The sequence below is a fragment of the Streptomyces sp. NPDC058279 genome, assembly GCF_042881255.1.
GTDB lineage: Bacteria > Actinomycetota > Actinomycetes > Streptomycetales > Streptomycetaceae > Streptomyces.
This window is the reverse complement of sequence record NZ_JBHVYA010000007.1, coordinates 1-41,966: the sequence shown is the minus strand read 5'-3', so window position 1 is coordinate 41,966 and position 41,966 is coordinate 1. Positions and strand designations below refer to the sequence as shown.

The 41,966-nt window shown below is 73.7% G+C and carries 43 protein-coding genes; 22 read left to right on the top strand and 21 right to left on the bottom strand.

Annotated features, from left to right (window positions below):
* The first annotated feature begins 181 nt into the window (after nt 1-181).
* Together ACFVXJ_RS15545 and ACFVXJ_RS15540 are read left to right on the top strand one after the other, a co-directional pair.
* On the top strand, nt 182-1,132 hold the full coding sequence (locus ACFVXJ_RS15545; RefSeq protein WP_389662226.1) for a DUF4232 domain-containing protein: 951 nt from the start codon (nt 182-184) through the stop codon (nt 1,130-1,132).
* 31 nt (nt 1,133-1,163) lie between these two features.
* Nucleotides 1,164-1,889: a methyltransferase domain-containing protein gene (locus tag ACFVXJ_RS15540; RefSeq protein ID WP_389662225.1), complete on the top strand. Its 726-nt coding sequence runs from the start codon at nt 1,164-1,166 to the stop codon at nt 1,887-1,889.
* A 63-nt stretch (nt 1,890-1,952) separates the two neighbouring features.
* Here ACFVXJ_RS15540 and ACFVXJ_RS15535 read toward each other — a convergent pair whose 3' ends face one another.
* Nucleotides 1,953-3,728, bottom strand: coding sequence for a FadD3 family acyl-CoA ligase (locus ACFVXJ_RS15535; protein ID WP_389662224.1), 1,776 nt, complete (start codon nt 3,726-3,728; stop codon nt 1,953-1,955).
* A gap of 94 nt (nt 3,729-3,822) precedes the next feature.
* On the opposite strand from ACFVXJ_RS15535, the gene ACFVXJ_RS15530 reads away from it, so the two are divergent.
* Genes ACFVXJ_RS15530 through ACFVXJ_RS15520 form a run of 3 tightly spaced genes read left to right on the top strand, consistent with a single transcriptional unit; the run spans nt 3,823 to nt 6,201 of the window.
* Nucleotides 3,823-4,974: a lipid-transfer protein gene (locus tag ACFVXJ_RS15530; RefSeq protein ID WP_361318968.1), complete on the top strand. Its 1,152-nt coding sequence runs from the start codon at nt 3,823-3,825 to the stop codon at nt 4,972-4,974.
* Nucleotides 4,975-4,981: 7 nt separating this feature from the next.
* Nucleotides 4,982-5,428 (top strand): Zn-ribbon domain-containing OB-fold protein, encoded by a 447-nt coding sequence (locus tag ACFVXJ_RS15525; RefSeq protein ID WP_389662223.1) that lies wholly within the window; start codon nt 4,982-4,984, stop codon nt 5,426-5,428.
* Nucleotides 5,425-6,201 (top strand): enoyl-CoA hydratase/isomerase family protein, encoded by a 777-nt coding sequence (locus tag ACFVXJ_RS15520; RefSeq protein ID WP_389662222.1) that lies wholly within the window; start codon nt 5,425-5,427, stop codon nt 6,199-6,201. The genes ACFVXJ_RS15525 and ACFVXJ_RS15520 overlap by 4 nt, the downstream gene beginning before the upstream one ends.
* Before the next feature lie 66 nt (nt 6,202-6,267).
* Here the strand turns inward: ACFVXJ_RS15520 and ACFVXJ_RS15515 are convergent, their stop codons facing one another.
* Nucleotides 6,268-6,759, bottom strand: a complete 492-nt coding sequence (locus ACFVXJ_RS15515) for a hypothetical protein (RefSeq protein ID WP_389662221.1) — start codon at nt 6,757-6,759, stop codon at nt 6,268-6,270.
* Nucleotides 6,760-6,886: 127 nt separating this feature from the next.
* Here ACFVXJ_RS15515 and ACFVXJ_RS15510 point away from each other — a divergent pair, with 127 nt between their 5' ends.
* Nucleotides 6,887-7,405, top strand: coding sequence for a hypothetical protein (locus ACFVXJ_RS15510; protein ID WP_389662220.1), 519 nt, complete (start codon nt 6,887-6,889; stop codon nt 7,403-7,405).
* Nucleotides 7,406-7,519: 114 nt separating this feature from the next.
* On the top strand, nt 7,520-7,978 hold the full coding sequence (locus tag ACFVXJ_RS15505) for a GNAT family N-acetyltransferase (protein ID WP_389662455.1): 459 nt from the start codon (nt 7,520-7,522) through the stop codon (nt 7,976-7,978).
* Nucleotides 7,979-8,023: 45 nt separating this feature from the next.
* On the opposite strand, the gene ACFVXJ_RS15500 is transcribed toward ACFVXJ_RS15505, so the two are convergent.
* Entirely contained in the window at nt 8,024-8,515 is a 492-nt protein-coding gene (locus ACFVXJ_RS15500) for a MarR family winged helix-turn-helix transcriptional regulator (RefSeq protein ID WP_389662219.1), read from the bottom strand.
* Nucleotides 8,516-8,591: 76 nt separating this feature from the next.
* On the opposite strand from ACFVXJ_RS15500, the gene ACFVXJ_RS15495 reads away from it, so the two are divergent.
* The gene (locus ACFVXJ_RS15495) at nt 8,592-9,434 is read left to right on the top strand and encodes an SDR family oxidoreductase (RefSeq protein ID WP_389662218.1); all 843 of its coding nucleotides are present in this window, start codon (nt 8,592-8,594) and stop codon (nt 9,432-9,434) included.
* A gap of 23 nt (nt 9,435-9,457) precedes the next feature.
* A complete protein-coding gene (locus ACFVXJ_RS15490; protein ID WP_389662217.1) occupies nt 9,458-9,874 on the top strand; it encodes a MarR family transcriptional regulator in 417 nt (138 codons plus the stop codon).
* A 77-nt stretch (nt 9,875-9,951) separates the two neighbouring features.
* Here ACFVXJ_RS15490 and ACFVXJ_RS15485 read toward each other — a convergent pair whose 3' ends face one another.
* The 3 genes from ACFVXJ_RS15485 to ACFVXJ_RS15475 form a co-directional block, all read right to left on the bottom strand.
* Complete coding sequence (locus tag ACFVXJ_RS15485; RefSeq protein ID WP_361318948.1) at nt 9,952-10,449, bottom strand: peptidylprolyl isomerase; 498 nt, start codon at nt 10,447-10,449, stop codon at nt 9,952-9,954.
* 54 nt (nt 10,450-10,503) lie between these two features.
* Nucleotides 10,504-12,912: a PQQ-binding-like beta-propeller repeat protein gene (locus tag ACFVXJ_RS15480; protein WP_389662216.1), complete on the bottom strand. Its 2,409-nt coding sequence runs from the start codon at nt 12,910-12,912 to the stop codon at nt 10,504-10,506.
* Nucleotides 12,913-13,028: 116 nt separating this feature from the next.
* Entirely contained in the window at nt 13,029-13,841 is an 813-nt protein-coding gene (locus ACFVXJ_RS15475) for a VOC family protein (RefSeq protein WP_389662215.1), read from the bottom strand.
* Between the two features lie 319 nt (nt 13,842-14,160).
* On the opposite strand from ACFVXJ_RS15475, the gene ACFVXJ_RS15470 reads away from it, so the two are divergent.
* Entirely contained in the window at nt 14,161-14,808 is a 648-nt protein-coding gene (locus ACFVXJ_RS15470; RefSeq protein WP_389662214.1) for a TetR family transcriptional regulator, read from the top strand.
* Between the two features lie 78 nt (nt 14,809-14,886).
* On the opposite strand, the gene ACFVXJ_RS15465 is transcribed toward ACFVXJ_RS15470, so the two are convergent.
* Together ACFVXJ_RS15465 and ACFVXJ_RS15460 are read right to left on the bottom strand one after the other, a co-directional pair.
* Nucleotides 14,887-15,363 carry a nitroreductase family deazaflavin-dependent oxidoreductase gene (locus ACFVXJ_RS15465; RefSeq protein ID WP_389662213.1) on the bottom strand — a complete coding sequence of 159 codons (477 nt, stop codon included), beginning with the start codon at nt 15,361-15,363 and terminating at the stop codon, nt 14,887-14,889.
* Complete coding sequence (locus ACFVXJ_RS15460; protein WP_389662212.1) at nt 15,360-16,559, bottom strand: acyl-CoA dehydrogenase family protein; 1,200 nt, start codon at nt 16,557-16,559, stop codon at nt 15,360-15,362. The genes ACFVXJ_RS15465 and ACFVXJ_RS15460 overlap by 4 nt, the downstream gene beginning before the upstream one ends.
* A gap of 180 nt (nt 16,560-16,739) precedes the next feature.
* On the opposite strand from ACFVXJ_RS15460, the gene ACFVXJ_RS15455 reads away from it, so the two are divergent.
* Complete coding sequence (locus ACFVXJ_RS15455; RefSeq protein ID WP_389662211.1) at nt 16,740-17,930, top strand: acetyl-CoA acetyltransferase; 1,191 nt, start codon at nt 16,740-16,742, stop codon at nt 17,928-17,930.
* A 15-nt stretch (nt 17,931-17,945) separates the two neighbouring features.
* Here ACFVXJ_RS15455 and ACFVXJ_RS15450 read toward each other — a convergent pair whose 3' ends face one another.
* Nucleotides 17,946-18,416, bottom strand: coding sequence for a hypothetical protein (locus tag ACFVXJ_RS15450; RefSeq protein ID WP_389662210.1), 471 nt, complete (start codon nt 18,414-18,416; stop codon nt 17,946-17,948).
* A gap of 605 nt (nt 18,417-19,021) precedes the next feature.
* Here ACFVXJ_RS15450 and ACFVXJ_RS15445 point away from each other — a divergent pair.
* Nucleotides 19,022-19,696 carry a pyridoxal 5'-phosphate synthase gene (locus ACFVXJ_RS15445; RefSeq protein ID WP_389662209.1) on the top strand — a complete coding sequence of 225 codons (675 nt, stop codon included), beginning with the start codon at nt 19,022-19,024 and terminating at the stop codon, nt 19,694-19,696.
* 27 nt (nt 19,697-19,723) lie between these two features.
* On the opposite strand, the gene ACFVXJ_RS15440 is transcribed toward ACFVXJ_RS15445, so the two are convergent.
* From ACFVXJ_RS15440 to ACFVXJ_RS15430, 3 genes are all read right to left on the bottom strand, one after another.
* A complete protein-coding gene (locus ACFVXJ_RS15440) occupies nt 19,724-20,530 on the bottom strand; it encodes a hypothetical protein (RefSeq protein WP_389662208.1) in 807 nt (268 codons plus the stop codon).
* Between the two features lie 161 nt (nt 20,531-20,691).
* Nucleotides 20,692-21,153 (bottom strand): Zn-ribbon domain-containing OB-fold protein, encoded by a 462-nt coding sequence (locus tag ACFVXJ_RS15435; protein ID WP_389662207.1) that lies wholly within the window; start codon nt 21,151-21,153, stop codon nt 20,692-20,694.
* Nucleotides 21,150-21,602, bottom strand: a complete 453-nt coding sequence (locus ACFVXJ_RS15430) for a DoxX family membrane protein (RefSeq protein WP_389662206.1) — start codon at nt 21,600-21,602, stop codon at nt 21,150-21,152. Before ACFVXJ_RS15430 ends, ACFVXJ_RS15435 begins: the two co-directional genes overlap by 4 nt.
* Before the next feature lie 155 nt (nt 21,603-21,757).
* On the opposite strand from ACFVXJ_RS15430, the gene ACFVXJ_RS15425 reads away from it, so the two are divergent.
* From ACFVXJ_RS15425 to ACFVXJ_RS15415, 3 genes are all read left to right on the top strand, one after another.
* Nucleotides 21,758-22,984, top strand: coding sequence for a flavin-containing monooxygenase (locus ACFVXJ_RS15425; RefSeq protein WP_389662205.1), 1,227 nt, complete (start codon nt 21,758-21,760; stop codon nt 22,982-22,984).
* A gap of 163 nt (nt 22,985-23,147) precedes the next feature.
* Nucleotides 23,148-25,382, top strand: a complete 2,235-nt coding sequence (locus tag ACFVXJ_RS15420; protein ID WP_389662204.1) for an acetate--CoA ligase family protein — start codon at nt 23,148-23,150, stop codon at nt 25,380-25,382.
* A 92-nt stretch (nt 25,383-25,474) separates the two neighbouring features.
* On the top strand, nt 25,475-26,320 hold the full coding sequence (locus ACFVXJ_RS15415) for an enoyl-CoA hydratase/isomerase family protein (RefSeq protein WP_389662203.1): 846 nt from the start codon (nt 25,475-25,477) through the stop codon (nt 26,318-26,320).
* Nucleotides 26,321-26,375: 55 nt separating this feature from the next.
* On the opposite strand, the gene ACFVXJ_RS15410 is transcribed toward ACFVXJ_RS15415, so the two are convergent.
* Nucleotides 26,376-27,167: a VOC family protein gene (locus ACFVXJ_RS15410; RefSeq protein ID WP_389662202.1), complete on the bottom strand. Its 792-nt coding sequence runs from the start codon at nt 27,165-27,167 to the stop codon at nt 26,376-26,378.
* A gap of 216 nt (nt 27,168-27,383) precedes the next feature.
* On the opposite strand from ACFVXJ_RS15410, the gene ACFVXJ_RS15405 reads away from it, so the two are divergent.
* Nucleotides 27,384-28,001 (top strand): flavin reductase family protein, encoded by a 618-nt coding sequence (locus tag ACFVXJ_RS15405; protein ID WP_389662454.1) that lies wholly within the window; start codon nt 27,384-27,386, stop codon nt 27,999-28,001.
* Between the two features lie 43 nt (nt 28,002-28,044).
* On the opposite strand, the gene ACFVXJ_RS15400 is transcribed toward ACFVXJ_RS15405, so the two are convergent.
* Genes ACFVXJ_RS15400 through ACFVXJ_RS15390 form a run of 3 tightly spaced genes read right to left on the bottom strand, consistent with a single transcriptional unit; the run spans nt 28,045 to nt 31,246 of the window.
* On the bottom strand, nt 28,045-29,112 hold the full coding sequence (locus tag ACFVXJ_RS15400) for a Zn-dependent alcohol dehydrogenase (RefSeq protein ID WP_389662201.1): 1,068 nt from the start codon (nt 29,110-29,112) through the stop codon (nt 28,045-28,047).
* A 4-nt stretch (nt 29,113-29,116) separates the two neighbouring features.
* Nucleotides 29,117-30,325, bottom strand: coding sequence for an acyl-CoA dehydrogenase family protein (locus ACFVXJ_RS15395; RefSeq protein ID WP_389662200.1), 1,209 nt, complete (start codon nt 30,323-30,325; stop codon nt 29,117-29,119).
* Between the two features lie 9 nt (nt 30,326-30,334).
* Nucleotides 30,335-31,246, bottom strand: coding sequence for an SDR family oxidoreductase (locus ACFVXJ_RS15390; protein WP_389662199.1), 912 nt, complete (start codon nt 31,244-31,246; stop codon nt 30,335-30,337).
* An 89-nt stretch (nt 31,247-31,335) separates the two neighbouring features.
* Between ACFVXJ_RS15390 and ACFVXJ_RS15385 the strand changes: the two genes are divergently transcribed.
* Entirely contained in the window at nt 31,336-32,262 is a 927-nt protein-coding gene (locus ACFVXJ_RS15385; RefSeq protein ID WP_389662198.1) for a cyclase family protein, read from the top strand.
* A gap of 14 nt (nt 32,263-32,276) precedes the next feature.
* Here the strand turns inward: ACFVXJ_RS15385 and ACFVXJ_RS15380 are convergent, their stop codons facing one another.
* Entirely contained in the window at nt 32,277-32,723 is a 447-nt protein-coding gene (locus ACFVXJ_RS15380) for an ATP-binding protein (RefSeq protein ID WP_389662197.1), read from the bottom strand.
* A gap of 249 nt (nt 32,724-32,972) precedes the next feature.
* On the opposite strand from ACFVXJ_RS15380, the gene ACFVXJ_RS15375 reads away from it, so the two are divergent.
* The 3 genes from ACFVXJ_RS15375 (at nt 32,973) to ACFVXJ_RS15365 (ending at nt 34,672) form a co-directional block, all read left to right on the top strand.
* Nucleotides 32,973-33,827 carry a helix-turn-helix domain-containing protein gene (locus tag ACFVXJ_RS15375; protein ID WP_389662453.1) on the top strand — a complete coding sequence of 285 codons (855 nt, stop codon included), beginning with the start codon at nt 32,973-32,975 and terminating at the stop codon, nt 33,825-33,827.
* 11 nt (nt 33,828-33,838) lie between these two features.
* On the top strand, nt 33,839-34,039 hold the full coding sequence (locus ACFVXJ_RS15370) for a DUF397 domain-containing protein (RefSeq protein WP_389662196.1): 201 nt from the start codon (nt 33,839-33,841) through the stop codon (nt 34,037-34,039).
* A 234-nt stretch (nt 34,040-34,273) separates the two neighbouring features.
* Nucleotides 34,274-34,672: a hypothetical protein gene (locus tag ACFVXJ_RS15365; RefSeq protein ID WP_389662195.1), complete on the top strand. Its 399-nt coding sequence runs from the start codon at nt 34,274-34,276 to the stop codon at nt 34,670-34,672.
* Nucleotides 34,673-34,897: 225 nt separating this feature from the next.
* Here the strand turns inward: ACFVXJ_RS15365 and ACFVXJ_RS15360 are convergent, their stop codons facing one another.
* The 4 genes from ACFVXJ_RS15360 to ACFVXJ_RS15345 form a co-directional block, all read right to left on the bottom strand.
* Complete coding sequence (locus ACFVXJ_RS15360) at nt 34,898-35,371, bottom strand: ATP-binding protein (protein WP_389662194.1); 474 nt, start codon at nt 35,369-35,371, stop codon at nt 34,898-34,900.
* A gap of 323 nt (nt 35,372-35,694) precedes the next feature.
* Nucleotides 35,695-36,612 carry an acyl-CoA dehydrogenase family protein gene (locus tag ACFVXJ_RS15355; RefSeq protein ID WP_389662193.1) on the bottom strand — a complete coding sequence of 306 codons (918 nt, stop codon included), beginning with the start codon at nt 36,610-36,612 and terminating at the stop codon, nt 35,695-35,697.
* Between the two features lie 5 nt (nt 36,613-36,617).
* Entirely contained in the window at nt 36,618-37,772 is a 1,155-nt protein-coding gene (locus tag ACFVXJ_RS15350) for an acyl-CoA dehydrogenase (RefSeq protein ID WP_389662192.1), read from the bottom strand.
* Nucleotides 37,763-39,013 (bottom strand): amidohydrolase family protein, encoded by a 1,251-nt coding sequence (locus ACFVXJ_RS15345; RefSeq protein WP_389662191.1) that lies wholly within the window; start codon nt 39,011-39,013, stop codon nt 37,763-37,765. The genes ACFVXJ_RS15350 and ACFVXJ_RS15345 overlap by 10 nt, the downstream gene beginning before the upstream one ends.
* A 241-nt stretch (nt 39,014-39,254) precedes the next feature.
* Here ACFVXJ_RS15345 and ACFVXJ_RS15340 point away from each other — a divergent pair, with 241 nt between their 5' ends.
* Together ACFVXJ_RS15340 and ACFVXJ_RS15335 are read left to right on the top strand one after the other, a co-directional pair.
* On the top strand, nt 39,255-40,802 hold the full coding sequence (locus tag ACFVXJ_RS15340) for a class I adenylate-forming enzyme family protein (protein ID WP_389662452.1): 1,548 nt from the start codon (nt 39,255-39,257) through the stop codon (nt 40,800-40,802).
* 176 nt (nt 40,803-40,978) lie between these two features.
* Nucleotides 40,979-41,848, top strand: a complete 870-nt coding sequence (locus ACFVXJ_RS15335; RefSeq protein WP_389662190.1) for a hypothetical protein — start codon at nt 40,979-40,981, stop codon at nt 41,846-41,848.
* Nucleotides 41,849-41,966: the final 118 nt, after the last annotated feature.

Sequence of the window (41,966 nt, the reverse complement as noted above, 5' to 3'; positions counted from 1 at the left end):
GCGTGGGTGGGGGGGGGGGGGGTTCGGGGGGGGGGGGGGCGGGGGGGGGGGGGGGGGGGGGGGGGGGGGGGGGGGGGGGGGGGCCCCCCCGGCGGCCGCCGCATGTCCTTGTGACGGCCCTGTGACCGGAAGCATGGCCTCCGTCACAGCCACCCGCCTCGGCGCCTGCTCTCCTGGGCGGATGCGCCCCACTCCCTCCGCCACTCCGGCCGCCCTCTGCGCCGCCCTGGCCGCCACCGTGCTCCTCGCCGGATGCGGAACGCGCGAGGCGGCCTCCGGGCCGGCCGGCGGCCGCGTCGCACCGAGCTGCGCCTCCAGCCCGCCCGAGGGCCGCCCCACGGGCGCGGAGCACGACGGCGTGAGTCTCGTCAGCCGAGGGTGCGGCCCCTCCCCGGATGCGGACCGCGCCGCGTTCCGGGTCACGAACTCCGGGGCGGAAGCCCTCACCTACACCATCACCTTCACGCTCCTGAACGACTCCGGCCAGGCCATGGACACCGTGCGGCAGACCGTGGCGTCCGTGGGGCCGGGGCAGAGCGTCACGCGCACCGTCGAGCGCGCGGACGCCGGAGCCGCGGCCGGTTCGGGAGCCGCGGCCGGGGGCGGAGGCCGCTCGCGGACCGGGGCCGGGTATCAGGTGCGGATAGCCACGGTCCGGGCCGTGCCGGCTGCCGAAGCGCCCGCCCCGGCGGGCACCTGCCCGCCCTCCGGTATCCGGGTCACGGCCGACGACGGGGACGCCGCGATGGGACTGCGCGTCGTGGGGCTGCACCTGACCTACTGCGGCACCGGCACGTACGAGCTCGACGGCTATCCCGCTCTCCGACTGTTCGACGAGCACCACAAGCCGGTGACCGGGATCGAGGTCCTGCACGGCACCGCCGAGATCTCCACGGGCATCGGCCGGGACGCACCGCCCGCGCCGCTGACACTGCACCCGGGCGAGTCCGCCTCGGCCTCCCTGGCCTGGCGCAACACCACCGGCTCCGGCGAGGCGGTGAACGCGCCGTACGTCACGGTGACGGCGAAACCGGGGGCCCCGGCCGTGACCGTGACACCGGAACTCGACCTCGGCACCACGGGCCGGCTCGGCGTCGGCGCCTGGCAGCGGGACGGCCCCCGCACACCGTGAGACCGGCGGGGAACGCGTCTAAGGTGGAGGGGTGTTCACCTCCCAGGGGCCGACGCTCCGCGAACTGGCCGTGCAGGCGTTGACCTCCGTCGAGCGCGGTTACGACCTGCTCGCGCCGAAGTTCGACGAGACCCCGTTCCGCACCCCGGACCGGATGCTCGACGCGGTCGAGGAGGCCCTGGCGGAGTACGAGGGTTCCTTCGGCTCGGGGCTGGACCTGTGCTGCGGAACCGGCGCGGGCCTGCCGCTGCTGCGGCGGCTGTGCCGGGACCGGGTCACCGGGGTGGACCTCAGCGCCGGCATGCTGCGGCAGGCCGCGCGGGACCTTCCCGAGCGGACCGATCTGGTACGGGCCGACGCGCTGGCGCTGCCGGACGCGCTCGCGGACTCGTACGACCTGGCGGTGAGCTTCGGGGCGTTCGGCCACTTCCTGCCCGCCCAGCGGCCCGCGCTGTTCTCGGGCCTCCACCGGGCGCTGCGGCCCGGCGGGGTGTTCGCCTTCCCGATCGGGGCGCCGATCCCGCCGACGGCACCGCTGTGGTGGGCGGTGGCCGGCTTCGACGCGGCGATGCGGGTACGGAACGCGGTGTGGCGGCCGCCGTTCGTCATGTACTACCGCTCGTTCCCGTGGGGGCCGGTCCGGGCCGATCTGCGCGCGGCGGGGTTCACGGTGGAGACGGTCCCGCTGGCGCACTTCGGGCGCCGGTCCGACGGGACTCCGCGGTGGCGCCTGGTACTGGCCCGCAAGCCCGCGTGAGCCGCGCCCACCCCGTCCGCTGCCCCGTCCGCGCGGTCCGCGCGGTCCGCGCGGTCAGGCCCGTCAGGCCCGGGTGCGCAGGTCTCGCTTGAGGACCTTGCCGCTCGCGTTGCGCGGCAGCTCGGTCACGAACTCCACCGTCCTCGGCACCTTGTAGTTGGCCATCTCCCGTCGGGACCAGGCGATCAGGTCGTCGGCGGTGAGGGTGGAGCCGGGGCGGCGGACCGCGTACGCCTTGCCGACCTCGCCGAGCCGCGGGTCGGGGACGCCGACCACCGCGACGTCCGCGACGTCCGGGTGCAGGCCGAGGAGCTGCTCGATCTCGGCGGGGTAGGCGTTGAACCCGCCGACGATGAACATGTCCTTGATCCGGTCGGTGATGCGCAGGTTCCCGGCGGGGTCGAGGACGCCGACGTCGCCCGTGCGCAGCCAGCCGTCGGGGGTGATCGCACGCCGCGTCTCGTCCGGGTCCTCGAAGTAACCCCGCATGACGTGGTGGCCGCGTACCCACACCTCGCCGGGGGTGCCGACCGCCGCCGGGGCGCCGCTCTCGTCGGCTATCCGTACCTCGGTGTCGGGGATGGCGCGCCCGGAGGTGGCGGCGATGACCTCGGGCGGGTCGCCGCGCCGGCACATGGTGACGATGCCGCCGGCCTCGGAGAGCCCGTAGGCGGTCAGGACGGTGGCGATGCGCAGTTCGCCGCGCAGCCGCTCCACGAGCCGGAGCGGGACGACGGCCGCGCCGGTGACGACCAGGCGCAGCGCGGACAGGTCGTGGTGGCCGCGCTGGGGGTGGTCGAGGAGGGACTGGTGGAGGGTGGGCGGGCCGGGGAGGACGGAGATCCGCTCGGCGGCGACGTTCGCGAGGACGGTGTCGACGTTGAAGACGGGCTGGGGGATCATCGTCGCCCCGCGCATCAGGCAGGCGATGATCCCGGCCTTGTAGCCGAAGGTGTGGAAGAACGGGTTCACGATCAGGTAGCGGTCGCCCTCGCGCAGTCCGGCGAGCTCGCTCCACACGTCGTAGCAGCGCAGGGTCTGGGCGTGGGTGATGACGGCGCCCTTGGGGCTGCCGGTGGTGCCGGAGGTGAAGATGATGTCGGAGGGTGCGTCGGGGCGGAGGGAATCGGCGCGCTCGCGGACGGCCCCGGCCGGTACGGGGTCGCCGCCGGCGAGGAAGTCCTTCCAGGTGCGGAACGCCTCGGGGGCGTCTTCGGCGAGGACGACGACCTGTCCGAGGTGGGGGAGGCCGGGCAGCGGTCCGGTGCCGTCGCCTTCGGCGGCGGCGCGGCGCAGCGAGGCGACGTAGGAGGTGCCGAGGAAGGTGCCGGTGATGAAGAGGAGTCGGGCCCGGCTGCGGCGCAGGACGTACGCCGCCTCGGCGCCCTTGAAACGGGTGTTGAGGGGGACGAGGACCGCGCCCGCGGAGACGGCGCCGAGGGCGGAGACGATCCAGTCGAGGCTGTTGGGTGCCCAGACGGCGACGCGGTCGCCGGGTTCGATGCCGACGGCGATGCAGGCGGCCGCGGCGCGTTCCACGCGTGCGCCGAGCCCGGCGTAGCTGACGCGGACCCGGCCGTCGGCGACCGCCTCCCGCTCGCCGTAGCGGGTGGCGGCGTCGCGCACGAGGCCGGCGACGGTGCCCCACCGCAGGTCGCCGCGGCGGGCGCCGGCCTCGGCGGCTCGGACGGCGTCGGGCCCGGCGCCGTCCGGGGGACCCGCCGGGGTGCCGTCCGCCGCCCCACGGGCCCCGCCTACCCCGCTGGCCCCAGCCGGCGCCTCGTCGCCGCCGGGCCGGGCGCCGTCCTGTCGGTGCCTCGCGTGCTGCTCCTCGCCCATCGCGCGTCGCCCTCCCCGTGCCAGTAGCTGACTATCCGTCAGATTAGCTGTAGCCTTCGCGGCTGTCAGCACTGGCGCGCACCCGGAGGTGGCGATGGCGGCAACGCTCAAGGACGCTACGGCAATCGTCGGCATCGGCCAGACCGCCTTTGCCAAACGACTGCCGGGCAGCGAAAAGGAATTGGCCTGCCGCGCGATCCTCGCGGCGCTCGCCGACGCCGGCATCGCACCGTCCGAGGTGGACGCCTTCGCCTCGTACACGATGGAGGAGACGGACGAGGTCGAGGTCGCCAAGTCCATCGGCGCCGGCGACGTCACCTTCTTCTCCAAGGTCGGCTACGGCGGCGGCGGCTCCTGCGCCACGGTCGGCCACCTCGCCGCCGCCGTCGCCACCGGCCAGGCGTCCGTCGGCGTCGCCTGGCGCTCGCGCAAGCGCGGCTCCGGTCCGCGCCCCTGGAAGAACACGACCGTGCAACTGCCCACCCCCGGCCAGTGGACCCGCCCCTTCGGGCTGCTGCGCCCGGCCGACGAGATAGGCATGCTGGCCCGGCGCTACATGCACGAGTACGGGGCCACCCGCGACCACCTCTTCAACGTGGCGATGGCCTGCCGCAACCGGGCCAACGAGAACCCCGCCGCGGTGATGTACGAGCGGCCGCTGACCCGCGAGATGTACATGACCTCCCGCATGATCAGCGAGCCGCTCTGCCTCTTCGACAACTGTCTGGAGACGGACGGGGCGCTGGCCTGCGTCATCGTCTCCGCCGAGCGGGCGCGGGACTGTCGCCAGAAGCCGGTCTACGTCCACTCCGTCGCCCAGGGCCTGCCCGCGCAGCACCACGGCATGGTCAACTACTGGAACGACGACCCGCTGTCCGGTCCGGCGTGGACGGCCGCCCGGCACCTGTGGAAGCAGGCCGACTTCGGGCCCCAGGACGTGGACGTCGCGCAGATCTACGACGCGTTCACCCCGCTGATCCCGCTGTCCCTGGAGGGCTACGGCTTCTGCGGGCGCGGCGAGGGGGCCGCGTTCACCGAGGGCGGGGCGCTGGAGATGGGCGGCCGGCTGCCGATCAACACCGGCGGCGGCGGCCTGTCGGAGGCGTACGTGCACGGCTTCAACCTGATCAACGAGGGCGTCAAGCAACTGCGCGGCATCTCCACCGCCCAGGTGCCGGACGCCGCGACCTGCCTGGTGACGGCGGGCGAGGGTGTCCCGACGTCCGCGATCCTGCTGAGGAGCTGACCCGACCATGAGCGCGCCCGCCGAAAGCCTCCTCCTCCCGGTCCCGGACGAGGACGGGGCCCCGTTCTGGGAGTACGCCGCCCGGGGCGAACTCCGCGTCCAGTCCTGCGCCGACTGCGGCAGGCTCCGCTTCCCGCCGCGGCCGTGTTGCCCGCACTGCGGGTCGTTCGACTCCGCGTGGCGGCTGATGAGCGGCCGGGGCCGGATCTGGTCGTACGTACGGCCGCACCCGCCGCTGCTGCCGGCCTACGCGGCGCAGGCCCCGTACAACGTCATCCTCGTGGAACTGGCGGAGGCTCCGCTGATCCGGCTGGCGGGGAACCTCGTCACCTCGGCCGACGCCCCGCTGGACTCGGTCGATCCGGCCCGGCTGCGGATCGGGGCGCGGGTGCAGGTGGTGTTCACCGAGACGGGCGGGATGAGCGTGCCGCGCTGGGTCCTGGAGCGGCCGTGACGGTCCGGGTGGAGCGGGACGGGGCGGGCGGGGTCGCGGTCGTCACCCTGGACCGGGAGGGCCGGCACAACGCGATCGATCTCGCGACGGCCGACGAACTCGCCGCCCTGTGGCAGGAGTTCCGGCATGACGAGGACGTACGGGCGGTGGTGCTGACGGGGGCGGGCACGGCCGCGTTCTGCACGGGCATCGACCGGGATGTGTCGGTGCCCCAGCCCGCGTCCCCGTACTCCGTCGACGACCCGCTGCTGGCCGTCGGCCCGAAGGCCAACGACCTGTGGAAACCGGTGGTCGCGGCCGTCAACGGCATGGCGTGCGGCGGGGCGTTCTACCTGCTGGGCGAGTCGGAGTTCATCGTCGCCTCGTCGTCCGCGACGTTCTTCGACCCGCACACCACGTACGGGATGGTCAGCGCGTACGAGGCGGTCTACATGGCCCAGCGGATGCCGTTCGGGGAGGTGGCCCGGATGTCCCTGATGGGGACGGCCGAGCGGCTCTCGGCGCTGCGGGCGTACGAGATCGGGCTGGTCTCGGAGCTGGTCGAGCCCGGCGAACTCGCGGCGGCGGCCCTGAGGTCGGCGCGGACGCTGGCCGGCTTCCCGACGGCGGCCGTCCAGGGCACGGTGCGGGCGCTGTGGTCGGCCAAGCAGGCGTCGCTGCGCCGAGCCCTGGACCAGGCGCCGGCCCTGATCGCCCTGGGCAACCTGCCCCCGGCCGAGCAGGCCGCCCTCTTCACCGGCCGCCGCGCGGCGCCGGAGCCCCGGGTCCGGTAGGCACGGTCGGCTCCGGTCGGCGCGGTCGGCTCCGGTCGGCGCGGTGGGCTCCGGTCGGCGCGTCGGTCAGGTGACGGAGCCCAGCCGGCAGCTCGTGACCTGGTCGGCCTTCGCGGGGCTGCCGAGCGGGATCTCGATGGTGCGGGTCTCGCCCTTCTTGAGCGTGACCCGACCGGAGGCGCGCTCGACGGTCCCCGACGCGCCTTCGAAGGTGATCGGGACCTCGACCGTGCGCTCCGTGCTCGCGAGGGAGGTGACGCGGACGGTGGCCTTCGGCGTGCCGGGGCCGGCGCAGGTGACGACCTCGGCGCGGGCGGGGGCGCCGGTGCGGCTGGGGGTGGGGGTGGGACTGGCCGTCGAGCCGCTGCCGCCCCGGGTGGTGTTGCGGTTGTTGTAGCTGTTGCTCCTGTTGTTCTTGGAACTGGAGCCGGCGCTGGAGCAGCCGCCCCCGCCGCCGCTGCTCTTGTGCCCGCTCTTGTGGCCGGACGAGAACCCCGTGAGCGCCAACACCACCCCTACGAGCACCGCGCCGAACCTGATGCGACGTCCGACCGCCATGGCCGACTCCTCCCCCTGGGCAACGGCGCGCCACGCTATCAGGCCCCCCGGACGCCCCACCCGACGTGCGGGCACCCCGGGCCGCACGTAGCGTCGGCACCAAGATCCCCACCTCGGAGGGCCGGGCATGATCCGCAACGTACTCGGCTCGATCCTCGGCCTGATCGGGGCCGCGGTCGCCGTCTGGAGTCCCTTCCGTGCCTGGTACGACGGCCGGCACGGGCGCGACTACCGCCTGGTGGAACTCTTCTCCCCGAGCGGGATCACCGGGGCGAAAGCCGCCCTGTTCACCGGGCTGTTGCTGCCGTTCTGCGTCGCGGCGCTGCTGGCCGTCGTCGCGATCGTGCTGTGCTCGCGCGCCCTGATGGCGCTCGCGGGGGTCGTGGTCCTCGGCTTCGCCGTGCTGTGGATGGTCCGGCAGGGCCAAGCCTTGGGCAGCATCTCCGTCGGCGGCGCCCGGGGCGTCGGCGCGGGCGTCGCGAGCGCGTTCGGCGCCGGCGCGCTGCTCCTCCTGGCGGCGGCCGTCATGCGCGGCCGCCCCCGCCGCCGCCTCCGTGACCGCGACCTCCCGCCCACCACCCAGGCTCCGACCTCCCCCACCCGCCACGACGAGCCGTGGCCCCCGGCGCCGTCCGACCGTCCCTAGGCCCAGTCGGCCTAAGCTCGTGCCGTGAGCGACAGCACAGACGGCACGAACGCCGACGGCGTACGCATACGGATCAGGCCGGGCGGCCCCGACGACGCGGCGGCGGTCCTGGACATGCTCGACTCGGCGGTGGCGTGGATGAACGCGCGCGGCAACACCGAGCAGTGGGGCACGATCCCCTATTCCCGGCGGCCCGGCGCGGCCGAGCGGGTCGGGCGGTACACGACCGAGAACATGCCGTTCATCGCGGAGCGGGACGGCGCGCCGGCCGGGGCCCTGGTCCTGGACACCGGGCCCAGTCCCCAGCTGCCGATCGCCCCGGCCGCGGAACCCGAGCGGTACGTCCGGCTGCTGGTCGGCGACCGCCGCTACGCCGGCCTCGGGATCGGGGCCGCGCTGCTGCACCGGGCCGTCGAGGAGACCCGGCGGGCGGGCGTCGCCCTGTTGCGGGTCGACTGCTGGGCGGGCGGGGGCGGCGAACTGGTCGCGTACTACGAGCGCAACGGCTTCACGGCCACCGACCACTTCCGGTCCGGCACCTGGCCGGGCCGGGTATTGGAGCGGCGCGTCTGACTCTTCGGCCGTACTCGGCCGTCCGGGATCCGGGCCGTCCGGGCCTCAGCCGGCCGAGGCCGCCGGGCCGCGGTGGCGGAGGTCCGCCAGGGCGCCGGTGTACTTGAGCATCAGGCGGGCGAAGTCGAGGCGCTCGTCCTCGGACCAGTCGGCGGTGATGTACTCGTACGCCGACCGCTGGTGGCGACGGAAGCGGGCCATCAGTTCGTGGCCGGCCTCGCTGAGGTGCAGCACCGTACGGCGGCCGTCGTGCTGGGAGGCCCCGCGGACGAGGTAGCCGGCTTTGATGTTGTCGCTGACCATCCGGCTGGCGACGGAGGGGTCCACGGCGAGCAGTTCCGCCACTGCCCCGACGGTGATCTCCTCGTCCGGCCGCCGCGTGCCCTCCAGCACGAGGTTCAGGACCAGGGTGCGGCTCAGGTCCTTCGCCGAGATCGGGTTCTCGACCTCCAGCAGCGAGGTGCGGCGCAGCTTGGAGAACGCGGGTCCGACGGCGTCCAGCAGTTCGTCGGCCGTCATCGTTTCGGGTTTCGCCATGGCCCCGATCATACCTTCGTGATGCCGTGCAGACATGTGTTGACGTGAAAACGTGTGCATGCAAACATGCATATCCATGACGACCCTTATCACCGGTGCCCGAGGCACGATCGCCCGCACGATCACCGGCCTCCTCCACTCCGCCGGCCACCACGTCCGCGCCGCGAGCGCCCGGCCCGCCGAGCTCACCGTGCCGCCCGGCGTGGAGGGCGTCGAACTGGCCCTCGGCCGGCCGGAGACCTTCGCCGCCGCGCTGAGCGGCGTGCGCCGGGTGTTCCTCTACCCCGAGCCGGCCGGCATCTCCGCGTTCGTCGAGGCCGCCGAGGCCGCGGGCGTCGAGCACGTCGTCCTCCTGTCGTCCGCCTCCGTCCTGGAATCGGGCGCGGCGGTCGATCCGCTGGCCTCGCACAGCCTCCGCCTCGAACGGGCCCTCGCCGACGCCGACTTCACCGTGACCCTGCTGCGTCCCGACGCCTTCGCGGGCAACGCGCTGGGCTGGGCCCACTTCATCGCCCGGGGCCTGCCGGTCCCGCTCGCCTACCCGGAGGCGCGCATCGCGCCCATCCACCCGACCGACATCGCCGACATCGCGGTCCACGCGCTGACCGGCGACTCCCTGGCGGGCCGGGCTCTCACCCTCACCGGAGACCGGTCGCTGACCTTCCGGGAGCAGCTCGCGATCATCGCCGAAACCATCGGGCGGCCCGTTCCGGTGGCGGAGATCACCCGCGAGCAGGCCGAGGAGCAGTTGGGCCGGCACCTGCCCCCCGCGATGGTCGGCTCCCTCCTCGACCTGTGGGCCCGCGCCACGGCCACCCCCGTGCCGATCGCCGACACCACGGCCTCCCTCCTCGCCACCCCGCCGCGCACCTTCGCGCAGTGGACCCGGGAGAACGCCGCCGCCTTCACCGCCCGCTGACCACCGGATACGGAGAACCCCTGATGCAGGACACGGCCCGACCCATCGGCTACTGGCTGGCCCGCACCGACCAGGCCCTCACCGCCCACATGGACGCCCTGCTGGCGGAGACCGACCTCACCCGCCTGACCTGGCAGGTGCTGAACGCGGTCGGGGAGGCCCCCGCGACCGATCACGCGGTACGGGACGCCGTCGCCGCGAACGCGGGGGCGCCGGCCCTGACGGCGGCGGTCGAGACCCTCCTCACCACGGGCCGGCTCAGCCGCCCGACCCCCGACGCCCTGGCCCTCACCGAGGCCGGGCGCACGTGTCGCGCCGAGGCCGCCGCCCGCGTCGACGCCTTCCGGGCGCTCGCGACGCGGGGGATCTCCAACGACGAGTACACCACCGCCGTCGGCGTCCTGGCCCGTATGACCCACAACCTCACGCCGGCCGCGTAGCGAGGGGCCGGGTCCGGACATGGCGGCGGCCCCGGTCCCCCGGAGGGGACGGGGCCGGCCGGCCGGAGCGGGAGGGGTCAGGCGGCGTCGACGACGCCCGAGGCCGCGATCTCGATCTTGGCCGAGGTGCGGCCGGACTGGGAGCCCAGGGACTCGATCTTCTTGACCAGGTCCGAGCCCTCGACGACCTCGCCGAAGACGACGTGCTTGCCGTCGAGCCACGGGGTGGGGATCGTGGTGATGAAGAACTGCGAGCCGTTGGTGTTCTTGCCGGCGTTCGCCATCGACAGCAGGAACGGCCGGTCGTGCTTCAGCTGGAAGTTCTCGTCGGCGAACTTCTCGCCGTAGATGCTCTTGCCGCCGGTGCCGTTCTGGTTGGTGAAGTCACCGCCCTGGAGCATGAACTCGGGGATGACGCGGTGGAAGGGCGAACCGGCGTAGCCGAAGCCGTGCTGGCCGGTGGCCAGCTCGCGGAAGTTCTGGGCCGTCTTCGGGACGACCTCGTCGAAGAGGTTGAAGACGATGCGGCCCGCGGACTCGCCGTTGATGTTGATGTCGAAGTAGACGTTGCTCATGGGGTCCATCCTGTCACTCCCGGTGCCGCGCGCGACCCGGGGGCCCGGCCGCGCTCACGCGCCGGTCCGGGTGCCCGTCCCCTTCGCCGCGTCCAGCGCGTACACGCAGCGGTCCTTGCTGCACGCGTAGACCACGCCCGCCTCGGCCACCGGGGCGCCGGTGATCTCGCCGCCCGTGGCCAGCTTCCAGCGCAGCTGACCGCCCGCCGCGTCCAGGGTGTAGAGGCAGTGGTCCGCCGAGCCGAAGTGCACGCGGCCGTCCGCGACCGCCGGCGAACCGGTGATCTCCCCGCCCGCCGCGAACCGCCACTTCGGGGTGCCGGTGACCGCGTCGAGCGTGTAGAGGGCGCTGCCCGCGCCCAGGTGGACGTTGCCGGCCGCCACCAGGACCGGGTCCGGCGAGGGCCGCGACTCCGTCGCGATGCGCCAGCGGTCCTTGCCGGTCGCCGCGTCCAGGGCGTAGACGGTGCCCAGGTAGTCGACGAGGTACACGCCGCCGCCGGTCACCGCCGCGCCCGGGGCGTAGGCCGGGGGCGCCAGGAAGACGGCCGGGGCCTCGAAGTGCCAGCGCACCCGCCCCGAGGCCCGGTCCACGGACAGGACGCGGGTGCCGGCGGCGACGTACACGTTGCCGTCCGGCGCCGGGGTGACCCGTACCGGCACGTTCCCGCAGGCCGCCGCGTCGCCGACCGGGTACGACCAGGCCTCCAGGCCGGAGCGGGCGTCCAGGGCGCGCAACCGGGCGTCCTGCCACACGTAGACGGTGCCGTCGTGCAGGACGGGGGCCGCCTCCGGGGTCTCGAAGTCGGACTGCGCCCCGCTCAGCTCCCACAGCTTCTGCCCGTTGGACGCCTCCCAGCCCTGGACGCCGCCGCCGCGCGTGGCGGTGATGACGGTGCCGCGCTCGGCGCGCAGCGCGTACACCCACGCCTCGGTGGCCAGCCGCCACCGCTCGGAGCCGTCGGAGGCGTCGAGCGCGTACAGGGAGGGCCCGTCGGAGGCGTGGATGCGGCCGTCCGCGACGGTCATGGACCAGGCGACGTCCCTGGTCTTGAACTGGCGCCGGCCGCTGCCGACGTCCAGGGCGTGCACCTCGAAGGAGGTGACGTAGAGCAGGTCGCCCGCGACGGTCGGGGTGCCCCAGACCTCGTTGGACATGCGGAAGCGCCAGGGGCGCCAGCGCCCGCTGTCGGGCGCGGGGCCGGCCGGGCCCGGGGTGGCCGCGGACGACGCCGCCTGGTGCGGCACCGCCGCGACGGCCTCGGCCGACGCGCCGCCCGGCGGGCGGACCCAGCCGGTCGCGATGTCGGCGCCGGCGCCGACGGGCGCGGCGGCCGTAACGCGCGGCCCCGGTCCGATCGGCACGGGGGAGGCACCGAGCCGGACGGGCTCGCCCGAAAGCACCGGGGAGCCGCCCGGCGGGTGGGGCGGCAGCGGCGGGGCGGCCTGGCCGGTGCGCGGGTCCACCCAGGACTCGGCGGGCTCGCGCCGCCGGTGCGTGGCGGGGCCCGACGCGGGCCCCTGGGCGCCGCGCGGCGGGCGGGCGGGCCCGGGGACCACCGCCGTACGCAGGCCCGCGCGCCGGGCCTCGATCATGGCGACGGCCTGGCCGGGCAGCCAGGCCGAGGCGGTGCCGCTGTCGTCGCCGCCTTCGAAGAGGTGCGGGGCCAGCTGCGCCTGGAGGTCCGCCGGGGTGGGGCGGCGGGTGGCGTCCATCTGCATGCAGGAGTCGATGAGGGGCCGCAGTTCGTCGGGGAGCCCCTCCAGGTTCGGGCCCTCGCGCAGCAGCATGAACACCGTCTCGACCGGGTTCGCCCCGTGGTAGGGCGGGTGTCCGGTGGCGGCGAAGACCAGCGTCGAACCGAGCGAGAAGACATCGCTGGCGCCCTTGACGGTGCGCGAGTCCTTCGCCTGCTCGGGCGACATGTAGGCCGGGGTGCCGACGGCGACGTTCGTCATGGTCAGCCGGGTGTTGGAGACCCCGCTCGCGATGCCGAAGTCGATGACGCGCGGGCCGTCCTCGACGACGAGCACGTTGGACGGCTTCAGGTCGCGGTGGACGAGGCCGGCGCCGTGGATGGACTGGAGGGCTTCGGCGATGCCGGCCGCGAGCCACCGTACGGCCTGCGCGGGCATCGGCCCGCACTCGTTGACGATCTCCTCCAGGGAGGGGGCCGGCACGTACGCGGTCGCCAGCCACGGCACGGCGGCGCGCGGGTCGGCGTCGACCACGGCCGCGGTGTAGAAGCCGGAGACGGCGCGCGCCGCCTCCACCTCGCGGGTGAAGCGCACGCGGAACAGTTGGTCCTCGGCGAGTTCGGTCCGCACCGTCTTGATCGCGACGCGTCGTCCGGACGCCGACCGCGCGAGGTAGACCAGCCCCATGCCGCCGGCGCCGAGCCGTCCCAGCACCTCGAAGGGGCCGATCCGTCTCGGGTCGTGCTGCGTCAGCTGCTCCACCACTCGCCTCCACACCTCCCCGTACGGGCCGTCCGGGCCCACGCCGGGCCCGCCCGCAGCGCGCGTCCACCGGCGCGCACGCCCGATTCTGTCAGGCCCGCGCCTGGTCCGGCCCCGGGTCAGGGCCGGGATTCGCCGCCGGCTTTGGTCCGGGGCTCCGAGAGCAGCCCGAAGACCGCCCCCTGATTGTCGGCGACGACGGCGATGCGCCCGTACGGGGTGTCCACGGGATCGGCGGTGACCCGGCCGCCGAGGCGCCGCGCGGTGGCCACGGTCTGGTCGCAGTCGGGGACGGCGAAGTAGGCGAGGAAGTGCGCCGGCATGATCTCCGGGAACGCGTCGGTGATGACGCTGCGGCCCAGGACGGCGGTGGCGGAGCCGGGGACGCTGCCGGGCGGGGACCAGACGCGGTACTCGATGCCGGAGTCGGGGTCGTCCTGGTCCTCGGGTACGTAGCCGAAGACCTTGGCGTAGAACACGTCGACGGCGTCCCGGGCCCGGGTGTAGACCTCCGACCAGCGGTACGTGTACGGCTCGCCCTGGGCTTCGAAGCCGTGGTGGGTGCCGGGCTGCCAGAGGCCGAAGACGGCGCCGCCGGGGTCGGCGGCCATCGCGGCCGTGCCGTACGGGCCCACGGGCTGCGGGTCCATCACCAGCTGGCCGCCGGCGGCGCGGATGCGGGCGGCGCACGCGTAGGCGTCGACGGTGTAGAGGTAGATCCCCCAGACGGTGGGCATGCGGCCGTCGGGCTTGGGGGCGAGGGCGGCGACGTTGCGGCCGCGGCTGTACGCCTGCGTGTAGTGCCCGTACTCGGCGCCCGCGCTGTCGCCGAAGGTCCACCCGAAGAGCTCACCGTAGAAGCGCTTTCCCGCCTCGACGTCCGGGAGCGAGGCGTCGACCCAGCAGGGGGAGCCTTCCGCGAATGCCGTCATGGGCCCGGTTCCTTCCGTCGTGCGGGGGTATGCCCCCATCCGTCCGCCCTGCGCCTCCCGGCCATGATGGGTCCGAAAACTTGTCCACAGCCTGTTGACAAGACTATTCGGGGGATTACGCCACGATACGGGTGGGGTCGGTGACGGTCCGCGACCGGTCGGCGGCGGCGGGGGCGCTCCGCGGGGAAACGACCTGGAAAACGGCCGAAATGCATCGGACGGTCGGGCGCGCAGGCGCTGTGGCCCAGGTCGGCGGCCGGTTGACCCCATTTGCAGGCGGCCGAATAGCGCGCCCATCACCCCTCGGTAAGCTGACGGCATGACAGGACAAGTACGCACCGTCGACGGGCGTGTCGCCGGCCGGCGCGGCCAGGCGACGCGGCAGAAGCTGCTCGACTGCCTCGGCGAGATGCTCAGCTCCTCGCCGTACCGCGACGTCAAGGTGATCGACGTCGCGCGCAAGGCCGGTACCTCCCCCGCGACCTTCTACCAGTACTTCCCGGACGTCGAAGGTGCCGTCCTGGAGATCGCCGAGGAAATGGCCACGGAGGGCGCCCAGTTGACGGCGCTCGTCGAGGGCCGCAACTGGGTCGGCAAGGCCGGCTGGAGCGCGGCCGAGGAACTGGTCGAGGGCTTCCTGGACTTCTGGCGCCGCAACGACGCGATCCTGCGGGTCGTCGACCTCGGCGCGGCCGAGGGCGACAAGCGGTTCTACAAGATCCGCATGAAGATCCTGAACTCCGTCACCAACTCCCTCACGGAGTCGATGAAGGAACTCCAGGCCAAGGGCAAGGTCGACAAGGACCTCAGCCCGGCCGCCATGGCCGGTTCGCTGGTCGCGATGCTGGCCGCGGTCGCCTCGCACCAGAAGGGGTTCCAGACCTGGGGCGTGAAGCAGGCCGAACTCAAGCCGAACCTGGCGCTCCTGGTCCACCTGGGCATCACCGGCAAGAAGCCGACCAGGTAACGGCGGACCCGACCCCCGCCGGGGGCCGGGTCCGCCGCCGGGGGTCCGGGTCGGCCGCCGCGGCCTGCCGTGCCGTGATCAGCGGCGATCCAGCCGGAACAGGCGGATCTCCCGCTCGACGCGCGCCTGGTACGTCGCGTACGGCGGCCAGAATGCCAAGGCCTGACGCCAGGCCGCCGCGCGTTCGTCGCCCTGGAGCAGCCGGGCCCGTACGGCGATCTCCCGGCCGTGCCAACTCACCCGCGCGTCGGGGTGTTTCAGCAGGTTCGCGGTCCAGGCCGGGTGCCCGGGGCGGCCGAAGTTGGAGCCGATCAGCAGCCAACCCGCGCCGTCTTCCAGCGGCATGCAGGCGAGCGGGGTGACGCGCGGCTCCCCCGTTTTGGCGCCCTTGGCGGTGAGGATCAGCCCCGGGAGCATCTGCGCGCTCAGGATGACCTTGCCGCGGGTGAGCTTGTGCACCGCCTTGTCCATGGCGGGGATCACGTGCGGCGCGATCTTGGCGAACAGCAGGGTCGAGGAGACCTTCTGCATCAGGCGGACACCGACGGCTGTCATCGCGCGGCCGTCCTCTCTCGGATCGCCGGGAAGAGCCCGGCGCGCTGTGCGGCGTGCGCCCGGAGCCGGTGGGCGGGACCGAAGAGCAGTTCGTCGGCCGCGGCCCGCTTGAAGTAGAGGTGCGCGTCGTGTTCCCAGGTGAAGCCGATGCCGCCGTGCAGTTGGATGGCCTCCGCGGCGGTCAGCCGGAGCGCCTCCAGCGCCTGGGCGAGGGCGAGTCCGCCCTGGTCGGGGTCCCAGACGGCGTAGTACGCGGCGGATCGGGCCGCCTGGACCTGTACGTAGAGGTCGGCGAGGCGGTGTTTGACCGCCTGGAAGGAGCCGACCGCGCGACCGAACTGCTCCCTCTGGCGTACGTACTCCACCGTGCGGGCCAGCGCCTGCCCGGCCGCGCCGACCGCCTCGGCGGCGAGGGCGGTGGCGACGGTGCGGCCGGTCGCGGCGAGCGCCCCGGCCACGTCGGCGGCGTCGTTGCCGTCCTCGCCGCCCAGCGGTTCGGCCTCCACGTCGCGCAGTTGCACGCGGCCCTGCGGTCGGGTCTCGTCGAGGGTGGCCTGCCGGGCGCGTACGAGACCGGGCGCGTCCCCCCGTACGAGGAACAGCAGGGTACGGCTGCGGGCGAAGCCGCCGGTGTGCGCGGCGACGACCAGCAGCCCGGCGCTGTGCCCGTCCAGGACCTGGGCGGCCTCCCCGTACAGCCGCCGGCCGCCGGCGCCGTCGCCGTGCGCCTGTACCCCGCCGGCGCGGCCGCCCCCCGACCAGTCGCCCGGGGTGTTGTCCCCGGTCAGCGCGAGGGCGGTGGCCAGGGCCGGGCCGGGTACGGCGAGCGCGGCGGTCAGTGTTCCGGCGGCGAGCGGGGGCAGCAGCGCCGCGCGCTGGGCGGGCGTCCCCAGGGCGCCGATCAGCGGGGCGACGAGCCCGGCGGTGGCCAGCAGCGGGGAGGGCAGCAGCACGCGCCCGGTCTCCTCGCAGGCCAGGGCCAGGTCGGCGGGTGCGCAGCCGACCCCGCCGTACTCCTCGGCGATGGCGATGCCCGGCAGGCCGAGCTGCCGGGAGAGCTGCTGCCACAGCTCGGGGTCGTGTCCGGCGGCGGTGCGGACGGCGGCCTTGACCTCGTCCGGGCCGCAGCGTTTGCCCAGGATCTCGCGCAGGGTGCGGCGCATCTCGTCCTGCTCCGCGGTGAAGGCGGCGTCCATCGTCGGGCTCCTCCCGGGGAAACCTCCCGGCGGTGGCCGAGGGGATATCTGACGGGCCGTCATGTTAGGCCGGGGAGTCGCGGATGCCCAGGGGCCGACACCGTCGAACTCGCGGCGGTCCGGACACGCCCCCCTTACCCGACCTAGCGGCTGACGGTCCGTCAGATATACCGTCTCCTCATGCCTGGACCCCTCTCCGCCGCCTCCGCAGCCCGCCGCAGGGTCGCCGTCGTCGGCGTCGCGCTCTCGGACTGCGGCCGGGTGGACGGCCCCACCCCCTACGCCCTGCACGCCCAAGCCGCCCGCCGGGCGCTCGCCGACTCGGGACTGGACCGCTCCGTCATCGACGGCCTGGCCTCGGCCGGGCTCGGCACCCTGGCCCCCGTCGAGGTGGCCGAGTACCTGGGGCTGCGGCCCACCTGGGTCGACTCCACCTCCGTCGGCGGCTCCACCTGGGAGGTCATGGCGGCCCATGCCGCCGACGCCATCGCCGCCGGCCACGCCAACGCCGTCCTGCTGGTCTACGGCTCCACCGCGCGCGCCGACATCAAGGCCCGGCGGCGCACCTCCAACCTGTCCTTCGGGGGGCGGGGCCCGCTCCAGTTCGAGGTCCCGTACGGCCACACCCTCGTCGCGAAGTACGCGATGGCCGCGCGCCGCCACATGCACGAGTACGGCACCACGGCGGAGCAGCTCGCGGCCGTCGCCGTGCAGGCCAGGGCGAACGCCGCGACCAACCCGGACGCGATGTACCGGGACCCGATCACGGTGGAGGACGTGCTGTCCGCCGAGATGATCGCGGACCCCTTCACGAAGCTGCACTGCTGCATCCGCTCGGACGGGGGCTGCGCCGTGCTCCTCGCGGCGGAGGACTACGTACCGGACACCGCGAAGGCGCCCGTGTGGGTCCTGGGCTCGGGCACCTCCGTCTCCCACACCACCATGTCGGAGTGGGCGGACTTCACCGTCTCCCCGGCGGCGGTCTCGGGGCGGCTGGCCTTCGAACGGGCCGGGCTGACCCCGGCGGACGTGGACCTGGCGCAGATCTACGACGCCTTCACGTACATGACCCTGGTGACGCTGGAGGACCTCGGCTTCTGTGCGAAGGGCGAGGGCGGGGCGTTCGTGGAGAAGGGGCGGCTGCTGCGGGGCGGCGAGCTGCCCGTGAACACCGACGGCGGTGGTCTCTCGGCCTGCCATCCGGGGATGCGGGGGCTGTTCCTGCTGGTGGAGGCGGTCCGTCAACTCCGCGGCGAGGCCGGTCCGGGCCGGCAGGTCACCAGACGGGACGGCCGGTTGCCCGAGGTCGCGCTGGCCTCGGGCACGGGCGGCTGGTTCTGCTCGTCGGGGACGGTGCTGCTGGGCCGGTAGGCCGGCGCCGGCGGCTCAGTAGTTCCAGCGGGACCGGCTGCCGTCCGGTCGGCAGTAGATGAGGCGGCCGTTGGCGCCGTGCGTCTCGCGGCCGACGTCGGCCTTGCGGCAGAACTGGCCCGCCTTGTAGCAGTTGCCCGCGTCGGAGACGATCTCGCAGGAGGTCTCCGCGGCGGGCGTCGCCTCGCGGGTCGCCGCGCGGGTCGGCTCCGGGGCCGGGTCCCGGGTCGTGGGCTTCGCCGCGGGCCGCGTCGGCGGTTCGGCGGAGGGCGTCGATACGGGGACGGTCGCCGAGGCGGACACCGAGGCCGAGGCCGATTGCGAGGCCGAGGGGCCGGGGAGCGGGGTGGCCGAGGGCGGGGCGGACGTGACCGCCGGGGGTGTGGTCGCCGGCGCCAGGGACCGGGCCGGGGCGGTCCCCGTGTCGGGCCCGCAGGCGACGGCCACGCCGGCCAGCAGCAGCGTGGCCAGTGTCCGGCGGAGCACCGTCGCCGTGCGTCTGCCGCGTCTCGCGCCGGTGGCGTCCGTGCGGTCTGTGCGGTCTGTGCGGTCTGTGCGGTCTGTGCGGTCTGTGCGGTCCATCGGTGCCCCCACCCCTAGCGGTTTGATGAGGGCACATCATATGAACGCCTCGTGCTGTGCCGGAGGCACTTTCCCCCAACCGGGAGCGACGGCCCGCCCTGCGCCTCAAACGCCGGCGAGGCTGAAATCGCCCGGCGCAGCCGCCAACCCATGCCCGGCGGAACCCGCCTCGGCCCGTGGGGTACCTCCCAGCCCCGCCGGCGAGGCAGAAGATGCCCGAGCCCGAGCCCGGGCCCGAACATTGGGGCAGAGCCCGGGCCTATGCGCGCCGCCGCTGCCGGGGGCCAGCCCCCGGGCCCCCGCGCCTCAAACGCCGGCGAGGCTGGGATTGCCCGGCGCAGCCGCCAACGCATGCGCGGCGTCACCCGCCTCAGACCCGTAGGGCACCTCCCAGCCCGCCGGCGATTGAGGCGCGGCTGGGCGGAGCCCGGGAACTGTGGAAGGGCGGCTTCGCGCCGCGCACGGACGCGGCCCGGCCCGGCCCGGCCCCGGGATGGTTCCATGGCCGCATGACCCCTGAGACCGGTGGCGACGACTTCCGCAAGACCCTGCACTCCCTGCGCGTGTGGGACACCCCGCTGCCCTCCTTCGACCCCGAGGCCGCGCCCGCCGAGCCGTTGGAACTGTTCCGGGAGTGGTTCACGCACGCCGCCCGCGCCGGGCAGCCCGAGCCGCACACGATGAGCCTGGCGACGGTGGACGCCGACGGGCGGCCCGACGTCCGGACCCTGATGCTGCACGACGCCGACGCCCGCGGCTGGCACTTCGCCTCGCACGCCACCAGCGCCAAGGGCCGCCAGTTGGCCGGACAGTCGGCCGCCGCCCTCGGCTTCTACTGGCCTGCGGTGGGCCGCCAGATCCGCATCCGGGGCCGCGTCACGGCCTGCGGGCCGCAGGAGAGCCGCGCGGACCTGGCGGTGCGCTCGCGCGGCGCACTGGCGGCGGCGCTGACCGGTCGCCAGAGCGAGGTGCTGGGCTCCCTGGCCGAGCTGGCCGAGGCTTCGGCGGCGGCCTGGGTCCGCGCCGGAGCCGACCCCGAGGCGCCCGCGCCGACGTGGACGCGGTACGTGCTGGAGCCGGCGGAGGTCGAGTTCTTCCAGGGCGACGCCGCCCGTCGCCACACCCGGCTCCACTACCGGCGCGACCCCGCCGGCACCTGGACGCGCAGCCTCCTGTGGCCGTGAGCCCGCCGCCGGAGGGGTCCGCGCGCCTCAGCTGCGCGAGTAGGAGCCGAGGCCGATCAGGCAGTACACGTACTCGTTGATCGGGGCACCGTTGAGGGTGTAGCGGTACGAGAACGCGTACTCCGTGCGCGCGGTGTCGTCGCAGCGGTGCAGGTCCGAGGTGAACCCGAACCGCTGGATCACCTTGTAGTGCGCGTCCGACGCCGAGCAGGAGACCTCCTCCACGTTGTCGACGCGCTGCGCGGTCGTCGAGTCCGGCAACTGCCCGTTGAGGCAGGTACCCGTGTCGAACGGGCTCGGATCCGCCGTCGTCGGCGCGGTGGTGGGGTACGGATAGCTGCCGGCGCCGCTGCTGCCCGTGCCGGAGGTGTACGACGTGTCGGTCGGCAGCGGCGCCGGCGACCAGGAGCTGTACGTCGGAGTGGGAGTGGGAGTCGGCGACGAGGAAGCGGACGACGAGGACGACGACGAGGTGTGCTTGTTGTCGTCGCCGCTGTTCACCGCGATCGCGCCGATGATGACGGCCGCGACGACGCCGACCACCGCCAGACACCCGCCCACTCCGGACGACTTGGCCGGCCGCGGCGGCTGCCCGGGCACCGCGGACGCGACGGTCGCCGGCCCGGCGGCGCCACCCGCCCCGGCCCCCACCGCAACCCGTATCCGCACCAGCACCTCGCGGTCGCCGACGCGCGCCCGTACGAGTTCACCGTCCCGGCAGCCCGCGGGAATCCGCAGGCGCGCGCTCCCACCGCCGGGCAGGGACACCGGCAGGATCACGCCGTAGGCGGCCTGCTCGGGGGTGATCGTGAGGGGGATCTCCTGCGAGGACACCGGCTGCTCCGAGGGGTGAGGTGGTACGGACCTTTCTGGCGACACCCCAGGATCGCCGGATTCCGCCCGGGGACGCAGCCGTTCCGCCGGACCGGTGCGCGCCTGTGACATACGGCGACGGCCGGCCTTCGGTACGTCAACTTCCGTTCTGCCGAACCTGCTTACGACTCCGGGCGGAAGACCGGGACGGCCGCACCCGGACCGCTCTCGCGGAACGCGACCCGCAGCGGCATCCCGATGCTCAACTCCGCCGCCCCGCAGTCCACGAGCTCCGTCATCATCCGCGGCCCCTCCGCCAGGTCCACCACCGCCGCCACGTACGGCACCCGCTCCCCGAAGGGCGGCAGGTCGTTGCGGTGGATCACCGACCACGTGTACAGGACGGCCGCCCCCTCGGCCTCCTCCCACCGCACCCGATCCTCCCCCGCCCAGCAGAACGGGCAGAACTCCCTGGGGTAGTGGTGCGCCCGGCCGCACTCCGCGCAGCGCCGCAGCAGCAGTCGGCCCCGCGCGGCGGCCTCCCAGTAGGGGCGGGTGAAGTCGTCCGCCTCGGGCAGGTCGTACCGCGCCGTCGCCCTGGCGGCAGGGCCCGAAGCCCCGTTCGCCCCGCTCGTCCCGCTCACAGGAAGAGTCCCGTCGCCGCGTCGAGGGACCAGACCTGCCAGCCCATGGCGAAGAGCGCGACCGCCGAGATGAGCGCCATCATCGCGTTCTGCCCCTGCTCGGCCCAGTCGTGGATCATCAGCACCAGGTACAGCAGGTTCAGCAGCAGTCCCCCGACCAGGGCGATCGGGGTGAGCAGCCCGAGGACCAGGCCGAGACCGAGCGCGAGTTCCGCGTACACCACCACGTAGGCCATCAGTTTCGGGCGCGGCCGGACGACCCGGTCGAAGCCGCCCTTGACGAACGCCCAGCGGTGGTTGCCCGCCACGTCGGCGGCCCACGCGATTCCGGTGCCGCGCTCGAACCAGCCCTTCTTGTCCTTGTGCCGCCAGCTCTCCAGCCACCACAGGCCGAGCCCCATCCGGAGCACGGCTGTCCATTCGGCCCCACTGAGCCAGACGGTCCGCATCGGCAGCCCCCATCCTCCATTATCTGACGGTACGTCAGTTCACCCGATCGGGGCCCGTCCCGCAAGGCCCCCGACGCGGGCCCGTGACCGATCCGCAATCGGATCCCTCCTCGTCCGAGACCCATCAACTCTCTGTGTCGATACGCTCACACCTCATGCCCGCAGTCCCCACAGCCCCCGACCTGACCACCCAGCCCCGCCCCGTGTACGTGATCGGCGCCGGCCCCGGCGGCCTCGCCGCCGCCGCCGCGCTGCGCGCCCGCGGGGTCCGTGCCGTGGTGGTCGAGAAGTCCGACACCGTCGGCGCCTCGTGGCGCGCCCACTACGACCGGCTTCGCCTGCACACCACGCGGCGCCTCTCGGCGCTCCCCGGGCTGGCCGTGCCGCGCCGCTTCGGGCGGTGGGTCGCACGGGCGGACGTGGTGCGCTACCTGGAGAGGTACGCGGAGTTCCACGAGTTGGAAGTGGTCACCGGCGTGGAGGTGACCCGGATCGAGCGCGCCACCGACGCGAACGGGGACGGCGAGGGCTGGACCCTGTACGCCGGCGGCGGCCGGGTGCTGGCCGCCGGGGCCGTCGTCGTGGCGACCGGGTTCAACCACACACCCGCCGTGCCCGACTGGCCCGGCCGCGAGGGCTACCCGGGGCGGCTGCTGCACGCCGCCGAGTACCGCGACCCCGCCCCGTACGCCGGCCTGGACGTGCTCGTGGTCGGGGTCGGCAACACGGGCGCGGAGATCGCCGTCGACCTGGCCGAGGGCGGGGCCGCGCGGGTGCGGCTCGCCGTCCGCACCGCCCCGCACATCGTGCGCCGCTCCAGTCTGGGCTGGCCGGCGCAGCGCAGCGCGATCCTGGTGCGCCGGCTGCCCGTGCGGCTCGTGGACCGGCTCGCCGCGCTCATCGCCAAGGCCACCGTCCCGGACCTGTCGGCGTACGGGCTCCCGCGCCCCGACACCGGGCTCTACAGCAGGGTGCGCGAGGGCGCGATCCCGGTGCAGGACGTCGGGCTGATCAGCGCCGTGCGTCGCGGGGCGGTCGAGCCGGTCGCCGCCGTCGCGGGCTTCGACGGGGCCGAGGTGGAGTTGGCGGACGGCAGCCGGGTCGCCCCGGACGTGGTGATCGCGGCCACCGGCTACCGGCGGGCACTGGAGGGGCTGGTGGGCCACCTGGGCGTGCTCGACGAGCGCGGTCGCCCCCGCGCGCACGGCGCCCGCACTGCCGCCGGGGCCCCGGACCTCTACTTCACCGGGTTCACCAACCCCATCAGCGGGATGTTGCGGGAGCTGGCCCTGGACGCGGAGCGGATCGCCAAGGCGGTCGCCCGCCGACGGGCGCGCGAAGGCGGGGACGGGAGCGCCCGCGCCCGCCGCCGGGTCGGCTGAAACCGTCCTGGACCCCCCGCCCGGGGATCTGGGACCGTTCCACACACCACCTCCACCATCTTTCCGGCGCATCCCTGTTCCTGACGGCGCGTCAGTTCAGTAATCTGACTATGCGTCAGCTAGCGAGACTCATGGAGTTCATCGAGCAGGAGCGGGCGGAACGATGCTTGGATCTACTCACGGCACCCTCACCACCGACTTCCGCGCACGGGTCGACGCCTGCGGCGAGACCCCCCGGACGGCCGTCCACTCCACGGCGGCCCCCACCGCCGAGGACGCGGCCGCCCTGGACGTCAGCGGCCGGCCGCTGCGCTCCGACGTGCCCGACCTGGACCGGTTCTTCCGGCCCGGGTCCGTGGCCGTCATCGGCGCCTCCGACGCCGAGGGCAGACCGAACACCGGCATCACCCGGCAGCTCATCGCCTGGGCCGAGCGCGTCGGGGCCCGCGTCCACCCCGTGCACCCGACCCGCGCCACGGTCTTCGGACTGCCCTGCCACGCCTCTGTGGCCGCGCTGCCCGAACAGGTGGACCTCGCGGTGCTGCTCGTGGCCGACCCGCTCCCGGTGATCGAGGAGCTGGCCGAGGCCAAGGTCAGGTTCGCGGTCGCGTTCGCCTCCGGTTTCGCCGAGACCGGTGACGCCGGGGCCGCCGCGCAGGCCCGGCTCTCCGCCGCCGTCCGCCGATCGGGCCTGCGCCTGCTCGGCCCCAACACCAACCTCAACGCCTTCGAGGCGTTCCGCGACGACCTGGACGGCCCGGCCATCGCGCTGATCACCCAGTCCGGGCACCAGGGCCGGCCGGTCTACACCCTTCAGGAACTCGGCATCCGGCTCTCGCACTGGGCCCCCACGGGCAACGAGGCCGATCTGGAGACCGCCGACTTCATCTCCTACTTCGCCGAGCGGCCCGAGGTGGGGGCCATCGCCTGCTACGTCGAGGGGCTCAAGGACGGCCGCGCCTTCCTGCTCGCCGCCGACCGGGCCGCACGCGCCAAGGTGCCCGTCGTCGCCGTCAAGGTCGGCCGCACCGAGACCGGCGCCCGGATGGCGGCCTCCCACACCGGGAAGCTGACCGGCTCCGACGCGGTGGTGGACGCGGCCATGCGGCAGTTCGGGGTGATCCGGGTCGACGGCCTGGACGAGCTCCAGGACACCGCGGCCCTGCTGGCCCGCGCGCGCCCGCCCCGGGCCGACGGCGTCGTCGTGTACTCGATCTCCGGCGGCACCGGGGCCCACTTCTCCGACCTGGCGACGGAGGCGGGGCTGCTGCTCCCCACCCTCTCGCCGGCCAAGCAGGCCGAGCTGCACCAGTGGATCCCGCAGTACCTGAACGTCGCGAACCCCGTGGACAACGGCGGCCACCCGGTCGGCGACTGGCGCGGCCCCAAGATCATCGAAGCGATCCTGGCGGACCCGTCCGTCGGCGTCCTGATCTGCCCGATCACCGGGCCGTTCCCGCCCATGAGCGACAAGCTGGCGCAGGACCTGGTGGACGCCGCCGAGCGGACGGACAAGCTGATCTGTGTGATCTGGGGGTCCCCGGTCGGTACGGAGGAGGCGTACCGCGGCACCCTGCTCGGCTCCTCCCGGGTGGCCACCTTCCGCACCTTCGGCAACTGCATCACCGCCGTACGGGCCTACCTCGACCACCACCGCTTCACCGCGTCCTACCGCTCCCCCTTCGAGGACGCCCCGCGCACCCCCTCCCCCTCCTACCGCAAGGCCCAGGCCCTGATGCGCCCCGGCCGGCAGCTCAGCGAGCACGCGGCGAAGCAGTTGCTGCGGGCCTACGGGATACGGGTCCCGCGCGAACAGTTGGTGACCAGCGCGGCCGCGGCGGTCCGGGCGGCGGGTCTGGTCGGCTACCCGGTCGTGATGAAGGCGTCCGGGCCCCAGCTCGGGCACAAGACGGAACTGGGTCTGGTCAAGATCGGCCTGACCTCGGCGAGCCAGATCCGCGACGCCTACCGGGAGCTGACGGACATCGCCCGCTACGAGAACGTCCCGCTGGACGGCATCCTCGTCTGCCAGATGGTCGAGCGGGGCGTCGAGATGGTCGTCGGCGTCACCCAGGACGACCTGTTCGGCCCGACGGTGACGGTGGGGCTGGGCGGGGTGCTCGTGGAGGTGCTGCGCGACGCGGCGGTGCGGGTGCCGCCGTTCGGGGAGGACCAGGCGCGGGCGATGCTGACGGAACTGCGCGGGCACGCGCTGCTGGAGGGCGTACGGGGCGCGCCCCCGGCGGACGTGGACGCGCTGGTGGAGGTCGTCCTGCGGGTCCAGCGGATGGCGCTGGAACTGGGCGACACCCTCTCCGAACTGGACATCAACCCCCTGATGGTACTGCCCCGCGGCCAGGGCGCGGTGGCCCTGGACGCCCTGGCCGTCTGCCGCTGACGCCTGCCCGCCGCCGCTCCGAGCCACGGCTCGGGCCCCCGCGTCCCGGCCCCGGGCGGGCCGGGACGCCCCTGACACGAACGGAGTTCGCCATGACCCCCGCCCCCGAGGACGACGTACCGCACGGCGAGGCACCGCCCCGCGAGGCACCGCCCCGCGAGGTACTGCACCGCATCGACAACGGCGTCGCCTGGATCACGCTCAACCGGCCCGAGGCCATGAACGCCGTCACCGGGGAACAGCGGGAGCGGGTCATCGCGTTGCTCGGCGAGGCGTCCGGCGACCCCGGCGTGCGGGCCGTCGTCCTCACCGCCACCGGGAAGGGCTTCTGCGCGGGCGCCGATCTGCGCGGGGGGCCGGCCACCGGTGAGCGGGTGGCCGGGGACGTGGCCCGGATGATCCGGCTCGGCGCCCAGCGGCTGATCACCGCGGTCCTCGACTGCGAGAAGCCGGTCATCGCCGCCGTCAACGGCACCGCCGCCGGGATCGGCGCGCATCTCGCGCTCGCCTGCGACCTGGTCATCGCGGCCGAACCGGCCCGGTTCATCGAGGTGTTCGTGCGCCGGGGCCTGGTCCCGGACGGCGGCGGCGCGTACCTGCTGCCCCGGCTGCTCGGGCCACAGAAGGCCAAGGAGCTGATGTTCTTCGGAGACGCCGTGTCCGCCGCGGAGGCCGAACGCCTCGGGCTGGTCAACACGGTGGTTCCGGCGGAGGCCCTGGAGGCGACCGCGCGCGCCTGGGCGGAGCGCTTGGCCCAGGGCCCGACCCGGGCCCTGGCCCTGACGAAGCAGCTCGTCAACGCCTCCCTCGACGGGGACCGGGCGGCGGCCCTGGCCGCCGAGGCCGCCGCCCAGGAGATCAACATGACCACCGTCGACGCCAACGAGGGCGTGGCGAGCTTCGTGGAGCGCCGCACCCCCAAGTACCTCGGCCGCTGAGGGCGCGAACGGGCGGCGGGCGGCGGGCAGGCGGCCGGGGGAAGCCGGGCGGGCGCTACATCTGCGGGTTGGGCTTCAGCAGCGCGAACGTCGCCCCGAACGGGTCGGCCACCCACGCGATCCGGCCGACGTCCGGCACGTCGGCCGCCGGCATGAGCACCGAGCCGCCGTTGCCCTGTACGGCGCTCACGGTGGCGTCCGCGTCTGTGACGTGGAAGTACGGCACCCAGCTCGGGCCGGCACCGCCGCCGCCCGCGCCGTCGCCCAGCGGCGCGACCCCGCCGAAGGACGCCTCGCGCTGGTCGCCGTCCTTGACGCTCAGCACCCGGTAGGTCATCCCGGGCGCCTGCATCTCCTCGCTGCGCCAGCCGAACACCCCGTGGTAGAAGGAGACGGCCGCGAGCGGGTCGGGTACGTGCAGCTCCACCCAGACCAGCGTGTTCTCGGCCGAGGCCACCTCCAGGCCGGCGGTCTTCCCGGGCTGCCACGAGGCGAACTGCGCGCCCTGCGGGTCGGTGAACTGCGCGAGCCACCCCTCCCCCATGACGTCCATCGGCTCCATCCGGACGGTGCCGCCGCCGTCCCTGACGGCCTGGACGGTGGCCTGGATGTCCGGGCTCATGAAGTGGACCATCCAGCCGGACTTCGCGCCCTCCTCGGTGAGCGGGCCGATCGCGGCGACGGTCTTGCCGCCCTGTCGGAAGAAGCCGTACCCGCCGGTGTCGGGTCCGGCGGAGACGAAGTCCCAGCCGAAGACGCCGCTGTAGAAGGCGGTGGCCGCGTCGACGTCGGGGCTGCCGAGGTCGAGCCAGTTGGGTGATCCGGTACGGAAATCGGTGCCGAGCATGGGGTCTCTCCCGGGTGTCTGCGGTGGTTCGGCGTACGGCGGCACGCCGGTCCCGCCACCATGCCGAGCCCGCGCGCGGCTACCCGACGTACGGGTCCGGGCGGCCCGGGGTTTCACCCGACCGGCGGTAGCGCGGGCCCCTCGGCACGGGCCGTCCCACCCCTTCCCATCTGACGAACCGTCAGCTTCAATCGAAGGGTGATGGGACACGCAGGGATGGCGGCCACCGTCGTCCGATACCTCAGGTCGGTCGGCTCCCCCACCTCCGCCGCGGCGGCGCCCGATCCGCTGCCGGGCGGCGCGCTGCCCCGCCCCGACCTCCGGGCCGTACGGGACGACGAGCGGGCCCCAGTCGGCCCCGCGGAATTCCGGGCCGTCCTCGGGAACTTCGCCAGCGGGGTCACCGTCATCACCGCCCCCGCCGGCGACGGCACCGGAGGGCCGGCCGGCTTCGCCTGCCAGTCCTTCGCCTCGCTGTCGCTGGACCCGCCCCTGGTCACGTTCATGGTGGCGCGTACGTCGACCACCTGGCCCCGGATCGCCCGCGCGGGGGTGTTCTGCGTCAACATCCTCGGCGCCGGACAGGGCGCGCTGTGCCGGTCGTTCGCGGTCAGCGGCGCCGACAAGTTCGCCGGCGTCAGCCACCGTCCGGCCCCCGCGACCGGCTCGCCGCTGCTGGCCGCGGTGCCCGCCTGGATCGACTGCCGGATCCACGCCGTCCACACGGGCGGGGACCACCTGATCGTCGTGGGCCGCGTCGAGGCCCTGGGCGCGGCCGGCGAAGGCGACCCGCTCCTCTTCCACCAGGGCAGGTTCGGCCGCTTCACCCCCTGACCGTACGGTTGCGGGCCCCCGTTCCCGGAGGCCCCGAACCGCGTCAGAAGGTGAGCACCCCGCGCGCGACGCGCCCGTGCCGCGCGTCGTCCACCGCCTTCGCGAAGTCCTCCACCGGGTAGACCGCCGTCACCAGCTCGTCCAGCAGCAGCTTGCCCTGCCGGTACAGCTCGGCGTAGAGCGCGATGTCGCGCTGCGGCCGGGAGGACCCGTACCGACACCCCATGATCGTCTTGTCCAGGTAGAGGGACGACACCTGGAAGGACGCCTCCTCCTTGAAGCCGGGGACGCCCAGCAGCACCGCCTGTCCGTGCCGGTCGAGGAGGTCGACGGCCTGCCGGATGAGCCGTACGTGGCCCACGCACTCGAAGGCGTGGTCCGCGCCGGTCGGCAGGATCTCGCGGACCGCCGCCGAGGTGTCCCCGGCGGCCGACGCGTCGATGAAGTGGGTGGCCCCGAACTGCCGGGCCACCGTCTCCTTCGCCGGGTTGGCGTCCACCGCGACGATGGTCCCCGCTCCGGCGATCCGGGCGCCTTGGAGCACGTTCAGCCCGATGCCGCCCGCGCCGATCACGACCACCGACTCGCCGTGGCCCACCCGAGCCCGGTTCAGGACCGCCCCGACCCCGGTCAGGACCCCGCACCCGATCAGCGCGGCCGAGGTCGCCGGGATCTCCTCCGGGATCTTCACCGCCTGCACGGCCTTGACGATCGTCCGCTCCGCGAACGCGGAGTTGGCGGCGAACTGGAACAGCGGCTTCCCGCCGCGTGAGAAGGGCTGTCCCGGCATACCGATGGCCTTGCGGCACATGGTGGGCCGGCCCCGGTCGCAGTCCGCGCACGCCCCGCAGTTGGCGAGGGTGGACAGCGAGACGTGGTCGCCGGTCTCCACGTGCGTGACGCCGGGACCGACGGCCTCGACCACCCCGGCCCCCTCGTGCCCCAGCACCACCGGCGGCGGGAACGGAATGGTCCCGTCGATCACCGAGAGGTCGCTGTGGCACAGTCCGGCCGCCGATATCGCGACCAGCACCTCCCCCGGCCCCGGGTCGCGGATCTCCAGATCGTCGACCACCCGGGCCTGCTTGCCGTCGAACACGACGCCTCGCATGTCGTCACCGCGTCTCTCTGGGCAGGCCGAGCACGCGCTCGGCGATGATGTTCCGCTGGATCTCGTCCGAGCCGCCGTAGATGGTGTCGGCCCGGCTGAACAGGAAGAGCCGCTGCTCCTCGTCGAGCCCGTTCTCGTACGGGTCCTCCCGGCCCCAGTCCGCCGGTCCGGCGGTGGCCGCCGCTCCGCGCACCGCCACCGCCAGCTCACCGAGCCGCCGGTGCCAGCCGCCCCACAGCAGCTTCGCGACGCTGGGCGCGCCCTGGTCGCCGCTGCCGCCCAGGGTGCGCAGGGCGTTCCAGCGCATGGTGCGCAGCTCGGCCCACTGGCGCACCAGCCGGTCCCGCAGGACGGGGTCGTCCGCGCCGGCGCCGGTGTGGGCGACGTGGGCGGCCAGGACCCGTTCCAGTTCGACGGCGAAGCCGATCTGCTGCACCAGGGTGGAGACGCCCCGTTCCAGGGCGAGCAGGCCCATGGCCACGGTCCAGCCGTCGCCTTCGCCGCCGACGGTCTCGGCGGCGACCGCCCCGTCGAAGAACACCTCGTTGAACTCGCTGGTCCCGGTCAGTTGGCGGATCGGCCGGACCTCGACGCGGCCCGGCTGGTCCATCGGCACCAGCAGGAAGGTCAGGCCGCGGTGGCGGCGGGAGCCCGGTTCGGTGCGGGCCAGGACGAAGCACCAGTCGGCGTCCTTGGCGAGGGAGGTCCAGATCTTCTGCCCGGTGATCCGGTGGCGCCCGTCGGCCGGGTCCCGGACGGCCGTCGTACGGACCCCGGCGAGGTCCGATCCGGCGCCCGGCTCGCTGTAGCCCTGGCACCACAGCTCCTCGCCGCGGGCGATCCCCGGCAGGTAGCGGTCCCGCTGTTCGGTGGTCCCGTAGGCGACGAGGGTGGGCGCGAGGAGGTTCTCCCCGATGTGGCCGACCCGTCCGGGTGCGCGCAGCGCCGCGTACTCCTCCGCCCACACCACCTGCCCGGTCAGCGAGAGCCGGCGCTGCCCGTAGGCCCCGTCGGGCACCTCCCAGCCCTGGCCGATCCAGCCGCCGCGACCGAGTTCGCGCTCCCAGGCACGCCGCGCCGTCACCCCCTCGTGCTCGCTGCCCGGGCCGCCGAGCCCGCGGGCCTGCGCGTACGGGCCGACGAGGTGCTCCCGCAGCCACGACCGGGCGTGGCCGCGCAGCTCCTCGTCCTCGGGCCCGAAACCGAAGTCCATGGCTCTCCCTCACGCGTTGGGGCGGCCCTTGGCGGCTGCCGCCTTGGCCATGGCCTCCAGTTGGGCGAGCATCGGCATCGGGTCGGTGCCCACCGTCCCGGGCAGGAAGTCGGCGATCTTCTCGGGGGTCCAGGGGCCGTCCGCGTACGCCGCGCGCAGCTCGCGCGGCTGCGCCCACACGGCGATCTTCGGGCCGGCGACGGTGTAGACCTGACCGGTGATCGCCGCCGCCTTCGCCCGGTCGCTGAGCAGGTACGTCACCAGCGCCGCGACGTCCTCCGGCTCGCCGATCTCCTTGAGCTCCATGGGGACGTTGGCGGACATCCGGGTCCGGGCGACGGGCGCGACCGCGTTGGCGGTGACCCCGTACTTGGCCAGGCCCAGGGCGGCCGAGCGGACGAGGGAGATGATCCCGCCCTTGGCGGCGCTGTAGTTGGCCTGGGCGACCGAGCCCTGGTGGTTGCCGCTGGTGAACCCGATGAGGGTGCCGGAACCCTGCCGGCGCATGACGGCGGAGGCGGCGCGGAAGACGGTGAAGGTGCCCTTGAGGTGGGTGGCGACCACGGGGTCCCACTCCTCCTCGGACATGTTGAACAGCATCCGTTCGCGCAGGATGCCGGCGACGCAGACGACCCCGTCGACGCGTCCGTACCGCGCGAGGGCGGTGTCGACGATGCGCTGTCCGCCCGCCATGGTGGAGACGTCGTCGGCGACGGCGACGGCCTCGCCGCCCGCGGTCTCGATCTCCTTGACCACGGACGCGGCGATCTCGCCGGCGGGTTCGCCGCCCTCGATGCCCACGCCGTAGTCGTTGACGACGACCTTGGCCCCCTCGGCGGCGGCGGCGAGCGCCACGGCCCGTCCGATGCCCCGGCCCGCCCCGGTGACGGCGACGACCTTGCCTGCCAGGAAGTTCCCCACGCCCGACCCCTTTCCGCGTTTTCTGACGGACCGTTAGATTCTATGGGCCATCCGATGCCGCAGCACAAGCCCCGGGAGTTGATGAGGCCATGACCCTGCCGGCCGAGTTCCACGACATCGCCAAGCGCGTCAACAACTGGGGCCGGTGGGGCGCCGAGGACGAGAGGGGGACCCTGAACCTGATCACCGACGCCGTGGTGCGCGCCGCGGCCGCCGAAGTCCGCACGGGCCGGCGCATCCCGCTGGCGCTCCCGCTCAAGGAGGACGGGGTGCAGGCCGGCCTGATCCCCGGCCGGGTCAACCCGCTGCACACGATGGTGCAGATCAACCAGGAGTTGTTCGGTCCGGGCACGGTGGCGTGCAGCGACGACGCCGTGACGATGGGGCTCCAGGCCGGGACCCACTGGGACGCGCTCACCCACGTCTCGCACTCGGGCCGGATCTACAACGGCCGCCCGGCCGGCACGATCACCGCGCACGGCCGCGCCGAGTTCGGCGGCATCGACAAGGCCGGTCCCGTCGTCTCGCGGGGGGTCCTGCTGGACGTGGCCCGCGCCAAGGGCGTGGACCGGCTGCCGGGCGGCCACGCGGTGACCCCCGAGGACCTCGCGGAGGCGGAGGAGTTCGGCCGGGTCAGGGTCGGGGCCGGTGACGTCGTCCTGGTCCGGACGGGCCAGGTCCAGGTGTACCTCGCGGGCGACAAGCACGGCTACGGGTTCCCCTCCCCCGGCCTGTCGGTGCGGACCCCGGAGTGGTTCCACGCGCGGGACGTGGCGGCCGTCGCCAACGACACGCTGACCTTCGAGATCTTCCCGCCGGAGATCGAGAACCTGTGGCTGCCGGTGCACGCGCTGGACCTGGTCGAGATGGGCATGCTCCAGGGCCAGAACTGGAACCTCGAAACGTTGTCCACAGCCTGTGCGGAAGTGGGTCGGTACGCGTTCTTCCTGTCGGCGATGCCGGAACCCTTCGTCGGCGGCACCGGCACCCCGGTCGCCCCCGTCGCCGTCCTCTGACCGCCCCCGGCCACTCATCGCCCCGACAGCAGGCTGAACCAGACGACCTTGACGCAGGCACCCTGCGCCACGACCGCCCAGTCGTCGGCGCAGGCGGCGACGAGCGCGAGCCCCCGCCCACCGGTGGCCAGGAGCGGCGGACCGCCGCCGGTCGGGGGGTGGGGCGGAAGGCGCAGCTCGGGCGCGCCGTCGTAGACGTAGACCGTCGCGCGCTGGTCGCAGAGCGCGACCTCGACGGCGATCTCCGGGGTATCGGTGTGCCGGTAGGCGTTGGTGACGAGCTCCGAGGCGCACAACCGCGCCCGCTCCGCCGCTTCGGCCCACCCGGCCGCGCACAGGACGGAGACCACCCAGTCCCGGGCGATCCGCACTGTCCCGGCCCGACTCGGCGCCACCATCCGGTAGGTCGCCCGCTGCCCCGGCCCCTCGTCGGCGGCCGGTAAAGCGCTCGTGTTCGTCATCGCGATCGTCTCCTGACGGGTACGGGTCCGCGCGCGCCTGCCCTCCGTGGCATCGGCCGCCTTGCCATGACGCCCCTTCAGGGCGCATAGCAGCGGCTGCACTTCGGTCCGACGGGCCTGCGACGCGGTGCTACGAGAACCGTAGGGGCAACTATGCACCGGTGCAAGCTTGCCCGGTTGGCCGCCGGGACTCGGTGGACCCGCGGCAGGGATACCGGCAGACTCATGCCAGACAAGGGGAAGGGACACATGCCGCCGAGGGACAACCCGACCGCACGCCAGGCACGGCTGGGCGCCGAGTTGCGGAAACTGCGCGAGGCGGCAGCGACGACGGCCAGGCAAGCCGCCGGTCTGCTGTCGGTCGACCAAGCGAAGATCAGTCACATCGAAGCGGGACGCCTGGGGATCAGCGAGGAGCGGATCAGGCGACTCGCGACCTTCTACTCCTGCGACGACGAGGCTCTGATCGACGCGCTCTGCGCGATCGCGAGGGAGCATCGTGGGCAATACTGGTTTGACGAATATCGGGGCATCCTTGCCCCAGGATTCCTCGACATCGCGGAACTGGAACACCACGCCGTAGCGCTCCGGTCGATGCAAAGCGTCACGCTGCCCGGACTGTTCCAGACCGAGAACTATGCCCGCGCCCTGTTCTCCGGCGTCACGCCCAGGCTTCCCGCCGCCGAGGTCGAGGCCCGCGTCGAGCACCGCATGAAGCGCATCACGGTCCTCGACCGGCCGAACCCGCCCCGGTTCGACGCGATCATCCACGAGGCGGCCCTGCGCATGCGCTTCGGCGGTCGCGACGTGGCCCGCGAGCAGCTTGAACACCTCATCGAAGTATCGGCGCGGCCCGCCATAACGGTCCGCGTGATCCCGTTCACGAACGAGGACTTCATCGAGGTGACGCAGCCCGTCCTCTACGCACACGGAGTCGTTCCGCAACTGGACACCGTGCAGATCGACAGCGCCTTCGGCGGACGGTTCCTCGACGCCGACGCCGACCTGCGCAAGTACCGCACGTTGTTCGACATCGCCGAGAAGGCCGCCCTCGACCCGGAAGGGTCGCGGCAGATCATCCATCACATCGCACGAGAACTGTGAGAAACAGCGCCATGAGCACACCCATCAGCTGGCAGAAGTCGTCCTTCTCCGGAGGCGGGGGCGAAAACTGCATCGAGGTCGGCCGGCACGGCGACGGCATCGTGATGCGCGAGAGCGACGACCCGCAAGCGATCATCACGACCAGCCCGGCCAAGCTCGCCGCCTTCATCGAGGGCGTCAAAGCCGGCGAATTCGACCACTTCGTGAGCTGACGGTTACCGGGGGCCACCCCGCGCACCGCCCGCCCCTCGCCGAGTCCCGGCGAGGGGCGCGTTCAGGTCCGGCATATATGCCCCGGTGCACTCTTGCCTCTGTCCATGGCGGAGCGCTACGGTCACCCTGTGCAGCCGCAGCCTCACCGTCCGCTGCACCGCTTCTCGCCTGCGCGGCCGTTCCCCCGCCACCTGCCGGATGGCCACGGCGCGCTCCAGCCCAGGAGGGCGGCCATGCCTCCATCCGACCCGCTCACGCGACCACAACGGACAAAGTTGCCCCCCGGCCGGGACTGTACGGTCGCCATCCGCACCGGATATTGGTTCGAGGCACTCTGCTACCCCGACGCCTACTCCACCGCGCCCGAGTTGCTCGACCGGCTCATGCTGGACACCCCCGAAGAGGCGGTCCGCCTCATCCGGACGCAGATCCGCACCACTCGCCCCTTCGCCCTGACCCCCACCGAGGTGGATCGGGCGCTCGCCTGGGCCGATGGCGGCGGGCGGTTACAGGCCCTCGCCGCCCTCCACCGGGGCGAACCCGCCGGCTTCAGCATCGTGCTGCGCAGCGGCCTGCGCCCCGAGTGGCGGGTACGCCCCGTCGACTACCTGCTGATGACCCTCGCCCACTGACGCGGCCACCGGCGCGGCGGCGATGGACGGACGCGACCGCGTTGGACGGACGGCCCCCGAAGGGGGACCTACTGGGTGGCGGCGTACGCGCATGCACGCCCCGAGCGCGGCACGGCAGCCGCCACCCCACGACCCGCACTCGTCAAGGCAGGACCCTTGGCGTCCCCTCGCGACGAATCGCTCCCCACCAGAGTGATCAACACGTGACGAACCGTCAACACCTCGTTAGAGGTACACGCGAGGTTCCCGGATCGGGGCAAAGAATTCGGCAGGCCTTTCCGGGGCACCCGCGGAGCGGTCGGCGCCCGCCTTCCGCCCCCGGTCGATCTCGCACCAGATCCGCTTCCCCGCGCCCTCGCGCTGCCAGCCCCAGCGGTCCGCGAGCCCGTCGACCAGCTCCAGGCCGCGCCCGCCGGTGTCGTCGCCGGCGGCCTGCCGCCGGGCGGGCTCCCGGTCGCTGGCGTCCGCGACCTCGACCCGCACCCCGGGCCCGCCGAACAGCATCCGCAGCACGGCCGGACAGCCGGTGTGCACGACCGCGTTGGTGACCAGCTCCGAGATCAGCAGGATCAGCGTCTCGGCGAGCGGCTCGTCGTCCCCTATCCCGGAACCCGCCAGCCGGGAGCGCGCCCACCGGCGCGCCCGGCCGACCTCGGCGGGGTCCGCTCCTACCTCAAGCTGAACCTGAAGCACCTGCACCGCTCACACCATCCGAACCGGCGGACACTTCGCCTCACGACGGAACGGGGTCACGGCCAGTGACCCCCTTGCGTAGCAGCATGGTTGACATACAGTCACCACAACAAGCGCTTCGGGCATATTCCAGCGCGAAGGAGTAGGCGTGGTGCATACTGTGCGACGCTCACGCCGCGGGGCCGCTCGCATTCGTGCGAGCGTACCGGAGCGCGCCCCCGACTCCGGTCCGTAAGGGGGCACTCGAAGGACACAAACCGATATCAACTCTCTGTAATCGGACATGCGTCCCGCCTCGTTCATCCCGTACCCCTCGCGCCTCTCCTGCCTCACACGGGCGCCGACGCCAGCAGGTCCGCGGCCAACAGCTCCGCCGCCCGCGCCGCCGTCCGCCACTGCTCCGCGCGGACCCAGGCCCGCTTCAGGTGCAGGTGCACGTCCGCCTCCCAGGTGAAGCCCATCCCGCCGTACACCTGGAGGCAGTCACGGGCCCCCCGTACGGCCGCCTCGTCGGCATGCAGCTTCGCCGCGGCGATCTCCGCGCCGTCCCCCGTCACGGCCGCCGCGTACACCGCCGCACGCGCCACCTCCGCCCGCACCAGCATGCCCGCGCACAGGTGCTTGACCGCCTGGAACGCCCCGATCGGCTGCCCGAACTGCTCGCGTCCCCGCGCGTGCTCCGCCGCCAGCTCCACCGTGCGCAGGGCGCTGCCGAGCTGGAGCGCGGCCGTCAGCAGCGCGCCCTCGTCCCGGTACGGATCGGTCCGCGCCGCGCGGTCGGCCCCCTCGGCCCGGACCACCCGGTGCAGCGGGGTCAGCGGGTCCACCGAAGGCACCGGCTCGCCCTCGGGCGGCGCCGGCGCCCCGAGGACCGCGTCGGCCTCCGCCAGGTGGGCCACCAGGGGCCCGTCCAGGTCGTACGCCGTCACCACCGTCGTCCCGGCCGCGGCGCCCGCGACCACCCCCGCCGCCAGGAACGTCGCCACCAGCGGCCCCGGCAGCAGGGCCCGCCCGGCCTCCTCGAAGACGAGGACGGCCTCCGGGAGCCCGAGCCCGACCCCGCCGTCGGCCTCCGGGAGGCGCAGCGAGAAGAATCCGGCCTCGCCGAGCTGCCGCCACAGCCGCCGGTCCACCCCGACGCCCGCCTCCACCGAGGCCCGCAGCGCCTCGCGCCCGTACCGCCCGGCGAGCAGGTCCCGTACGCCCGCCCGCAGGTCGCGCTGCTCCCGGCTCGGCTGGAAGTCCACGCCGCTCACCGCCCCTTCGGCAGGCCGAGGACGCGCTCGGCGACGATGTTCCGCTGGATCTGCGAGGTGCCCGCCGCGATGGTGTACGACAGCGACGAGAGCCGGTCCAGCACCCATTCCTCGTCCAGCGCGAGCGAGCCCGCGCCGAGCACCTGCGCCGCGGCGTCGTACAGCTCCTGCCGCGCGTGGGAGTACGCCAGCTTGAAGACGCTGCCACCCGTGCCCGGGACGCCGCCCGAGCGCTCGGATTCGCTGACGTTCCACTGCGTCAGCCTCCAGAGGGCGCCGAACTCCCCGTGCAGCCGTCCCAGGGTGCGACGTAGCACCGGATCGTCCCAGCGGCCGTTCTCCTTCGCGGTCCGGGCCAGCAGGGCGAGCGTGCGGCGGCAGGCCACCACCTCGCCGACGAAGGCGGTGCCCCGCTCGAAGGACAGCGTCACCATCGTGACCCGCCAGCCGTCGTTCTCCGCCCCCACCCGGTTCCCGACCGGCACCCGCACCTCGTCCAGGAACACCTCCGCGAACTCGGCCGACCCCGCGAGGGTGCGCAGCGGCCGTACGGTGATCCCCGGCGCGTCCATCGGCATGGCCAGCCAGCTGATGCCCTGGTGCTTGGGGGCTCCGGGATCGGTGCGGACCAGCAGCTCGCACCAGTCGGCGACCTCCGCGTGCGAGGTCCAGATCTTCGAGCCGCTGATCACGTAGTCGTCGCCGTCGCGGACGGCGCGGGTGCGCAGCGAGGCCAGGTCGGAGCCGGCGTCCGGTTCGCTGAACCCCTGGCACCACATCTCGTCGCCGCGCAGCACCGGCGGCAGCCAGCGCGCCCGCTGGGCGGCGGTGCCCTCGGCGGCGATGGTGGGTCCCGCGTGCAGCAGCCCGACGAAGTTCGCGCCGACGTAGGGGGCGCCGGCCCGTTCCGTCTCCTCCAGGAAGATCAGGTGCTGGGTGGGGGTCGCGCCGCGCCCGCCGGCGTCGAGGGGCCAGTGCAGTCCCGCGTACCCGGCGTCGTACAGCCGGCGCTGCCAGCCGGCGTCGTAGGCGCGGCGGGCCGGCCAGTCGTCCGGGGACGGCTTGGGGGGCAGCGCCGGCAGCTCCTTGGCGAGCCACTCGCGCAGCCGGGCCCGGAACTCCCGCTCCTCGGCGGTGTAGGTCAGGTCCACTGGCGGGCCTCGGGGTGGCGGTCTCCGGGGTGGCGGTCTCGGCGGTCGCGGTCGAGGTCCAGGCCCAGCATGCGGATGGCGTTGCCGCGCATCAGCTTGTAGACGGTCTCGTCGTCGAGGCCCTTCACGTGGTCGAGCGCGACGTCCTTGGTGTGCGGGAACGTCGAGTCGACGTGCGGGTAGTCGGTCTCGAAGGTCGCGTTGTCGCGCCCGACGACGTCCAGCGAGGCGATGCCGTGCTTGTCGCGGAAGAAGCAGCAGAACATCTGCCGGTAGTAGTACGTGGACGGCGGCTCCGGGATCAGGTCGCGGACCCCGCCCCAGGCACGGTGCTCGCGCCACACGTCGTCCGCGCGCTCCAAGGCGTACGGAATCCACCCCATCTGGCCCTCGCTGTAGGCGAGCTTGAGCGTCGGGAACTTCACCAGCACGCCGCTGAAGAGGAAGTCCATCATCGAGGCCATCGCGTTGTTGAAGCTGAGCGAGGCCTGGACGGCGGGCGGCGCGTCGGGGGACGCGGCGGGCATCTGGGAGGAGGACCCGATGTGCATGTTGACGACGGTGCCGGTCTCCTGGCAGACGGCGAAGAACGGGTCCCAGTACCCGGAGTGGATCGACGGCAGGCCGAGGTGGGTCGGGATCTCGGAGAAGGTCACGGCGCGCACGCCGCGCGCGGCGTTGCGCCGGATCTCCGCCACGGCGAGGTCGATGTCCCAGAGCGGGATGATGCAGAGCGGGATCAGCCGACCGCCGCTGTCACCGCACCACTCCTCCACCATCCAGTCGTTGTACGCGCGCACGCAGCCGAGGGCCACCTCCTTGTCGTGCGCCTCGGCGAAGGTCTGGCCGCAGAAGCGGGGGAAGGTCGGGAAGCACAGGGACGCCTCGACGTGGTTGAGGTCCATGTCGGCGAGGCGCGCCGCCGGGTCCCAGCAGCCGCGGCGCATCTCCTCGCGGGTGATGCCCTCCAGGGTCATGTCGTCGCGGTCGAAGCCGACGGCGGCGATGTTGCGTTTGTACGGGAACTTGAGGTCCTCGTAGATCCACCAGTCGGTCGGCGGCCCGTCGGGGTCCATGGAGATCACGTACTTGCCGCCGGTGTAGACGAGGTCGCCGATGCCCGCGGTGAGCGCCCGGGGTCCGCGGTCGCGGTACTTGGCCGGCAGCCACACGTCGAAGAGGTGGGCGGGTTCGATCACGTGGTCGTCGACGCTGATGATCCGTGGCAGTTCCGTGTCCATGGTGTCCGGTGTCCCCTCGCCGTATCTGATGGACCGTCAGAAACAAGCTAGCGCCGCCGCCTCTGGACCGGCAAGCGCCGGAGCCCTACGCTCTCGCGACATCTGACACATCGTCAGCCAAGGGGAGGCCGGGATGACGGCGACGGACGGGTCGGGGACGACGGCGACGGAGCCCGGGGCGGCTCGCGGGACGGCTCGCGGGGCGGCGGCGGCCCGTGGCACGGCGGCGGCTCGCGAGGCGATGGTGGACACGGCGCGGACCCTCGGCGGCTCCGCCACCCTCTGGGAACTCGTCGCGCGCCGGGCCGCCCTCACCCCCACCGCCCCCGTACTCATCGAGGCCGCCCCGGAGCCCGCCGACGACCGCACCCTCACCTTCGGCGCGCTCCACGACCGCGCCGAGCGGGTCGCGGCGGGCCTGTACGGGATGGGGGTGCGCCCCGGCGCGGTCGTGGCCTGGCAACTGCCGACCCGCATCGAGACGGTGCTGCTCTCGCTCGCGCTCGCCCGGCTCGGCGCCGTCCAGTCCCCCGTCATCCCCTTCTACCGCGACCGCGAGACGGGCTTCGCGCTGCGCGAGTCGGGGGCGGAGTTCTTCGCCGTCCCCGGCGAGTGGCGCGGTTTCGACCACGCCGCCATGGCCGCCCGGCTGGGGGCGCGCGGCGTCTTCCGGGCCTACGAGGACCTCCCGGACGGCGACCCGGCCGCCCTGCCCGCGCCGCCCGCCTCCGGGACGGACGTGCGCTGGATCTACTGGACCTCCGGCACGACCTCCGACCCCAAGGGCGTGCTGCACACCGACCGGTCCCTGATCGCGGGCGGCTCCTGCCTGGCGCACGCCCTGCGGCCGGGGCCGGCGGACGTGGGCTCGGTGGCCTTCCCGTACGCGCACATCGGCGGCCCCGACTACCTGGTGATGCTGCTGCTGTACGGCTTCCCGGCGGTGCTGTTCGAGAAGTTCGCGATGCCGGACGCCTTGGACGGGTACCGGCGGCACGGGGTCACCATCGCCGGCGGCTCCACCGCCTTCTACTCGATGTTCCTCACCGAGCAGCGCAAGGACCCTTCCGCGAGGCTCATCCCCACCCTGCGCCTGCTGGCGGGCGGCGGCGCCCCGAAGCCGCCGGAGATCTACCACGCGGTGGTCCGCGAACTGGGCTGCAAGCTCACCCACGGCTACGGCATGACCGAAGTCCCGATGATCACGATGGGCGACCCGGACGACACGGACGAGAACCTCGCGACGACCGAGGGCCGACCCCCGCGGGGCATGTCGATCCGCATCACGACCCCGGACGGCGCCCCGCTCCCGCCGTCCGTCGACGGGGAGGTCCGGCTGCGGGGCGAGGCGGTCTGCCGGGGCTACCTGAACCCCGACCGGTCGGCGGACGCGTTCGACGCCGACGGCTACCTGATCACCGGCGACCTCGGCCACCTCACCCCGGACGGGCACCTGGTCCTGACCGGCCGCAGCAAGGACGTCATCATCCGCAAGGGCGAGAACATCTCGGCGAAGGAGATCGAGGACCTCCTCCACCTGCTCCCCGACGTCACGGACGTCGCCGTCATCGGCCTGCCCGACCCGGAGCGCGGCGAACGCGTCTGCGCGGTGGTCGAACAGCCCTCGGGTGCAGTGCCGTTGACCCTGCCCGCCGTCACGACCCACCTGCGCGCCCAGGGCCTGTCCCCGCACAAGCTCCCGGAACAACTGGAGCTGGTGGAGTCCCTGCCCCGCAACGAGGCGCTGCGCAAGGTGCTCAAGTACAAACTCCGCGAACGCTACGCCTGACCGCGCGCCGGCTCGCCGACCTCCGGGCCCGGATGCGTACGGACGGTAAACGCCGGGCCATAGCCGGCAGTTGGGCCAAATGGTGCGCTAGCGTCCGGGCCACCACGAACTGAAAACAGGTGACCCCGGCGGTGCGCCAACACCCCGGGGTCCGACACCGAAGGAATGGCTCTTCGATGCAGATTCACCTTAGCCGCCGCACACGCGGTTTCACCGTCCTCGGCAACGACCTGATCCGGGACAAGCGCCTCAGCTTCACCGCCCGGGGGATCCTCGGCTACCTCCTCTCCCTGCCGAGCGGGGCCCGTGAGGACGTACGCTCCCTCGCCGACAACAACCCGGGAGTCGGCCGGCGCGGGGTCTCCAAGGCCGTGGACGAGCTGATCCGGTACGGGTACTACGTGCGGGAGACCGTGCGGGATGCGATGACCGGCCAAGCACGAACAAAGGTGTCCGTTTTCGACACCCCGTACGGGGAAGGGGAGCCGGTTCCCGTACTACCGGCCGCCGGTGAACCGATCGACGGGAACGCGGGAGGGTTCCCCCTTCGGGCGAAGCAGAAAGAGGAAGAAAAACCCTCCCTCCCAGAACCCGTGAAGCTGACGGAGGCCGCCGGCCGAGGGGGTGAGCTGCTCCGGCGGCTCGGCGTGTACGAGCCACGGCCGGCGCTCAGCGCCGCCGAGATCCTCGTCCTGGCGCCGCTCGCGGAACGGTGGGTGGAACACGGGGTGCCCGAGCTGGAGGCCCGCTCCCTGCTCGCGGACGGACTGCCCCGCCCCGTCCACTCCGCCCGCGCCCTGCCGGCCGACCGCCTCGTCCGCAAACTACCCGCGCCCCGGGCCCGACGCGACCCCGCCGCCCCCGCGGCGTCCCTGCCCGAGTGCCCGTCCTGCCGCGACCCCCTCGCCGCCCCGGACACCCCTTGCACCGCCTGCGCCCAAGCCCCCACCCCACCACCCCGCCACACCCCGCTCCCCCCGGAAGCGGTAGCCGCCCACGCCGACGAGGCCCGCCGCGCCCTCCGCGGCATTCCGGCCCCGGTGTGACTCAGCGCCGCCGACGGGGCCCGCAGGGGCCCTAAGGGTTGTCCCGAAACTGCTGATCACGGGTGAGATGATCTTGGTGTGGCTGGTGTGATCACGGCGTCGGAGCCGTCCTGGATAG

Coding starts and splice junctions, on each gene's coding strand:
- ACFVXJ_RS15535 (WP_389662224.1), bottom strand. CDS start 3,728: ATGGGCGAGGAGCAGCACGCGAGGCACCGACAGGACGGCGCCCGGCCC.
- ACFVXJ_RS15510 (WP_389662220.1), top strand. CDS start 6,887: ATGATCCGCAACGTACTCGGCTCGATCCTCGGCCTGATCGGGGCCGCG.
- ACFVXJ_RS15455 (WP_389662211.1), top strand. CDS start 16,740: ATGCCTGGACCCCTCTCCGCCGCCTCCGCAGCCCGCCGCAGGGTCGCC.
- ACFVXJ_RS15460 (WP_389662212.1), bottom strand. CDS start 16,559: ATGGACGCCGCCTTCACCGCGGAGCAGGACGAGATGCGCCGCACCCTG.
- ACFVXJ_RS15340 (WP_389662452.1), top strand. CDS start 39,255: ATGGTGGACACGGCGCGGACCCTCGGCGGCTCCGCCACCCTCTGGGAA.
- ACFVXJ_RS15445 (WP_389662209.1), top strand. CDS start 19,022: ATGACCCCTGAGACCGGTGGCGACGACTTCCGCAAGACCCTGCACTCC.
- ACFVXJ_RS15425 (WP_389662205.1), top strand. CDS start 21,758: ATGCCCGCAGTCCCCACAGCCCCCGACCTGACCACCCAGCCCCGCCCC.
- ACFVXJ_RS15515 (WP_389662221.1), bottom strand. CDS start 6,759: ATGGCGGTCGGACGTCGCATCAGGTTCGGCGCGGTGCTCGTAGGGGTG.
- ACFVXJ_RS15500 (WP_389662219.1), bottom strand. CDS start 8,515: ATGGCGAAACCCGAAACGATGACGGCCGACGAACTGCTGGACGCCGTC.
- ACFVXJ_RS15525 (WP_389662223.1), top strand. CDS start 4,982: ATGAGCGCGCCCGCCGAAAGCCTCCTCCTCCCGGTCCCGGACGAGGAC.
- ACFVXJ_RS15380 (WP_389662197.1), bottom strand. CDS start 32,723: ATGACGAACACGAGCGCTTTACCGGCCGCCGACGAGGGGCCGGGGCAG.
- ACFVXJ_RS15365 (WP_389662195.1), top strand. CDS start 34,274: ATGCCTCCATCCGACCCGCTCACGCGACCACAACGGACAAAGTTGCCC.
- ACFVXJ_RS15530 (WP_361318968.1), top strand. CDS start 3,823: ATGGCGGCAACGCTCAAGGACGCTACGGCAATCGTCGGCATCGGCCAG.
- ACFVXJ_RS15385 (WP_389662198.1), top strand. CDS start 31,336: ATGACCCTGCCGGCCGAGTTCCACGACATCGCCAAGCGCGTCAACAAC.
- ACFVXJ_RS15410 (WP_389662202.1), bottom strand. CDS start 27,167: ATGCTCGGCACCGATTTCCGTACCGGATCACCCAACTGGCTCGACCTC.
- ACFVXJ_RS15495 (WP_389662218.1), top strand. CDS start 8,592: ATGACGACCCTTATCACCGGTGCCCGAGGCACGATCGCCCGCACGATC.
- ACFVXJ_RS15475 (WP_389662215.1), bottom strand. CDS start 13,841: ATGACGGCATTCGCGGAAGGCTCCCCCTGCTGGGTCGACGCCTCGCTC.
- ACFVXJ_RS15370 (WP_389662196.1), top strand. CDS start 33,839: ATGAGCACACCCATCAGCTGGCAGAAGTCGTCCTTCTCCGGAGGCGGG.
- ACFVXJ_RS15405 (WP_389662454.1), top strand. CDS start 27,384: ATGGCGGCCACCGTCGTCCGATACCTCAGGTCGGTCGGCTCCCCCACC.
- ACFVXJ_RS15345 (WP_389662191.1), bottom strand. CDS start 39,013: ATGGACACGGAACTGCCACGGATCATCAGCGTCGACGACCACGTGATC.
- ACFVXJ_RS15420 (WP_389662204.1), top strand. CDS start 23,148: ATGCTTGGATCTACTCACGGCACCCTCACCACCGACTTCCGCGCACGG.
- ACFVXJ_RS15505 (WP_389662455.1), top strand. CDS start 7,520: ATGCTCGACTCGGCGGTGGCGTGGATGAACGCGCGCGGCAACACCGAG.
- ACFVXJ_RS15470 (WP_389662214.1), top strand. CDS start 14,161: ATGACAGGACAAGTACGCACCGTCGACGGGCGTGTCGCCGGCCGGCGC.
- ACFVXJ_RS15375 (WP_389662453.1), top strand. CDS start 32,973: ATGCCGCCGAGGGACAACCCGACCGCACGCCAGGCACGGCTGGGCGCC.
- ACFVXJ_RS15415 (WP_389662203.1), top strand. CDS start 25,475: ATGACCCCCGCCCCCGAGGACGACGTACCGCACGGCGAGGCACCGCCC.
- ACFVXJ_RS15545 (WP_389662226.1), top strand. CDS start 182: ATGCGCCCCACTCCCTCCGCCACTCCGGCCGCCCTCTGCGCCGCCCTG.
- ACFVXJ_RS15430 (WP_389662206.1), bottom strand. CDS start 21,602: ATGCGGACCGTCTGGCTCAGTGGGGCCGAATGGACAGCCGTGCTCCGG.
- ACFVXJ_RS15335 (WP_389662190.1), top strand. CDS start 40,979: ATGCAGATTCACCTTAGCCGCCGCACACGCGGTTTCACCGTCCTCGGC.
- ACFVXJ_RS15400 (WP_389662201.1), bottom strand. CDS start 29,112: ATGCGAGGCGTCGTGTTCGACGGCAAGCAGGCCCGGGTGGTCGACGAT.
- ACFVXJ_RS15395 (WP_389662200.1), bottom strand. CDS start 30,325: ATGGACTTCGGTTTCGGGCCCGAGGACGAGGAGCTGCGCGGCCACGCC.
- ACFVXJ_RS15485 (WP_361318948.1), bottom strand. CDS start 10,449: ATGAGCAACGTCTACTTCGACATCAACATCAACGGCGAGTCCGCGGGC.
- ACFVXJ_RS15465 (WP_389662213.1), bottom strand. CDS start 15,363: ATGACAGCCGTCGGTGTCCGCCTGATGCAGAAGGTCTCCTCGACCCTG.
- ACFVXJ_RS15490 (WP_389662217.1), top strand. CDS start 9,458: ATGCAGGACACGGCCCGACCCATCGGCTACTGGCTGGCCCGCACCGAC.